The sequence below is a fragment of the Colwellia sp. BRX8-9 genome, from assembly GCF_014077245.1.
Lineage (GTDB): Bacteria > Pseudomonadota > Gammaproteobacteria > Enterobacterales > Alteromonadaceae > Colwellia_A.
Genome location: NZ_JACGVN010000022.1, coordinates 1 through 57,671, shown reverse-complemented (window position 1 = coordinate 57,671; position 57,671 = coordinate 1). Strand labels below are relative to the sequence as shown.

Below are 57,671 nucleotides of genomic sequence, written 5' to 3'. Positions count from 1 at the left end.
TGAGAAAATAGGTAAAAATAGTTTTGAGTTTGTACAAGACTATTTTAGTCAATAACCTTTAATGCGACTGCAAATAATAAAAAGAGAATAATAAAAATGTTGGCCATTCAAAAAAACCTTAGTAAATCTTTCTATATGCTATTGAGCCTACCCGCAACAGCGATGGGGTTTGCTTTATCAGTACAGATATCAGCGCTTAGTTGGATATTAACTACTCAATACGGTCTTGATATTCATCAGGTTGGCTTAGTGTGGGCCGCAGGACCGATTGCGGGGATTTTAGGACAAGTTATAGTCGGTATTATTAGCGATAATGTTTGGTTTTGGAATGGCCGTCGCCGTCCGTTTATCCTCATCGGTGGTGTGTTAGCCGCTATGATGTTATTGGCTTTACCCAATATTGATATAGTTTCTTCATCACTTGGCATCTCAGGATTGCTCGGTGTAGCGATTGCTGTTGCGTTAACCTTAGATTTATCGATAAATATTAGTTTTAATCCAACACGCGCCATTATCGCGGATGTAACCCCTGAAGGTGATGCTCGCACTAAAGGTTATACCTGGATGCAAACGGTATCAGGCTCCTTTGGTGTATTGGCTTATGCGGTTGGTGCTACGTGGGGGAACTTTATACTTATTTATTTAGGCGCAGGATTAGTGTTTTTTCTATCAATATTAGCTCCTTTTTTTATTAGCGAACCCAAAGAATTATTAGTAAGTCAACGCGATGTTATTCAAGATAAAGTCTCGTTTAAAATGGTGTTGATGAACATAAAACCCTTGTGGGGCTTCATTATTTACGATATTTATGCGATGGCTTTACAAATATCAGGTATAAAAACCGATCATTACTGGGCTGAAGTTATTGCGGCAATCATTACCTTGTATTTTGTTGTTATTACTTTATTTGCTAAAGAGAGTCGCAGTGATAATAGCATTGGTTTTAGAAAAGTATTAGCCGCTCATTCCTTCAGTTGGATTGGCGTACAAACGATGTTTGTTTTTATTATTGCTTTTCTTCAAGACAAAATGCCAAGTTTGTCAGACGATGATTTAGGCAAAGTTATCGCGATGAGTTTTCTCATTTTAAGTGCAGTGTCTGCTTTATTACCGGCATTTGTGCTTGAACCGATAGCTAAAAAAATAGGACGAGTAAAAACCCATACCTATTGCATCGCCAGTATGGCCGTTGGCTATGGATTAGTCGTCATGTTTGGAGATGTAAAAGAAGTGCTTTACTTACTTATGGCGCTATTAGGAATTGGTTGGTCTGCTATTATTAGTTTACCGTTTGCCATTATGTCTGAAAAGGTTGAACAGTCTCGTATGGGCCTATATATGGGCCTATTCAACTTGTCTGTTGTATTACCGCAGTTGTTAGTTAGCTTAGCGATTGGTTTATTCATCAGTAAAGTTGCCGATAAAAGTGTAGTGTTTCAAATTAGTGCTATTGCACTCGCAATTTCAGCGTTGGCTTGGACGAAAGTACAGGAACATTCAAAAGCTTAATTCAGACAAAGATAACCTTATAAAACGATAAGTATTAAACAACTTATCGTTTTTTGTATCGATTTAATAACAGCAATTAAAGATTCTTTTCGTTTATTTATTAGCCATCTATAGACAAGTACCCCCAATTTAAATTATAAAATGCGCAACGTTATATTTTAGGAATTAAGATGAAAATTTTTCAACCGTTAGCTTTATTATTTTTTTGCTCGGTAATGGCTTTTAATGTTCGTGCCGATATTAATGAAAATACCACCATTAACGACATTCATCAGCAAATGCAAAGTAAACAATTAACCAGCGAACAATTGGTGCAATTCTATTTAAAACGCATTGCGACATATGATGACAAAGGAATGACGCTAAATTCAGTGGTGCAATTAAATAAAAATGCCCTCAAGCAAGCTAAAGCACTTGACCTTTATTTCCTTAAAAGTGGCTTTAAAGGCAGCTTGCATGGTATTCCTATTCTGCTTAAAGACAATATAGATACTACTGATGGTATGGCAAACACAGCAGGCTCAACTGCTTTAGCCAATAATTTTCCAGATGATGATGCTTTTTTGGTTAAACAGCTCAAAGAAGCTGGCGCGATTATCTTAGGAAAAACCAATCTAAGTGAATGGGCAAACTTTCGCTCAACTGCTTCATCAAGTGGTTGGAGCGGTTTATATGGACAAAGTAAAAACCCTTACGATATAACAACTAGTCCTTGTGGCTCTAGTTCAGGTTCTGGTATTGCTGCTGCGGCTCACTTCGCTACGGTAACAATAGGTACTGAAACTGATGGTTCAGTTACTTGTCCTGCGGCAATTAATGGGGTTGTTGGAATAAAACCAACCTTAGGCACCGTTAGTCGCGACGGTATTATCCCCATTGCGCATAGCCAAGATACAGCGGGCCCTATGGCGAGAAATGTAACCGATGCGGTTATTTTGTTAGCGGCAATGGTAAAAGCAGACCCAAGTGATCAAGATGTAATGTCTTCAACGATAGATTACCTCTCACATTTAAAGCTTGATGGTCTTAAAGGTAAGCGTATCGGTATTGCTCGAAATCTAATGGGTTATCATCAAGGGCTAGACAATGTTTTTAGTCAGGCAGTACAAGACCTTAAAAGCCAAGGTGCAGTGATCGTAGACGACGTTAATTTTGAAAACAAAGATCAGTGGGGCGATGCTGAATTTGAAGTGCTGCTTTATGAATTTAAAGACGAGCTTAATAAGTATCTTTCAAAAACAGCACCAGGCATGCCAAAATCACTCAGTGAAATGATTGAATTCAATAAAATAAATGCTGATATTGAAATGAAATATTTTGGACAAGAAATATTTTTGATGGCACAAGCTAAAGGGGAAATTACTGATAAAGTTTATCTTGATGCACTCGCCAAAGCGAAACGTTTAACACAACAAGCAGGCATCGATGCGTTACTTGAAAAGCACAATCTTGATATGATTATTGCCCCAACCACAGGGCCCGCGTGGAAAATTGATTGGGTTAATGGCGACCATTATTTAGGTGCCGCATCTTCTGCTGCAGCAATATCAGGTTACCCTCATATTACGCTACCCATGGGCTATGTACATGGCTTACCTGTTGGCTTATCAATGTTTTCCGGCAAGTTACAAGAAGGTATCTTGATTGAAGCTGCTTTTGGTTATGAACAAGCGACTCAACATCGCGTTGCGCCAAAACTACAGTAATTATCTCTGGTAAATTAATAACAACTAGATGAAGTAAATAATGCAGATGCACGGTCTATAGTTTTAGTACAAACATTTACTTCATATAAGAGTTTATAAAAATTATGGTTAATAACAAAAAATATATACCGGTCATTGTCACTTTGCTTTTCTCTATGCTTTTTATTAACAGCGCTTTTGCCAAGCAGACTTCAATAAACGTTGGGCCTAAAGTGGGTGACAAAGCACCGGCTTTAACGGTAACAGATGCAACAAAATCAGTGGTTAACATTGAGGACTTAACCGCTGAAAAAGGATTAATCATCTTATTTTTTCGTTCAGCTGACTGGTGTCCCTTTTGTAAACGCCACTTAATTGAATTCAATGAATATGCTGATAAATTTAAAGCGTTAGGTTACGGTGTTGCGGCTATTTCTTATGACAGTACTGACATCTTAAACGGTTTCTCTAAGGCGCATCAATTAACTTATCCTTTGTTGTCAGATCAAGCGGCGGCGACGGTAAAAGCCTATGGTATTCTTAATAAAGATTACCAAATGGGCGATGATAATTATGGCATTCCTTATCCTGGTGTTGTGATTATTGACCCTGCAGGGACTATCTTTCATAAATACTTTTTTGAAGGTTATCGCAAACGTGTAAAGTTTATCGATTTATACCAGCAGTTAAGTACCATCAAATAAGCGATAGATTTTAGTCGTATAACAGCCTCTACTTTTTAAAATTTAAGGAATAGAGGCTAAACAATAATAAATAGATAATAATTTAAAAAAATGTTTACTTTCACGTTTAAGCTGTTTATAGTTGTTTTGTTAATTATCCCCCTCTCGTTTATTTAACCTATTATCACTTGTGATTAGTACTTGTGATAATCAATGTTATGTCTTTCCCTTTCACAGTCAGTCATCACTCAAATTACTAAGCCTAAATTGTTGTCTGAGGTTATCAAGATCCATTATTTCTTGATCAGATATTTATAAATATCTAAACGTTTTCACACAGTAATATGGCTTTTATTATTAATGCGCAGCAGCGCAAATTAAAGAGTTTTATTATGTCTTATACATATAAAGGAACGATTTATTCAATTAAATCACCTATTAATTTCATTTCAGTTAACAAACACAATGTTGTTGTTAACGATCAAAATGGTACTAAGTTAATCAAGTTTGGCAATAACACCGATTCTAAATGTTTTTTAGAATGGATATACCAAGCTTAATAACAAGATAAACCCTCAATTCAACACCATGAGTTGAGGCAATGATTTAAGTCGAATCTTAGCGATATAACCACTAAGCTTCGACTAAATCGCTACTTTTACTTCACTTCAATCAATCCCCCTGATTTATCAGATTTGGCTAATCTAGCTACAATATTCTTTGCTAATTTCTCTAAATATTTATTAAATTATATTTATCTACGATATCGATAAATGATTAAGTTATCCTATGTTACGATTTTGATGCTAGGGTGTTTTACTTAGCTATTCATTAGCCGATGGCCCCGCTAACTGATATTAATAAAAATTAAGTTAACCTATTAAGACAAAGGAACAACATAAATGAACAGTGTTAAGCATGATGGTCTCGACTTTATCCCTTCAAAGGTTGTCTGCATTGGCCGAAATTATGTCGAGCATATTGAAGAGCTAAACAATGAAATTCCAGCAGAGCCGGTAGTTTTTATTAAGCCTAACTCCGCCATTTCTAATGAGATAGAAAGCCATCAATTTGATGAAATACACTATGAAGGTGAGATCAGTTTTATTATTAAGAACAATAAAATCTCTGGTATAGGCTTTGGCTTAGATCTGACAAAAAGAAAGCTTCAAAATGTGCTTAAATCAAAAGGTCTACCTTGGGAGCGAGCTAAAGCTTTTGATAAATCGGCCGTATTTAGCAACTTTGTCAACTGTGATGGCGATTATAAAAGTTATAAAATGGAGTTATTTATAGATAACCTTCTTATACAATTCGCTAATTACCCACTGATGATCAACAAACCTGAAATGTTAATCACAGATATACAAAGTTTCTTAACCCTTGAAGATGGAGATATTATTATGACTGGCACGCCTAAAGGTGTGGGCATTATAAATTCGGGTCAGTTATTTACCGCTAAAATATATAAAAATGAAGAAATTATTATTGAACAATCTTGGCTTGTTCAATAACTTTATAGGCGCTAAATAAAAAGGGCCATTAAATATAGCGCGACTAAAATAAGATGAACGCTTTAATTAGTCGCCCTCCAACGCTGCCTCATCGTTAAGGAAGGTTCATTAATAAAGTTGTTTTATGGCGAAAGGGACGTCATATCGACCTTGTTTAGCGTATATCACTTTATAAAACTTCCTTCATCTATCGATAGTGCATAAGACTTATACTCCATGTCAGATTTTAAAATATGTTTAGCTAGCCAGCTATAAAGAAATATCGCTATTTTATGATGTATATCGATATTATAATGTGTGAGTTTTTCTTCTAGTAAATGAAATTTATTTCTTAGCTCAGCGTGCTTTCTTATATGATCTTCAGTGTCAGGATGATTCGGTAAGTTAAATGATTTCATTAGCCATTTTCTTTGTGTTGAGCGTTATGTTGATTTTTTTGTTTGAATGCTAACAACCACTTTTCAAAATCACTCGCACTTAGAGGTTTACTATAAAGAAAACCCTGATGGTTGCTACAGCCTAACTCACACAACTTATCTGCTTGTTCTTGCGTTTCTATACCTTCAGCAATGAGGCTAACGTTGAAGGTTTTCGATAGCAAAATTAATGCCATTACTATTGCTCTGTCTTCTGGACAATTTACAATATTATCAACAAAGCATTTATCAATTTTTACATTATCAATAGGTAAACTTTTTAAGCGTTGTAACGAAGAATAGCCAGTACCAAAATCATCAATTGCGATTTTGACTCCTAATTCTCTCAAAGCCACCAAAATAGCAGTGTGATGATTATTATCTTCAGAAAAAAGAGATTCAGTGACCTCAAGTTCAATAGCATTACCAGGGATCATCTCCTCTGTTAATACTTTTTGTACCTGAGCAAAAAGATCATTGCGATCAAACTGTCGCAATGAGATATTAATCGCCATAACCCCAGTAAACAAATTATTAATTCTCCACACTCGTAATTGCCGGCATGCGCTTTTTAAGACAAAGTGGCCTAGCTCTTTAATAGCTCCGTTTGCTTCTGCTATTGGAATAAAAAGGGCGGGTGATATAATCCCCTGCTCAGGGTGAATCCATCTAAGTAAGCATTCGATGCCATAAACTTCACCATTATCAGCATTTATTTGTGGTTGATACCAGACTTCAAACTGTTTATTTTCAATTGCTTGATAAATTTCTCTATCAAGTTCCATCCTACGTTTAATTAACTCTTTTTCTTTAGTATCAAATAATGAATAATAATTTCCTCCTGACTTTTTTACTTTCATCATAGCAACATCAGCAAATGAAATAAGCTCTTTAACATCAAGTGAATCTAAAGGAAATGTACTTACACCAATACTTATCGTTGTTTTAAACTCACCAAATTTGGTCTTAAAAGGTTTTTCAAAAAGGGATAATATTTGTTCACAAATTTTATCTAAATTTCTTAGTGACTTTTCTCCCTCAACAACAACTATAAATTCATCACCACCACTTCTTGCTATAATGTCATTGTCACGTAATTTAGCATTAAGCCTATTTGCGACACTCTTTAATAACTCATCTCCTACTTCGTGTCCTAGAGAATCATTAATAGATTTAAACCTGTCTAGATCACAAAAAAGCACAGCAAAGTAAGTGGGGGTTTCACGATGAAGTTCAGATAAATGTTCAAGTTTTTCAAATAATAGATGTCGATTAGGTAAGCTAGTTAATGTGTCGTGATAGGCATGAAAGTGAACTTCTTCTTCAGATTTTTTTCGACTGGTAATATCGGTAAACTGACAAATATAATTAGAAATGTGACCGTTACTGTCTTTGATACTGCTTATATTTAACCACTCAGGGTAAATTTCACCATTTTTTCTTTTATTCCAAATTTCGCCTTGCCAACCCCCTTCATTAATAAGCTTTTGCCAAAATTGTTTATAAAAATATTTATCTTGTTTTCCAGAGCTTAGGATAGCTGGGGTTTTCCCCCAAACTTCTTCTTGCGTATAACCGGTTATATGAGAAAAACCTTTATTGACTATTTGTATATAACCTTGATTATCAGTCACTACAATCGCTTCATTGGAGTGGTTAAAAATTTGTTCAATAATAGAAATATTAGATTTAGTAATATCGTTATAATTAGTTGCTTTAAAAAAGAGTAATGTTTGTTCTTCGTTATTTTTTGTTAAAGAAAAAAAACAAACGTCTACAGGAAGCTGTCTGTTATCTTTTTGCTGTAAAGTTGAGCTGAAGTGACCAAAGTCAGGGTTACTGTTATTTTGCTGAACTTTATCTGCAGAAAACTTGTGTATTTTATCAATTGAATAACCGAGTAAGTCGGTCTTATCAAGCCCTGTCATCAGTAAGTATTCAGTGTTTACTGCTACTAATATGTAGTTAGCATTTAATGTTAGAATACCCGCAGTTATTTCGTCTTTCATTAACGCTTTGTCCAAATAGCCCATATTTCATATTCCCTCATTAACAACATAGCGTGTCAGCATTATTAGTTGTTTTATAATCTTAGTTAAAATTAAGTAAAAAGCTCGTTTTTATGAAATTTATTTAACAACAATATGCGAGATAATGACTATAGTTAACTAAACCTTATCAGATGCTTAAGTTATAAATACCAATAATACACCTAAAGACTATATTCCTTTGTCGAGGGGGCGGGATCATAGGCTAATCCAAGTGTGTTATAGCTCTTATTGATAAATTCAGCCTTTGTGTGATAAAACATTATAAGTACTTTAATTTTTTAGTGAAATTTGTAACCTTTATCTTGCGTGTAACATCTAAAATAGTATCAAAAGTTAACGGGGAAGCCCTTCGATCGCGTTAATATAATCATTTCCTTATAACTGAAGACTTTATGAACAATGAACCACTAGAAAAACCTTATTCAGATTTACGTCTTGCGGCTATGGCGCCTAATACATTGCTGGGCACAATGCTTAAAATTACCGGGCCTTTTTGGGATAAGTTATTAGGGATAAGTAAACTGCGCAGGGTTTATGAGTCTTGTGAATTATCTGGATTAAACAAACAAGAATTTTCACAAAAATTACTCAATGGTTTAGGTGTTCAGGTTTCTGGTATTAATGGTGTTTTGGCAAAAATACCGCAACGTGGCCGTTGTATTATTGTCTGTAACCATCCTTATGGCATGATTGAAGGGGTTATTATTGCGTATTTATTAACCGAGGTTCGTGCTGATACTAAGGTCATGGCAAACGTCGGTTTAACAATATTTAAAGAAATTAAAGATTACTTTATCTTTGCTAATCCATTAAAGCCTAAAGCTTTGATCAATGGCTTGGCAATAAAACAATGTTTTCGACATCTCGAAAAAGATGGCTTGTTGGTCATATTTCCTGCAGGGCGTGTTTCTTTTTTTCAAGCGGATAAACAACGAATTGCCGATGCTGATTGGAATCGACTCGCAATTAAGCTTGCCACAAAAACCGACTCGCCTATCTTACCTGTTTTTATATCAGGTGCTAATAGCAAACTTTTTCATAATATGGGGAGAGTTTATTATCGTTTTCGACTACTAATGTTAGCGCATGAAATGTTTAAATTACAAGCACATAACATCGCTTTAAAAACCAATAATCTGCTCACCATAAAGCAACTTAATGAATTTAATGGTACTAAAAGAATGAATGATTTTGTCCGCTTACAATGCTATTTAAACGATGATAACTATTTTAGCCCTTGGCTTGAGCATGAGCAAAGAACATCATTTGAAGCGGTTATTCCTATGGTGGATAAAAAAGTAATGAAAAAAGAGCTTGCTCAACTGCCTGAAATACAACACTTATTAGATTTTAAATCATTCTCTGTCTATTATGGTTATCAACAACAAATTCCACATTGTGTAGAAGAAATTACTCGATTACGGGAAATAACGTTTAGAACTTTAGATGAAGGGAGTGGTGAAGCGTGCGATACCGATAAATTTGATGCAACGTACATGCATTTATTTATTTTTGATCATAAAAATGAAGAGATTATTGGTGCCTATCGAATAGGACAGACCGACCTTTTACAAAAAAATGGCGATGTATCAAAACTTTATCTTGCGCAAATGTTTGATTTTGCGCCTGAGTTTATTAATCAACAACAACCTTGTTTAGAAATGGGCCGCTCATTTATCATTGCTGCGCACCAAAACAGTTTTCATGGCTTACTGTTATTATGGAAAGGCATTGGCGCTTTTGTCTGTCAAAACCCACATTACCGAACATTGTATGGCACGGTATCATTAAGCAAACTATATGATCCTCGCTCAGTTGCCTTAATTGATGAAATTATGGTGACAGATAAAGAGGGCGTTAGCGCTAAAAAATCCTTTGCCGGGCAACTTCATCCAGAAGTAAAAGATTTTATTAGCGCAGCACCTGTCTCTTTAAATCAGTTGTCGGCATTAGTGATGGGCATCGAAGAAGACGGTAAAGATGTTCCGGTATTATTGAAACAATATTATAAGTTAGGGGCTAAATTTCATTGCACGGGCATAGATGTTAATTTCAATGACACGCCAGGCTTGTTGCTCAGTGTTAATTTACCAGCAGCACCTGACAAGCTATTAAAACTTTATTTAGGTTCATCTAAAACCGCGTATATAAATTATGATAAAAGTGATGAGTTAAGTGCCATTTGAGAATAATAAATATTAAGCGAATTCAATGCTCTCTTCTTTTGGAGACAAAACTGTGTGAGATTTTTGTAAAACATTATCAAAGTACTCAAAACAAATTTCACTTTCTTTAGCGAGACAAGTTTTTATTGATAAGTGAGATATACTGACTGTTCTCGCATCTTCTCTTTGCATATTAACCGCATATTTACCGTCTTTTTCTGTCGAAAAATGAAAATCTTTGTGTTGCTTTGATAATAATTCTTTACCATTAACAGACTGTTCAAAGCGATATTTTCTCTTTTGGCGCACGTCAATAAAATCAAGACTTGATGATGTTATCGGTAAGTCAGCCTTACCATCAACGCTTACCTCAATCAGTTGCTTACCATTCCACTTTACGCAGTGAATTTTTGGTTTTTTAATCGATAAATCTTCAGGGAAAATGCACAGTTGAAAAGGTTGGAAAACCTTTAGGTCCATCGTTTCTAATTGCTCAATAACACTCGTTTGGTTTTGCAGTAAAGAAAGAATAAGTTGTCCACGACTGATCACGTTATCGTGATTATTAGCCGGTGCTTGATAATTATTTAATAAAGCGAGCGATAAGCCTTTTTTGCTGACAGCTATCCATGTACCCGCACCAACAGGGTCTACGGGATAAATGGCGCCACTTATTGGATAATATTTAGGGGGAATAGCTAACAAGCGAGAACGTTGTTCATCACGATTGAAAAATAACTCATAACCATTATCATTGAGTAAATACGTTAACGTGCACATTTAATTAATCACAGATAAAAGTTTATTTTTACTTTTAGCATCAGTAGATTGTTCATTACACTGTCTTAAAAAAGTTGCTGTAGCAGGCGCCAAGCCAAAATCTTGGGGTAATTCGGTTGCTTGTAGCGCATTTTTTTGAGCAAAAGTTATCTGAGCAATCATCGCATAGTGATGAGTAGCATGGCTACCGACAAAAACTAATTCTCTAGCAACAGAGGTTTGTAGTTTTTGTATGTTTTTATTGGTTACCGATACTTCTGTCGCTAATGTTATCACTTGATTGAGCTTGTCTTCGGACATGCCTTGAATCCAATTAGCTATTTCATTTAATTTAGCGATAGCAAGTTCAGGAGATAACTCTATTTGGCCACCACGCATCCTAAGATCATAGTTAATCAACTTATTTTCAATACCTGACATTATCGCTAAATAATGATCAATAATATGCCGCATATGGGTGCCTGCAGAACTGATAAAGTTAGGTTGAACGATTTGTGTATAATTTTTTTTAGAGACAGTATTAAGATACAACTGACCTTGTTCAATAATTTCCAATTGACTGATGATCATTCTTTTTTAAATTTCCAATAGTAGAATTAATAAAATGAACTATTTAGACGTTCGACTCTTTAAGATAGCTTGTATAAGATCTTCTGGGACCTCTGGGCCCTGCTCTGCTTTAATAAACCCTGTTTGAGAAAGACGAATGGCATTTTTATAGCCCTCTAAGTAATCTCTGCATTCTGGGCACATACTTAAGTGCAGTTTAAATTTAAAGCTTTCAATGTAAGATAAATTACCGCCATGAAAATCATATAGAAAATTGTCAACCTCTTCGCAGGTCAACATACCTGGCATGTGCTGGGCTATTAATCGCTTAATCATTAACATATCAGTTTACCTTCCAATTTTTTTCTGCGTTCTTTATGTCTTCCTGTTCTAAAATAGTTTTTAAAAGTAACCTAGCTCGGTGTAATTGAGTTTTCACTGAAGCTTCAGATATTGCTAAAATTTCAGCCGTTTCTTTGGTACTTAGTTCTTGGATGTCTCTAAGCAGTAAAACGTTACAATATTTCTCAGGAAGTTGGTAAATAATATTATTAAGCGATAATTTTTCTTCACCTTTTTCAAATAGCATTTCAATATTATTATTTAGGTTATCGTTTAAGCTATGGCCTAAATTATCGGCAAATTGCGTACGCTCTCCATAGTCATTGTATTGCTGATAAAATGTTTCTATTGAGGTAGTGTTTTGCCTTTTTCTTTGTCGAAGCATCATTAGCGCTTCATTTACCGTAATACGGTGCAGCCAAGTCGACAGGTTTGAATTTTTTTTAAAAGAGGTGATATTGTTAAAAACTTGAATGAAGGCTTTTTGTAAACACTCTTGTGCATCGTCATCGGTGGAAAAAAAGCGCCATGCAAGGGTATACATTTTTGCGCTGTATTGACGTACTAATGCCTCGTAAGCGAAAGCATTATTATTGATCAGCTTCTCAACTAGTTCATCTTCTTTATCGATATCTTGGCTTAAAGTAGCGGAAGATTGTTTTTTCAAAAAAGTTGTAACCTTTTTAATTTTAGCGCATCAACTAACTAAGTTAACGAATAATTAATTGAAAATCACTATTTAATTTTAAGGCTGTTTTTTTAGTGTCATTAATGTTCACGATAATAGTAGCAGCCGTTACGGTACCTTGGGATGATGGCTGGTAAGCGATAACAGACCCAAGTGCACCTTTACCCATGAAAGAGTTATTGACCTCTAATAAATTAGTTATCGTAAAAGAAGTACTACAAAGCACGCTCATTATGATTATATAACGCTAAGCGGCAGTGTGGTGATGTTAAATAACGGTATTGCGTTTTCTGTAACCTGTTACTATCCGTCTTATTTATTATGGGTGGACTTTAACTGATAATAGGTAATAGGTAATAGATAAAAAGTGTTAACAGGCTTAAAGTAAAATTGCTTACGGGCACTTGATTACAGCAATTGAGTTGAAATATAAGATACTCTACCTTGTCTCTATTGCGTAATATAAAGCATTGTTATTGAGTCATCATAAGTCCCTGCAACTTACTTTTGCATTTCATGGCTTGCATAAATTTTTTCTATTGAGCCATTTTGTTTTAATTCTTTGATCACTTTATTTACCGCATCTTTTAGTGACTTGTCTTTAAAAGCCATATTCGAGTAGGTAAAGGGCCATAAATAATGTACGGTAAAATTGTTACGGGCTATGCTCGCTTCATCACTATAATATTTATTATTTAAATCATACCAAAATACGTTGATATCACCGACTCTAATCACCTTTTCTCCAGAAAGCATCAGTTGAGTGGTCTCTTTAGGGTGGGCATGCTCTGAATATTTTGTATTTTCTTTTGCTATATTCTTAAATTGTTCACCAAGCAGCTCTGTAGCTCCTTGGTATGCGGCAATAGACTTTCCTTGCAAGTCACTTATATTATTAATAATTAACTGAGCTGACTTTTTCGAAACTGCTACATCTCTAAAGCGAAACACTGGCTCTGATAAGTAGGCTTTTACTTTTGAACTGGGAAAAATATTAGAAGCAACATCAATTGACTTACCATAGTTAATTTCATGTAAGATCCGGTTATTACTCATGGGGATGTATTGCACTTTATATTGTGGCAGCTTTTTGAATATTTCATCAATGATTTCAACAAATAAGCCTTGTGTGCCTTTTTCAATAAAATAAGGAGGAAAGTTACCGACACCCACTTTTATGACTTGCTGCGCCGTTGACACCGTTGAGAATAAAAGTAGATAGGTAAAAAGTAGGCCGCTTAATATTTTTGACATGAATATAACACCACAACTAATTGTTCATTGATTAAGAGTGTAGTTAAATAATAGTAAATAAGGTAATTTAAATCTGTTGATATTATTAATCTTTTATTAATAGATTACAGCAAGTTTTAGGCTTTTAGTTGGCGGTGAATCATAATCGCGTGCATCATACTAAGCCGCGTTTATTCTCTTAATCGCGGGATCTGCTGCCGACATCATTCAGTGATTTCTTATCAACTAAAATAAACTCGCTATTTAGTCTGCCATTGCCCTATAAAGCTTAGCTATAACAGCGTAGGATAACACTACTTTAGATAAAAACTTAGGTTTGCACTTCAGGTGCACTAACATAAATAATTATGCAACTAACAGCAAAAGCATCACTTACTAACGCTTTACTTATTTCTATTTGCACACCGCACTTTAAAGGTGATGAAGCAACAGAATCACTTGCAGAGCTTGCGCGCTTAGTGACAACACTTGGCTTCAAAGTGGTTGGCACTCAATCTCAAAAGCAGAGTTCGACTAAGAAAGTTAATGTACTGGGCTTGGGGAAATTAGCTGAAATAGCTCACCTTACGGGTAACCAGGGTGTCGTTGAAGGCTTAGATGACGCTGATGATTTACTCGATGAAACTGACATTTCTGCTGTGCCTTCAGATATCCCATCAGAAAACCTGCCTTTTGGTTGTGCAGATGTCGTGGTCTTCGATTGTGACTTAAGTCCATCTCAACTGCGTAACGTCGAAAATCAGTTAGGCGTAGAGGTGTTTGATCGCACCGGTATTATTATTGAAATATTTAGTCGTCATGCGCGTACTAAAACAGCAAAACTACAAGTTGAAATTGCTCGTCTTAATTATGTAGCACCACGACTTCGTGAAACATCATGTGGTGATAAAGAACGTCAGATGGGTAAAGGTGCAGGTGAAACAACGCTTGAACTTAACCGCCGAGCAGTACGCGACCAATTAGCCGACCTTAAACGCGAATTGGTCAGTGTTCAACATGAAATGAAAGGCCGACGTACTCAACGTTCTGAGCTTTTTTGTGTGGCATTGGTGGGATATACCAATGCGGGTAAATCATCAATGATGCGAGCGATTACCGGTAGTGATGTTGTTGGCGAAAACAAACTTTTTGCAACACTTGATACCACAGTTCGTGCACTATACCCAGCCACACAACCACGGATATTAGTGTCAGACACGGTTGGATTTATTAAAAAGTTGCCGCACGATTTGGTTGCCTCATTCCATTCAACCTTAGCCGAAGCTCATGATGCTTCGTTACTCTTATATGTGGTTGATGCTTCGGATGCTTCCTTTCGTTCACAACTCGATGTTGTGCACGAAGTACTGGCAGAAGTCGGTGTTGAAGACAGTAAGAAATTACTGGTACTCAACAAATCTGATCAACTTAGTATTGAGCAACAACAAGCACTGATGGAAGAGTTTCCTGATGCTATGATCACCTCTACTCGAAATCCTCTTGATATCACTAAGCTGCATAAATATATTGTTAACGCAGCGCAGGACGATATGATTGAAGATGAGATTATTATTCCTTATACCGCTAAAGGTATCATAGGTGAAATTCGATCGAGCATGAGTGTTACCAAGGAAGACTATGAGTATAGTCACATTAAACTTACAGTACGCTCAAACGCGATTGATTTAGAGAGATTAAAAAAGCGCATGCAGAACTTATAAAGTGATGGCTGTGCTGTTCATTAATTTGAGCAATGTCTGTGGTGAACCCGGTGATTTATTGCTGAGTCATTAATGTTCTAGGATTATACATGGATAAATATTTAAAAATCTAAGGTTTCTCTAGTGAATCAGTATGGTGTTCGAAGGTTAATTCATTTAAGTTATTTCAATTAATTAACTATTGGCTCTATACTGATTTTATTTTCAAGCCACTTTATCTGTGTGGCTTCATGGTCACGCTTAAAAGCATAGTTTTTATTGGCGACTTCAATATTTACACCCGAAAGTATTGACTGATAAGCTGTTAGCTCAAAAATCGCTAAATGCTCATTGATATTATTCGCTTTTTCTAGCCATTCTTTATTGAGTTTACCTAACAAGTATAAGTGCTGCTTTAATGCATGGGTAATACGATTTATCTGTTTAGTATTTTCGTTATCTAGGTCGTTAGCCTTTCGTAATAATTTATATATTCTAGGTAAGCGCCTAATTATTTTATAGTTTGCTTCGTCTGCACTTATTCTTAATTCTTCGACAGTTTTGGGCCAATAATTGAAATTTAAATAGGTCATTGCGCCACAAGCTGAACCAAGAGTGCCTATATGAACGAAACCTCCTGCGAGTACATGGCTACCAAACAACTTTCCATCCGCTTTGTCATTAGCGATATTACCCACCCATAAATCACCTTCAACTGTAATGTGGCTATGAGAAATATATTGTGTAATGTTAATATCTTTTTTACAAAAAAAATCGACATATTGTGCAAACTGCGCGCTAATATCTCCATCTGCTTTGATCACTGTACTGTTTTTTAACTTATTTTTGTCTGATATTTGTCGACCAATAATGCCCAGTGCAATCGATATATTGCCGCCTGCAGAAATTGAAGCGGTTTCAACTAACCCACCAATGACGATGTCTTCAGTTGCGGATAATTGCATACCTTCACAAACATTGCCTTGCACATAAATAGAGCCATCAAAACGAATGTTTCCGGTGCCAACATCTATATTTTCAATTTCCAGTAACTTATGCACAGCGACACTATTATCTAAATACTTGGGCATACCATCAATAGCAGCAACAAGAATGTTGTTGTTTTCATCTAAAAAAGAAGAACCTTCAGACTCCTCTAAAAAACATGTTTCACCTGATACTGCATCTATAGCCGCTCCGGTTACATCAAAGCCTTTAACACCATCGGTTGGTGGTATTAGCTTAGCTAATTTTTTACCTGCTTTTACATGAATTAAATTACCTAATTCACGCATATCTACATTGCCATTTTCGAGCTTCTTAGGACACATAATTTGCTCTGCGGGGTTATCGACTAAATATTTTACGTAACCATCCTTTCCATTTCTGCTCATTTTACCTTTTGCTATTTCGGTAGATATACTTTTACCTCCTTGAAGTAACTGCCCCTCTTTTACAATATTGATGATGTTTTCTTTAATGATACCCTTGGTTATATTGTTTTCTTTTAATACATTAATAACATCAGTATTTTCAATGGTTTTACCACCATAAGCTGCGGTAAATTCTAATGTAGCTAACATATTTTCAGGCCCCAACGTGACCTTTAAATTCGCATCAACAGCATTTGCTATGATTGAACTTATACCTGTCGTCGTTTTTGATTCATCACTCTCATCACTTTTAGCCACTTCTGCTAGTAGTAACTCCATCGCCCCGTCAATCAGTAAAAAAGTAGAATATGTAGATAATTTGAATGTTGTTTGTAGTTTTTTTAAGTTAGCTTTTGGCTGTCCTTTAACAGGCGTGATGGTCATTAATAAATCTTTATCTTCGTTTTGAAGTGTTAATTTTATATCACACATATATTCTTCATTGATTTGTCTGCATTAATATCAACTTTATCATTTAAATTGAGGTTAATTGCTAATAAATAAGGTGTTTACGGCTACTGCTGTAATATTGTTTATTATTTGAATACTAATAAATTCAGCCTGTTCACTGAATTGACAAGATTAAAGTTTATCGACTCGTTTTAATCTTTCAATGCGTGTTTTTTAGTCTGCTGTCACTGTACACCTAACTAACCATACGTTGATAGGTTTTATTATGTTTTATAAGTATTTACATAGATTTTCTAGGAAAAGCAACTACTATTAAAGGACGAAATCTCATAGGTTTGATTAATGGAAATAGTATTAAACACTTTCATCGCAAGGCAAGCGATTTTAGATATAAATCTTAAAACTATCGGTTATGAATTACTCTTTAGAGACCGTTTAGAGAATGTATTTAATGGGGATTCTCCAGAAAAAGCAACCTCAAAAGTTATACTTCAAAACCATATATTGGGTGATTTAGCCGATGTTTGCCTTGGAAAATTGGCCTTTATTAATTTTGATGAGTTTACCTTATTACAAAAGTCGCCTTTGCTCTTTAACCCAAAAAATATCGTGGTTGAAATTATTGAAACAGTTAACATCTCTGATGAACTCGTTTTCAATGTTGCTCAACTTCATAAAAAGGGTTATGTCATTGCGTTGGATAATTATAATTTCGAAAGTAAATGGGAAGTGTTTTTTCCATATATCTCTATTATTAAAGTTGACATTGAACAGGTTACTTTCACTCAAATAGAAGGGCTGAAAAAACGCCTATTATCAACTAATAGTCGTATAAAAATAATTGCTGAACGCATTGAAACGAATCAGCAGTACCAACAATTTAAAGCGCTAGCTATAGACTATTATCAAGGCTACTTTTTTCACAAACCCGAGATAAAGTCCGGCACGTCTATATCTCCTCTAAAAATTAATTTAATTCAACTTTTTTTAGAAGCTTACAAACCACACTTAGACTTCAACCAACTGACTGAAATTATTAGCCGTGATGTAACGTTAGTTAGCGGTATATTAAAGTTGGTAAACAGTGCCGCAGAGTGTGGCAATATTGAAATTACCTCTATTAAGCAAGCTATTACCTATTTGGGAACAGATAAAATAAAGCCGTATGTTGCAATTATATCAATGTCAGCATTATCATCTGAAAGTTCACCAGAACTTTTTATCGAGTCTTTAGTACGCGCTAAAATGATGGAACTCATAACGAAAGAAAAATCATTCAGTCACCTTAATGAAAAAGCTTTTCTAACCGGAATATTGAGTAATTTAGATGCCATATTAAATTTACCCATGGCAGATATTGTAAAGAGTTTTCTTTTTTCATCAGATATCAAACTGGCGTTATCTGAGCAACAAGGTGAATTGTCAGAACTATTAACATTGGCTAAGCATTATGAAGTATCAACGAGTAAGCGTGTTACTCGTTGTATTGGCAGTAATAAAATTTCTGAAACTAGACTGTTAAATTGTTATTACGACGCATTAAAGTGGGGGATGAACATCTTTTAAGGTGGTAGCCCTTTGACATTTTATATCACTAGCAACTTTATCCTTAAATATTATGAGTTCAAGGTTACAGTGGCTAAACTTACGAATAACACTAACAACTAATTTTGAGAATGTCTTGCCAGTTACTCGTGGTTACCTTTGTGTTGTTGGCTTAAAAGTGTTTTTTCATTTACCTAGCCGCTAATTTTGGGGATGTATTGCCAGTTACTCGTGGTTACCTTTGTGTTGTTGGCTTAAAAAGTGTTTTTCATTTGCCTAGCAACTAATTTTGGGGATGTCTTGCCAGTTACTCGTGGTTACCTTTGTGTTGTTGGCTTAAAAAGTGTTTTTCATTTGCCTAGCAACTAATTTTGGGGATGTCTTGCCAGTTACTTGTGGTTACTCTTGTGTTGTTGACTTAAAAAGTGTTTTTTCATTTGTTTAGCAACTAATTTTGGGAATGTCTTGCCAGTTACTTGTGGTTACTCTTGTGTTGTTGACTTAAAAAGTGTTTTTTCATTTGTTTAGCAACTAATTTTGGGTATGTCTCGCCAGTTACTCGTGGTTACTCTTGTGTTGTTGACTTAAAAAGTGTTTTTTCATTTTTTTAGCAACTAATTTTGGGTATGTCTCGCCAGTTACTTGTGTACTGTGGACTTAAAAAGTGCCGTTTCATTTGCCAGGAGTCTGATTTTCCCTCTGCGCCCAAGGTCAATGTCCCCTTACCGTAACGACTATTAATACTATCAAGACAATTCATTAGTATTGGGTTTGAATGATCAGATAAAAATAAATCAGCTTGTTGATGTTGTCTGCTTTCCAAGGCGATTGCACCGACACCACAACGATAAAAATGCACACCGGGTATAAATATTTCAGCGAGTATTAAACTGACCGCTGTAGCAATATCACAACTATTATCTGTTGCTAAAGGAAAAGTATAAACCATTGTTTGTTTATAATAATTTTCATCATGGGGGGAGCTTGAAGCGAACACGAGCAGTTTTTTGATAAGTGAAGATTGACGCCTTACTTTTTTAGCGACTATCGTACTATGGGTAGTTAAGGCTGCTTGTAATGTATGTATATCTACAATACGTTGACCAAAACTACGTGTAGAGAATATTTCCCGTTTAGGTGCTTTTACATCATCCCAGCTTAAACAGCTAATCCCCTTTAATTCGTTAACCGTACGTTCAGTGATAACACTAAATTGCTTGCGCATAATTTTAGGGCACTGCATTGATAATTGATGAGCTGTGCTAATATTTTGCTGTTTTAGTCGCTGAGATATTTTATTACCAATACCCCAAACCTCATTTACCGCCATTTTTTCTAATATTTCTTTCGCACTTTGCGCGTTATCAATAATGGCAACACCCTGGTAACCGTCAAGTTTTTTAGCTGCATGATTTGCTGCTTTAGCTAAGGTTGATGTTGTGCCAAAGCCAACTCCCACCGGTAACCGGGTTTCTTTCCAAATAGCACGTCTTATTTCATGGCCGTATTGGTGCCAATCTTTAATAACGCCACTATAGTTTTTAAAATGTAAAAATGACTCATCAATTGAGTAAATATATTGGTCATCACAATACCTAGCAATAACATTCATCATTCTTTCACTTAAGTCAGCATATAGCTCGTAGTTGGAAGAGCGTACCACTACACCATGCTTATGTAGTAAGTCCTTTATCTGAAAATAGGGGGTGAATTTTGGAATACCCAGCCGTCGAGCAATAGGACAAACAGCACAAATGCAGCCGTCGTTATTCGTTAAAACAACAACGGGCTTGTTTCTTATGCTCGGGTCGAAGACTTTTTCTGCGCTGGCATAAAAAGATACTGCATCAACTAATGCATACATGCGGTTAATTCAGGAGCTTGATGATGGAGTCGAATAGAGCGAGTAACAATACCTTCTAATTGAAAGTCGTCTTCGGGCTTGATGCTAACTGGCGCAAAATCTTTAGACGCTGATAACAGCCGAGCTTGCTTTTTATCAATCAACTTACAGACAAAGCAGCCATTGTAATTTGCCACGATGACATCACCATTTCTGGCGGTGAGTGAGCGATCAACGATAAGTAAATCACCATCAAAAATGCCCACACCCTGCATGGACTCACCAGATGCTTGGCCAATAAATGTGGCATTAGGATGCCTAATAAGAAGTTTATCTAATGATAACCCCAGTTCTTTATATTCGGCTGCGGGTGATTCAAACCCTGAAATACCTGCTTCAATGTAAATAGGAATAACTTTCATTACTTAAATCTCACCTGTGTTTTTATACAGTATAGTTTCTAAGTTGATTATTGAACAGAATAATTTAACATTGCTTACGAGTAATGATTACTTTCATTTTGAAATATAGCCGTTAAAATCAGCGCTGCATAAATTTATAGGGTTAACTTAGATGCATGAAAATGCCAATTCGTTAGTGGTACTTGATTTTGAAACCACAGGACTATCACCCAATCAAGGTGATAGAGCGATAGAGATAGGTGCGGTTAGAATTGTAGACGGTAAGGTTACCGATAAATTTCAATCATTAATGAATCCTGGTTTTAGGATCAGTGGTTTTATTGAGCAATACACCGGAATATCTAATCAGATGCTTGCTAAGGTCGGCTCTTGTGGTGAAGTGATGGCACAATTTGCCGATTTTCTGGGTGACGATAATTTACTTGCCCATAATGCTTCCTTTGATCAAAAATTCTTGGACGCTGAGCTTAATAACATTAATCGAAAATACTTTGGGCAATTTATTTGTTCGTTACTTGTCTCTCGCAGAATCAATATAGACGCACCTAATCATAAATTAGGTACGCTTATTCGTTATAAAAATATTCCATCAGATGGGGCTTTTCATCGGGCGTTATTTGATGCTGAGATGACGGCAAAATTGTGGTTGTTGATGCTTGATGATATTGAAGAAAAAATTAACCACGAGTTTGTACCTTTTGCATTAATACAGAAGTTATCAAAGACAGCAAAAAGTGACGTAAGTAAGCTGTTAACTAAATGGTAATTTATCTTGTTGGTTTTTAATTTTTTATCTCAGGTATACTCACAGTTTAACGTTTATTAGAGTTAACATTATCGACTATCCAGATAAAAAAGCCCCAGAAGAAATAGATCCCATACTGCCTTCTATAGCTGTATCAAATTTACAGCTTAAAATAGCTACTTTTAATTTGTTTAATTATCTTGAGCCGCCCAATGCTTTCTATGAATTTGAACGAATTTATAGTGCTGAGCAGTGGCGTAAAAAGCAACATTGGATTGCTGAATATTTACGTGAATATCAACCTGATATTATTGGCTTCCAAGAAGTCTTTAGTCCTGAGTCTCTAGAGCAATTAGTTGCAGAGCAGGGCTATTGTTATTTTGCCGTGGTTGATGAACCACAAGTGATAGATGATTTTATTTATAAACGTCCTGTTGTTGCCATAGCATCTCGTTACCCTATTGTTGAAGTTACTGCGGTAAAAGCAAACACTGAACTTGCACTATCATTAGGTTTAACTGATAAATTCTCTTTTAGCCGAAAAGTGTTAAGGGCAACAGTTGATGTGCCTCATATGGGTAACTGTGATTGTTATGTTGTGCACTTTAAATCTAAGCGCTCTATGATTGAAGTCGATGATAAAAATATAAGTCGTACACCAGAGCAAACCATTATTGAAAGCCTAAAAGCACAAGTGGCAGGTGGTTGGGGCTCAACGATACAACGTGGCAGTGAAGCGGCGTTATTAATGATTGAAATAATAGCGCGGCGTGAGACTACCGGTCAGCCAATGGTATTAATGGGCGACTTCAATAATACCTTAACTGATGGTGTGCTAAGTCATCTACTGACTAACACCCTACGCTTTGTTTCGGCCATTGACCGTGATGCCTATCTTGCTAAATATTGCTTGCAAGATGCTTGGGATTTATTTCAAGTTGCAGTGAAAAATGAAACTCATCAAGAGGAAAAAATACAGCGCACTCCGACACATTATTTTGGTGCGAGCAGCTCAGTACTTGATTATATATTATTATCATGTGATTTTGACGCTAGTTATCACGATAGTCTTTATCAGGTCAGTGCGTACGACACCTATGATCGACATTTAATTAATCCTATCTTTGAACGAGATGGCGAAAGTACCGATCACGGTATTGCCTTGGTTACACTAACGTTAAGATCATAAATTAGTCAAAGACCCAAATAAAAAAGGCTCCCAAAGGAGCCTTTTTTATTGGTGATACTGAATTTACGTTTTTTTACGTTGCGCTTTAATTGCCAAACCAAAAAGTGCTAGAGCGAATAACCACAGTGTTGCAGGCTCGGGAACTTGAGTGACGGCAATGCTATCTGCAGAAGCTCTGGACTCGCCATTGGTACAATCTTTTTTACCAATAACAGTATCAGCACCAAATTCAATAAAATTACTTGCTGAATAAGCGCCGCCACAATCATCGCCTATGCCCGCTATCATTGAATCAGCACCTGTTTGAACAAAACCTCTAGCAAAAATATAACCTCTAGCCTCAGCGCCGGCGCCGAGTTGTGTGTAACCTGCTGAGCCGGTTTTATCGCCAAGAACATTCCAGATAATAGTGCTGTTATCGGTAACATCTTTCAATATCACTGTTGAGTTTGCAGAGAAGGTCAGATAGTTGGCGATATTAAAAATCCAAGAGCCATCGATACCTTTACCATCAAGCGTTAAGGTTTTACCTATCGCGATGGTTAAATAATTTATTGTGCTGTAAATACCCGCTTCAAGTGTTTCGTCGTTGGTGCCAAAAGTGGTGGATACAAGTTCTGTTCCTGTACCCATGTCTTTTATATCTTGTTGCACAGACGTAATAAGCACTTCCTGACTATCAACGATGGTGGGCAGTGCAACCATTTTCAAAGAATTAGCAGTAAGCGCGCCAACGATTTCAACACTTGCACCAATAGTGGTGGTGGTTCCAGCATCAACATCGCCCCCGAAAAGTGAGCCTGCACCAACGGTTACTGTGCTGCCAGCCAAAACATCGCCGCCAACCTCAACGGTTGCCGCTATGGTTACTGTTGTGCCAGCGCTTAGCTCGCCATCAACTTTTGCACTCGCACCAATAGTTGCTGTGGTACCTGCAATAATAGAGCCGTCGACAACAGCAGAAGCGCCTAGGGTAACGGTTGTTGTACTTTGAATATAGCCATCGACACCGGCAGCTGCGCCAAGTGTTACTGCGGTTCCAGCCTCAACGTTACCACCGACAATTGCATCAGCTGCTAGTGTTATCGCCGTAGCACTTTGGATATTGCCACCAATAGTTGTTCGTGCACCCATGGTTATATAACCACTGGCATAAAGCGACTGGTTATTTAGTTCTGAGCCTAGCAAAGGTTGAAAACTCGCTTGTGCGTCAGACACAGCAAATAACACCACAATACAGAGGATTGAATTGATAAGTTTCAAATTAGACACCATTTCATATAGCTGAGCGTTCAGCATATAAAAAAACTTAATTTTTATAGAATAAAAAAACTTATTCCAAGAATTGTACAACTGTATAATAGCAGATAAGACGGTGTGTTGTTTGTTATTTGAATATTTATATCGTAAGTTATTGTAATTACATTCTTTTGTTTTTTTATTACAAAGCAGGTGATATGTTCATAAGTTAACATAATACGTCAATAGGTTAACATGATGCACAAAAAGGTTATCGAGATGTGATGCAGGCAGATCACAATTATAACTGTCTTGTTAAATAATGTAGTAAAACGAGCCATAGCCAAAATGCATAGTTAGCACAAATATAAAGGCCACTTAAGGGCTATTTTTAAATATTCAAAGGTTATCTGTGCTTTCTATTCACTATCATAGCTATGTCTAAACCTGAACCTAAACCTAATAACCAAATAGTGGCAGGCTCAGGTACGTCAACTGCTCCGCAACCTTGATGTCCAATGATACTGATTGTTGCAGCAAATGTGACGGTACTGCTTACTGAAAAGTACCACTACAACTTTGATTTATACTTGTCTTCTATTCATTATAATAAATAGACCTAAACCTAATAACCAAATAGTGGCAGGCTCAGGTACGTCAACCGGCCCGCAACCTTGATGTCCAATGATACTGATTGTTGCAGCAAATGTGACGGTACTGCTTACTGAAAAAACACCACCACAACTCTCATTTATCTGTGCTTTCTATTCACTATCATAGCTATGTCTAAATCTGAACCTAAACCTAATAACCAAATAGTGGCAGGCTCAGGTACGTCAACTGCTCCGCAACCTTGATGTCCAATGATACTGATTGTTGCAGCAAATGTGACGGTACTGCTTACTGAAAAAACACCACCACAACTCTCATTTATCTGTGCTTTCTATTCACTATCATAGCTATGTTTAAACCTGAACCTAAACCTAATAACCAAATAGTGGCAGGCTCAGGTACGTCAACTGCTCCGCAACCTTGATGTCCAATGATACTGATTGTTGCAGCAAATGCGACGGTACTGCTTACTGAAAAAACACCACCACAACTCTCATTTATCTGTGCTTTCTATTCACTATCATAAATATACCTAAACCTAATAACCAAATAGTGGCAGGCTCAGGTACGTCAACTGCTCCGCAACCTTGATGTCCAATGATACTATCTGCGGCAAATGTGACGGTACTGGTTGCTGAAAAAACACCACCACAACTGTCACCTATACCTGCTACTAAAGAAATAGCCCCGCCATCAATGGCTCCCTTAGAAAGAATATGACCTCTAACTTCTGCACCTGCCCCAAGTGATGTGAAGCCTGTTGTGCCTTCTCCCAGTACGTTCCAAAGAATACTGCTGTTATCGGTGACGTTTAATAATACGACCTTGGAGTCAATGCCAAAGCTTAGATTCTTGGCGATGTTGAAAACCCAAGAGCCATCCATACCATTGCCATCTAAGGTGAGTGTTTTTCCTGCGGCAATAGTGAGATAATTAACAGAATTATAGACGCCAGCGACGAGTGACTCATCGTTGTCGCCAAAATCATCCCAATCTAGTTCTCCATCGGTTACCAATGCTTTTAGCTCGGCTTGCACCGTGGTAATTTGATTTTCTTTACTGGTAACGACAGGAGCAGGAGGTGGGGCTTTTGATGAGTCGCTGGTAGCTGGTCCACCATCAATAATAACATTAGCAGCAATGGTTGCGGTAGTTCCGGCATCAACATTTTGATGAATATGTGACCCCGCAGCTATGGTCACTGTACTTCCTGCTACAACATTCCCCATAACCTCTGCATTTTGCTCTAACGTTACTGTGCTTCCTGCTTCAATATTTCCATCAACATACACATTGGCGCCGAAGGTTGCTGTGGTACCCGTTTGAACCTTACCCATAACGTTTACATCGGCACCTAGCGTTGCGGTAGTGCTCGCTTCTATATAGCCAGCGACAATAACATTATCGCTTAGGGTTGCTGTAGAACCAGCCTCAATATTCCCACCAACTTGGCCATTGGCCGCTAATGTTATTGTAGTGAGGGCCTGCATATTACCATGAGTAATCACACCATCAGCCATTGTTATTGTACCGTTTGCATAGACTGATAGATCATTGAGATCTGAATCTAGCAGAGGGTGAAAACTTGCGTTTGCACTAGAAACTAAGATTATCATTAAGATAAAAAAGAGGTGAGTAAGGCGCTGCATAATAGACTCCATGTCATATATCTTAAAATTTCAGACGAAAAAACTTAATCCATAAGTTGTATACTTTACACAATATATAATAGGTGGGAGCAGGGCATTTGTACAATAAATGCACGTTTAATTGTAAATATAATTACCTTTAGTTGTTAAGTTGCTGTAAATTTTGTTTATTTTTTTTCTAATTTATCAAATAATTGTTGAGCCAATTGATGTTCTTCAAAATCATCAGGTAAAGCTATTAATTTAATTAATACTTTTTTTGCCTCATGGATACGTTGCAACTTTGCTAGGGCATAAGCAATATGGTATTGAATATCTGGGCTAGTGGAAGATAAGCTGAATGCCTGTCTTAAGTAAGATAGACCCAAATCTAACTCTTCAGATAAAACCAATGCCCAGCCAATAGTATCTATAATGGAAGGCATTCTAGGGTCAAGGTTCAAAGCTTGTTTAGCGGTTTCTATTGCCATAGTAAAGTTCTTATCTCTAATATAAATAGTCGCTAAATTATTCAGTGCTAACGCTCTTTTTGTTGGTGGTATATTATTTTTAAGCAGTATTTGATATTGTTTTTTTGCTTTTTCAAAGTGTTTATTTTCTAGCAAATGATCCGCCAACAAATGACGATGCAATAACAATTGAGGATATTCAGTGATAAGGTTATTTAATTCGGCAATAAATTTTTCTGACAAAGAGGCTGTTTTACTGATTTGATATAACTTACTTAAAGCCGTTAAATTAGTATGATCTTGCTTAACCGCCTTTAAGTATGAATTAAAAGCTTGAGGCTTATTATTGCCAGCATTATAAATATCGCCTTGTAAAATAGTAAGCTCGACATTGTCTTTAGGTATTCTTTGTTGAGTTTGTGCAAGTAACTCAATGGCTTCGTTAATTTTATTTAATTGAATTTTAATCTTAATAAGTTCAATAACAATGGGTAATGAATTAGGCGCAAATTTAAAGGCTTTTTCCTGGCTATACTCTGCGCCAGCAAAGTCTTCTACTTTTAGCTGTAGTCGACTTAGTTTCATTAATAGTGGCACATTTTCATCAACCAATCCCGCCAATATATCTAATTTACGTTGAGACTTTTTCGGTTGATCTAATGATAATAATACTTCAGCTTTTTTAAATAAAGCCTGAATGTTTAGTCTGTTATCCCGCAACATTTGGTCAATAACTAACAGTGCATCTTGCCATTGTTGTTCAGCAATATAAATATTCGTTAACTCAGTCAGTGCAACTGTCTTTACTGATGGTATTTTAGCTTGCTGCTCAAGCCCAGCAATAGCCGCCTCTTTATTACCAAGACGATATTCAACTTTGGCAAGTAATAATGCACTTTGATTATTATTTTTATTTTTATTTAGCACATCGCTCAATATCTTTCTTGCTAAGTCTAGTTTGCCAAGATTAAGTTGTAATAATGCATAACTGGTACTGATTTCACTATTTTGTGGCTGCTTTAAATACAATCTTTCTATAATTTTTTGGGCTTGGCTAAATTGTTGTAATTCAATCAATATTTGTGCAGTTATCAAATGATAGCTGACATTCTCTGGATAAGTATCGATTAATGGTGTTATATAATTTAAGCTTTTTTGGAAAGCTCCTACCCTTAATGACAACAGTGACAACGCGTATTGATAACTTTCACCCCCTTTGATATTTGCATCTTCTAATAAAGCAAGCGCTTGCTCAATACGGCCAGAGCCTTCTAGTACATTGGCTGAGAGAATCAACACCGCTTCATCTGTAGGGTAATCAACGCGCAGTTTTGATAAAACAAAATCAGCTTTATAATTTTGGTCAAATTTAAGATATAAACCAGCTAATATCAAGGCGTACTGTTTATTGAAGATCAGATCTTTCTCATTCTTTTCGAGTAATAATAAGGCATGTTTTGGTTCTTGCTGTTGCTGGTAAACATCAGCAAGCAGCATAATCTCACTCATTTCAGTTTGAGTAGAGCTTTGACTTAGATATCTTTTGAATTTACTTTCAGCTTGTATCCAATTTTCTTGAGCATAACTGCTCATGGCATCAAGCAATAATAATTGCGGCTGAGAAAGGAGATATGACTCATCAAGCTTAGATAATTGATTACTGAGTTCAACAAGCACTTTTTTTGATAATTCTACTTGGTTAAGCTCTTTTAAAATGAGAGCTTTCATAAATGTTGTTTGAGGGTCATTTTCTGCGGTCTCAAGTACTTTATCTGCAACCTGATTAGCCATGTTAAAGTTTTGAATATCGACATAACAGCCGATTAAAATTCGCAACGTTTCAATATTCTTCGGATTCAGTTCATTCGCTTTAGTTAGGTAGTTAATAGCATCATTAAATTGACCATCACTACGAGCAAGATGACCTTTTAATTGCCAGAGTATTTCGTTATTAGGCGCAATTTTGTTCGCTTTAGTAAGCAGTACCTTAGCTTTGATATTATTTTTTTGATAAATATAAACTGTTGCTAACCCTAATAATGCGTCAATATTATTGGCATACAGAGTAAGGATACTTTGGTAGGTTATTTTGGCGTTTTCTAGGTCATCTAAGCTAATATAAGCTCGTGCTTTTATTTGGTTATACGCTAACTCTCCTTCTTTTTTTAGCGTCATCTTACTGGCAAATGTTAAAGCTTGATCAAACTTACCTTGATTTAAAATGCTCTCACCAAGTGGAAAAACAATCAAATTATTATCAACACCTTGAGCAAGTAGATCATTGAGTTCTTGCTCAGCAGCAGGGTAAGAATTTTTATCTATTAAAACCTTAGCGAGTAATAATTTGGCCGGTAAATTACGTTCACTTTGCTGCAAAGCATTTTTTAAATGAATATAAGCTGTTTCAATCTTTCCTTGGTTATAAGCTTGAAGTGCGGCTTCATAATGGTTTTTTTCGCTGTTTGCTGCCATTGCCATATTTACCATTAACACAGCAGCTATTTGAATAAAGGAGATAATTAATTTCCGTATTTTTTTCATCATGACTTATGGCCTTTATTTTCTTCTAACAACATCTCAAACAACAATGTATTAAAAATAGAAATTTGAATTTTATGACTATTTAAGTCATCAGAAAAACATTAAGTGTTGGCTTTGAAAAATGAACCCGTATTAATTTGCTACGTGCTAATCTAACAATTAGCACGCCAACAGCTAAATTATAACCTTGCTGATTAAAGCTCTGTGGTGAAATAAACGATTACGGAGATTATGAACAATATCCTGTCGTTCATCTTTGTAAAAAGCTGGGCCTGATCACTAGGCCTAAAATTTGATAAACTATGTCTAAGTAATAAACTGCCATTCCTTGAGGCTTGATTTCAAGGACCTCATGGTTACTAGAGCAGAAATGGATTGGTTGAATAGCATTTATGCTACTTATAAACCCCACTTATCCATAATATTTTTATAGGTGCCATCGGCTTTTATTTGTTGTAATGCAGCAGATAAAATAGTCACTGTTTTATCTGCTGTTTTAAGTCCAGTCGCGATGAAAAGATCGCCAGGAAAGTCATGTAGTTCAATAAAAGGTTTAATGTCATCTTTGTTAAACCCAATACTCTTCATTTCTCTATCTACTGCAATAAAGTTTGTTAAAATAAAGTCTATTCGTTGTTCAAAGAGCATGCTCCACATATGTTTATAACTAACGGACAAATGTAAATTTTTTTGCTCTAGAAAGCCTATGTTTTTTAAATATTGCTCCGAGTGATAGCCACGGATTGTACCCACGACAAACGACTTTGCCTCTTCAATATTACTAATATTGATATCTTCGCGGTTGCGAAGACCCACCAAAAAAGCTTTGCTCTTAAATATTTGACCAACCCACTGGAAAAGATCTTTGCGGTCAGTACTCTTCATTAAAGAGAGCATAAAAATATCTTTATTATTTAAGGCTAAATCATAACTACGTGCAAAAGGTATAAACTCGATTTGAGCAGAAAGCTGAGTTTTAATCATTAAAGCTTCAATAACATCAACTAAAGCTCCAGCCGGTTTGTTATCTGCGCCCATAAAATGAAAGGGGGGTAAATCTTCTGTAACAAATCTCAGTTGCTGAGCATAACTTGCCCATGAGAATACAAACAATAATAGAGCAACAATCGCTTGCTTAACTATATTATTCATATCGGCTTTCTAGCCAATTTTGATTGAGGGAAAATTAAGATATTTATACTTACTCTATTGCACAGTGTTTACCTATTAGTATTGTATTAATAATAAAACGAGTGTTATTGCAAGGGAAGATTACGATTTTTTAGTAAATAAGGCAGCAGGTATCTGTCCAAACTTGGTGTTTTTGTATCATTAGGGGGCACTACCCTGTTGACCTGCTATTGACCTGCTATTGACCTGCTATTGAGCTTTGTATTGCTTAGCAGGGTGAATGTGTTGACACTTTTACATTTATTATCAGGTAATTGTTGGCTAAATAAATAAGCGACTGTCTATTTTCTATAGCCGATATTATCGAAAGGCTAACTGGTTGCTAGATGTTTATATAGTTGTACATAATTGACTTCTAAACTTGAGGTTGTACGCCAAGTTTTGGTTAGGAGACTGTAGGTCATGCCTATTTCTGTCACCAAGTGCAGATGTGCTAGCGTCGCCATCGTGTTTAATTCAAGTGGTGTTACAAAGGCACGCCAGCTGTGTGTACCTATAGGTAAATAACGCATAATATATTCAGCGCCAAGAATGCCTACTAGGTAGGATTTAATCGTGCGATTTAGCGTTGCCATTACCACACAGCCACCCACTTTGCATAATTGGCTACACTGTTTTACCAAGTCTTTTTGGTTGGGAACATGCTCGATGACTTCCGCATTAATCACCACATCGTAGCGATGTTCATCGCTTATACTGGTATGTTGCGCATGTTCGTGGCGATACTCAATATCAAGTTGAGATTTGACCACATGGCGTTTTGCTACTTCAATACTTACCTCACTCACGTCTATACCGACCACTGTGGCTCCGGCTTTTGCTAAAGGTTCGCAAACCAGACCTGCGCCGCAGCCAACATCTAAAATTTTTAATCCTTGCAGCGGTGCTATATGATTAGGGTCGCGACCATAGAAGGCGCAAATTTCTGCAATAAAATACGCGACGCGTACTCGATTGAATTCGAGTGCCGTTTTGTATTGACCGTTTGGATCCCACCAACTTTCAGCGAACTTATTAAATTTAGCGATTTCTGCTGGACTAAAATTACCAGCTGGCGTGTGTTTAATGGTATTATTTTTCACTGGACTAAGCTTACTTTTGTCTAACATGGTAGGTATATCCATTTTATTTTTGTTAATTAACACAAGGCACCTTTATGGACAATCAACTGAATGTATTAGGTACAGATTTAGAGTTATGTTGTAGTAATACGGGCTATACCCGAAAAGGGTTTTGTTTTGTGCCCGAAGTTGACTTTGGTAACCACAGTGTCTGCGCAATTATGACCGACGATTTTCTTCAGTTCTCAAAATTACAAGGCAATGATCTGATCAGCCCTAATTCTCAATATAATTTTCCTGGCTTAAAAGCGGGTGATAAATGGTGTTTATGCGCTGTTCGTTGGTATCACGCTATTGCAGCCAATGTTGCTCCACCTATTGTGCTTGAGGCAACCAACCAAAAAGCACTAACAGTGGTCTCATTAGATGTTTTAAAGGCCCATGAATATCAGCGTTAAGGCGTTACTCTTGTTGATAAAATAACGAACAACACCGATACCACTGTTTAGGTCGAGTTAGCGACTTAATAATCAAGGTCGTATAGCAGAGATATCAATAACATCATTATAATTTTTTTATCTCTTGGCGAAGTGTGGTGTTGCTATCGGTGACGATTTTCTCCAGTACGATCACTCGTTCAACCAGTATAGCTAATTTCTCTTGTGTTGCTCTGGCGGTATGACTATTAGTTTCTTTTTGTAACGCTAATAATTGTTGATTGGCTGCTGATTTGTAACGAAAGTAATGGCGAACCAAGATAATAATTAATACCGGTGATGTCAGTGTTATCATGACTAAAAATAATTCAAACATAGCTAATTCCCTTTAAATACTTTGAGTGGTTAATGTCGATTTTGTACTTGTGGTCGACTGATTTTTCCACAAGTTTAAAAAGGTTATTTCACGCTTTTTACCACGGCAAACAAGCAGATGAATGTAAAGCAAAGTTAAAATAATTGAGCTTGCTTTAAATATATTGCCCGCTAAGTCTCCCGCTGCACCACCTGACATGCCAAATATTCCGTAAGCTGCATTCATGAAAATATGCATCCACAAAGGGAACCAAATTCGATAACCAGATTCACAAAATAACCATGCAAACCAAGTACCGGCTACCGAAGTTATTGCGAAAGCTGCAAAGGCTGACATTAGGTCATGCCCTTGATATATATGCCCAAAACCAAAGATAACAGAACTAAATAAGGCAGCAGGTATAAATCCTAAGTGGCAATATCGAAATAAAACGCCAAACAATACCGCTCTAAAAAGAATTTCTTCGAACACCCCCGCGTATACCGAGCCAACCATTATCCCTGATAGGGCAAGGTTCAACTCGCTACTTAAATAGGCGTAACCGATTGTCATCGGCAAGCAACAGGCAACCGCCGCTAAAAAGTAATGTTGAAATCCTGCTATTTTTAGACCTAAAATCTCAGTTAAATCAACGTCCTTAAATAGTAAGCTTGCCACTAACACTAAGGGACTATATATAAAGAGGTAGCTCGCGGGTGTTAATAAAAGGTGGGATTGATTATCTAGTGCCAGTAAAGCTTCACTCCAAGTATCTCCCCAAAAGTATTTCATACTATAGCGACAGAATATAAAGGTAGTGATCATTATTAGTGTTTTAATTTTGTTATTCATATTTACCTGCTTAACTAAAGTTTAAATTTCAAATTAAGCATGACTAACACTCAATTGAATATCCATAAATTAGGGGTAAGCTAATAAAAAAGGTATTACTAACAATATATTGGGATGATTAACAAGCTTTTGGGACTAATGACAAGGCTTGTTTTATTGTCTCTACATAAGAACGAGATACGGGGATAGTAACATCAAGGGGTTTCATCATTAATTTCAAACCGGCAGCATTGCCGGTGCTAAGTTCTACTAAGGCTAGGTTTACAGCATAAGATCGATGGCAGCGCATCACCGTTGAGTCAACAGGAAGTTGTTTTAAGATACTGATCAGTGAACTGCGTAATAATTGATAGCTAACGTTGTTATCTTTAATAATGACTAACTCACAGTAATTGTCAGCGGATTTTATAAATAACAGCTGTGATAAAGCTACTTGTAATTTGTCGCCTTTATTATTACCGGTTAAGGTTAATGGCTGAGTTGATATTCGCTCGCTATTAACAACATTTTCATTTTGTTGATTCGTTGCATTGTCAGTTTCGATAACTTGTCTTGGTAAAGCCGTTTTCTGCGCATGGCGATTGACAAGATACATAAAAATGATTGGAAACAGTCCAATAGCAAAAGTATATAAAATGAACAGTAATTGGTTTTGCCAATGCCAGGAGCCAAGAATAGCCACGACAAAGTAGCTGTGATTAAAGGCCGAAACTATAGCAATGTATAAACAAGGTATGATGATCAAACGTAATATGTTGTTAATTTTCAAGCGAGTTGAGGCTATTTCTAATGCTCCAGAGAGTAATAGCGCGCAAAAGGTTACCAAGCCATACCCGGAAAGTCGTAAGAATTTGAAGGGAATAGTATGGTTGTTGGTGCCAAAAGGCTGGAATACAAATAAAACGAATAAGGTAACCGTGGAGAAAAGTACCGCACGCTGTAAAACTACTTTTCTGGATGCAAAATCATCCTTCAACCACAGGCTCATTATTTAAAATCTTTTGAATATACAATGGATAAGAAAAGTAACATATATTAACCGTTAGTTGCTGATATTTTTAAAATTAATAGCACTAAAATTATCAATGAAGCCTTTGTAGTTAATTAACTCTTATAACGGGATATTGCCACTCACTGATTATTTTATCAATCTTTCCCGTTATCTTCAGTTGATTAATTGCATAGCGTAACTGTTCAATTATATAGGGTGATGTTTTTATATTACAGGCAAAATAATAGTCTAAGGGCTTTGTATTTAGTTGGTAAACATTTTCAAATAAATTAGGGTTTAAATTATTAAATTGAGCGCGATACCTAATGGTATATCCATCGGCTAAAATCAAATCAATACTTTTACGCTTAACTAACAGCATTAATAATGAATGAGTATTATTAACGACAGTTAAATTGATACCTTCTGTAAAGCCTTCTTTCACTAAAAGTTGGTGGGTAACATCGTCACGGATCACGGCAATCATATGTTTCTTTGCATCTTCTAATGAAGTAATACTTAGCTTTCGTTCAGTTAAACCGATAAAAGAAATATTACGCTCGGCGATGGTATTTACCCAAATAAATTGCTCTTCACGTGCTGGGGTTCGGGCAATAGAATAAATACAGGTGTTTTCTTTATTCAAAGCCATATTAAGTGATCTCGCCCACGGATAGACATTGATATTGAATGTGTACGGTGTACTCGATAGCGCCGAAGAGACTATTTCTGTGGCGAATCCCATTACTTTATTGGGTGTATCTATTTGAAAAGGGGGCAGGTGCTCGGTTACGATTTCAATATGAGGCTGAAAAGTAATCTCTTGTGAGCTTGTTGATAGCGTAAAAAAGCAAAGAAACAAGGTTAAGTATTTGATTTTATTGTAGGTGGTCACTATAGGGTTAATCTTCCTTGATTTATAGATAAAAAAGATTAACACTAAAATTGCTGAAAAACCACTCAACAAAGTCGCAGCGAGAAATTACTGAGTGTTTTACATGATGGTATTTCTCTATACATTACTGCAAGTTTTGGTGTGGCTGATTTTAATGCTCAAATGAATGAATTATAAGATCTGATAAAACTTGCTGATGTGGCTTTATATAAAGCTAAAAACAGTGGGCGAACTATCGTTTGTCAGATGCAAGAAACACCTAAAGAAAATGACAACGAAGCAGTAAATATTATCCATACAGTAAACTAGAATCACCATAACCCCGCTATTTTATTATCTCAGTTAGCCTGACAAACATTATTTATATTAAAACCGATCTTTTAAAGATTTAACGTTAATTTTTTGTTAATATTGTTGGGCGTTATATTACTTTTTTTGTAAAGGGTGATAAAATTTCAACATAACAAATCAATGAACAAAGAAAAGTTACACTTTATTTTTCGTTCATCCCCTTTTTGCTCATTATAATCGCCACTTAAAACGGTTAAACCAGATAGTCGTTTTCGTTAAGGTATTTTAATGACCAAAAAATATATTTATAAAGGAATATATGTGAAAAAGTTAATAACGATTGTTTTATTTATTTTATCTGTTCAAGGATGTGGAGGAGGTTCTAGTAGCGACAGCACTAAAGCTAATGGAACGAACACCGATGTGGCCGTTGTTCCTCTTGATTATAAAAGTATTAAATATAAAAATGAAATATCAAACAAATATAACGCTGTTTTTAGAGGGGGGATCACTTTAAAAATTCCTCTTAGTTGGTATCAAGAACAAAGCCTTGATCCAGAGCCTCTTGTACTTAGTACTTTTTATTCCGAAGGTACTTCTCCTAAAGTTATTACTATCGTAAAAACTGACAGTTTTATTCAAAGTAGGCAAGGACTTTCAAACATAAGTGAAGTCTCTTCTAAGCCCATTAACTTTTCGAGCTTTGAGGGAACAGAGGTTATATTTACGGCGAATATTGACGATGTTGCGTTAAAATTTATGCAAAGTTATGTGGAAGTGAACTCTGTTTACTATTCTATTTTCTTTTTTTCGGAAGCCCAAGAGTTTGATCGGTATATCGAAGTTTCTCGATATATTGCCCGGACTTCGCACCTGAGTATATTAACGCATGAGACTACCGAGATAAGTGTAACAAAGGCAGATGATGATTTTCTATTGTTGATTTGTGAACCATCAGCACAGAATTCTAATGAATATCAGCTCTATGGCAAAATCATGTCGCAGGAGCTCACTTTTAGTGAACAATTTTTAATTGATGATAAATCTTTAGGTTGTTTAAATGTTAATGCTAAATATAGTCAGGGTTCATATCTCGTTGTATATGGCGCTGATTATAATGATCGACACCTTGTTGCTAAAAGAGTCTCAAAAACGGGAGTGGTTTTAGATGATGTTCGTATTCCAGTATCATTTTATAGTAAATACATAGATTTATATTTAGAACGAGAGTTTTCACTTAGTAATAACAACAAAGAAATAAACATTCTTTTTGATGGTGATAAATATTTAGTTACTTGGCGCTGGAAAACAGGAAATGGCAGTGAACATATCATGGGGCGTTACATTGATACTTCGGGTGTCACTTCAGAGATATTTTCTATTCATGAATATGTAGATGGTCTTATTGATAATACGATTAAAGCGGCTATTAGTAACAATCAAATTTTAGTTACTTGGTCAACTAAAGAGTCGAATAATGATGATTTCCCTATAGTTACCTATGGAAAATTTATTAATGATATTGATATTGATGTTGTCAGGAAAATTGAACCTTCAATCATAGATGAAAATAATGTAACTACTGCACGATTCCAAGATTTAACACCCATCGATAATGGCTTTGTTTTCTCATGGGTACAAGGGGGATATTGTAGTACATGTGAAGGTTTGAGTGACGAAGCAATTAAAGCCAGAATAATTAACCGTGATGGTTTGCTAACAGATGTAAAGGTATCTTCTAACGTCATAACTGTCGCAGAGCAAACTACTTCTGGAGGTGCTAGCATTGGTGAAGCAGGAGATAGAAGTTATTTTAATATTCAAAACTTAGATAATAAGTTACTTTTCTCTTGGATCACCGGGGGAGCATTTGAAGAAACTATTTATTACATGGTTAGTGATCAAAGCCTAACTGAAATGTCAGATATTACGATCAGAAATAAAAAAATAGGTTACATGCCTAGCTTAGCTGAAATAAAAGTCACTTATTCTGAAGATAGGTTGTTTATCTTTCAGACTGCCTATAAAAGTACGGCTGTTTGGGCTGAAAATAAACCAAGTCAGTAGATTAAATAAAAATAGACAGTTGAATTCGTTTCGGTTGCAATATCGGTCGTTTATTGTCAAATAGTTCACTGACAATAGCCTTGAAAACCTGTGGTTATAGTACTTAATCGATACGATATAGCTAGGTTGTTTTAAGACGTTGTTGGGGATTGTTGAATTTAAAACTGCCCGTTACGGGCAGTTTCATTTAGTTAGTAAAGGTTAAAAACTGATAGTTAATGACTGGGCTATTAGGTAAATATCTATAATTAATCGCTTCAAAGAGTCGGTTTGCTTGCCGACATCTAAGCCATTAGGTTAATACTATTTTGGTTTTATTTTTGCTTAACGCCGTAACACCAGAACCAATAACTAAGATCACTGCACCGACAATACTGGTAGTATTGAGTGGTTCGTTTGTAATCGCTCCTGGAGAAATATAATTAATGATCTGCATAAAAATTAAGGTCAATAATGGCGTTATGGCTAATGTTGCGCTAACACGGGACGCTTCCCAATGTTCAAGAGCTTCAGCAAAAGCGCCATAAGCCAAAAGCGTATTTGCCCCACAAAAAATCAACAGTAACCAGCCTATAGTATCTAGTTCAAACACTAAAGACGGGGCCGACAACGGTAAAAACACCAAGGTTCCCGCTAAATAAATCAGTATCATAATTTCTTCAGAGGCAAAATTTTTCAACAGTTGCTTTTGTGCTAAGGCATAAATAGCCCAAAGAATTGCCGCAAGAATAATAAAGAAAAGGCCAAGAGCATAGTTACCCTGAAAACTAAATAATTGTTCAAATCGCTGATTAAAAAATAATACCAGTCCTAAGATAAAGGTTAACAAGCCCACTTTTTGTTTGGTATTAAACGACTCTTTAAAAACACAAACACCACCAATAAGTAATAACATCGGTGCTATTTGAATCATGACCTGTGTGCTTTCTGGTGATGTTAAGGCCAAGCCCATCATATAGAGAATGTAGTTTGCTAATAAACCAAAGACGGTAAGTATCATTAACACCAGGACTCTATTGTTCTTAAGTGATGATAATGAAGGTAAGCGTTTGGTGATAACTAAGTATCCGCCCAAAAATACGGCCGCAATAAGAAAACGAAACCAAGTAATGGTATTTACGTCCATATATTGCAATAGCTCTTTGAGCGCAATCGGTAAAACGCCCCATAATATTGCCGTAGTAAGGGATAAAAATAACCCCAGTTGCCATCGACCACTAATTTCATGCATAGGAAAAGCTCAGCTTAAAATGCCACATTGAGCATTTCTTTAAAAGTGAGATATTATCCATAAACTGCTTGAAAAATACTATCGTTATTAACGCTAGTATTGTGTTTTATCAGAGATAAAAGCGAAAGTTATCTTATAAGCAGCAATTAAAGCCATCAGCTTTAACAAAGAGGGCGTTTGAGTGGAATTACCCATAAATATCATAGATGAATTGAAAATGGTTAAACTGAGCTTAAAAGAATACTGGTCTCACTGTTAAGCACTCCCTCTATCGTTCTAACATCTCGCAGTACGTGGTCAAACTCGAGTAAATTTGATGTTTTAACCTCAGCCACTAAATCCCAAGTACCGTTAGTTGTGTGAATCTTATCAAGTTGGGCAATACCACGCAGTTTATTAATCACTTGTGTGGTCGACCTACCGACAACTTCTATCATCATTATAGCTTTAACGACTTCAGTCTCTAACTCATCATGAGCTCGAATCGTGAATCCCAAAATAGCGCCAGAATTAATCAGTCGATCCATTCTATTTTGTACTGTGCCACGCGAGACGTGGAGTGATTTTGCCAACTTAGAAATAGAGGCCCTAGCATCAAGGCGTAAAATAGCAATGAGCTCTTTATCAATAGCATCGTAAAGAAATACCCGCTTCTTCAGGTTCTTGTTCTCGGTCATACTCGGCTCCAAATTATCATTTTGACAATAAAACTAAACAATATGATAAATATTTACTCAATAATTGCAATATATTGCCATTTTGATTAGCACCTTGAGCAGATAGTATAGGGTTCAGTTAAATAACAGCTTTGTATAGCGCTCTGCTTTATCTGCCAAGAGAGAAATTATGATAAAGCATAAAATACAAGGTAACAGAGAGAAATTATGCCAGTATTTCCACAAGCACCAAATGCGGTCGTGATGATCCGCCCACATCACTTTTTTCCTAACGAAGAAACAAAGCAAGACAATAGCTTTCAGTCAACAGAGCTTGTAAACCAAGACCAAATTAAAGCCCTCGCTTTTGATCAAGTAACTAGCGCAGCAAGCATACTTGCAGCAGAAGGGGTTGTTGTTCACCTCTTTGAAGATGAAGGACTTGAAACACCCGATTCAGTATTTCCTAATAATTGGTTTTCAACACATAGTGGTGGTCAAGTCGCAATTTACCCTATGTATGCAAGAAATCGCCGCAAGGAACGCCGCACAGATATTATCGCCATGCTTAAACAACAGTATCGTGTACAAGTCGTTTTTGATTATTCTGGATTAGAATATGATGATATTTACTTAGAGGGTACTGGTGCTATGGTGCTAGACCATATTGAACGTATTGCTTATGCGGTTAGTTCAAAAAGAACAGATTCACATGTCCTTGAACGCTTTTGCGCTCACTTTAATTTTGAACCTATGGTTTTCGATGCTCAAGACAAAAAGGGCACTCGTGTTTACCATACCAATGTATTAATGTGTATTGGCAGTGATTTTGTCATGGCCGGCTTTGAAATGATGACCAACCCTAAACGCCGAGATGAAATTATTAAGCGCTTTGAAAATGCAGGTAAAAAAATTATTTATTTAACCGAGCAGCAAATCAATCAATTTTGCGGTAATGCACTCGAATTGCAAGGGACTTCAGGGCGCATACTTGCGCTTTCGTTAACTGCCTATAACGCATTAACACCACAGCAAATAACCTTGCTAGAAGAAACAGTGAAATTGGTTCCTCTGAATGTCTCTGCCATTGAAATGGCTGGTGGCTCAGTACGTTGCATGTTGGCAGGGGTTCACTTGTCAAAAAGATAATTTATTGATTAACGATTGAGTCAAAAAAATTAAGCATATAATTTAAAAAAGTATCGTACTATACTGAAAATTAAAGAGTAAATAAGGCAAGTAAATGGTTAATGAGATTGTAAGCGCTATCAACAATATCCTTTGGGGCCAAGGCCAAATATTAATTTACTTGTTACTTTTTGCCGGATTTTGGTTTTCGTTCAAACTTCGCTGGATACAGATACTGCAATTCAAATATATGTTTACGGTGATGAAAGGCAGTACGCAATCTGACAAGTCAGGTATTAGTTCTTTTCAAGCTCTATGTACGGGGCTTTCAGCGCGAGTTGGTACGGGTAATTTAGCGGGTGTTGCCATGGCTATTTCGCTGGGTGGCAGTGGCGCGGTATTTTGGATGTGGGTCATTGCATTATTGGGTATGGCGACCGGCTTTGCTGAAAGTGTTCTTGGCCAGTTATATAAAGTGCGAGATGAACATAAAGAATTCAGGGGCGGCCCAGCTTATTATATTCGGGCAGGACTCAACAAACCTTGGCTGGCTATTCTTTTTTCGCTTTGTCTCTTTTTAGGCTACGGTCTTACTTTTAGTGCAATGCAAGCCAACACCATCGCAGATGCATTAAATAATACTTTTACTATTCCTCGTGAATATTCAGGCGTCGTTATTGCGGTACTCGCCGGCAGTATCGTTGTAGGTGGCATGCGCAGTATTGCCCGATTTGCCGAACTTATTGTCCCTTTTATGGGGTTAGCCTTTGTCGGGACAGCGGTCGTTATTACCTTGATGAATATTCAACTTTTACCCTCAATGTTTGTCGATATATTTTATTCAGCTTTTGGTTTAAATGAAGCGGGTGCCGGCGCTTTAGGTGCAGCTATTAAGAATGGCATTCAACGAGGCTTATATTCAAATGAGGCTGGAGCAGGTAGTGTGCCTCATGCAGCCGCAGGCGCTTCACCTGTTCCTAATCATCCTGTTGCTCAGGGTTATGTACAAATGCTAGGGGTTTTCTTAGATACCATGGTGCTTTGTAGTTGCACAGCAGTAGTTATTTTGTTGTCAGATATTAATATCAGTGGCGAAATGGAAGGTATACGAATGACACAAGATGCGATGACGAGCCATTTTGGTAGTGGTGGAAACTATTTTGTTGCCGCCGCGATAACCTTATTCGCTTTCACTTCTGTGGTTGCTAATTATGCTTATGCTGAGAGTAATTTACATTTATTTAAACTAGATAATAAAGTAGGGCGACTCTTTTATACCAGCATTTATCTATTTATGGTGTTTTGGGGAGCAACGGCTTCGTTGAAAGAAGTGTGGGGATTAGCTGATATGGCGCTAGGGTTAATGACGCTGGTGAATATCTACGCCATTATTTTACTGACCCCAACCGTATTGAATTTAACTAAAGACTTTCGCGAGAAACTCAAAGAAAATGGTAAGCCTACTTTTTTACTTGATGATGTCGAAATACAAGGTAAAACAGAGCCCGGTGTCTGGACCGCGAATAAAGCCAAAGAGACGTTATAAGCGCTTTGATATATAAAAAGCCGCTAAAAGATTTTAGGCGCTTGTTTCATGGTGCTATAGGTTATAGGCAATAGGGATTCATTGACGGCTTATTATGAACACCATGAATTTAAACGACGACAAAATATAACATACTGCGAAAAACTATTAGAATAGTTATTTTTTAGCATAGTTATTTTGTGAAATAATATGTAATAAACTATGGGCTCAAAACGTCTATCGTTAAGTGTGCTTTAAATCCCCATAAACAGTAATTCCCGTCATATGTAGACTTTTTCAATAATATTATAAGTTCTATTCAACTACTCGATAGGTTTGCGTATAACTTCTGGCAGCATTTATATGTTTGTATCCAATAATTTTCTTAAATTTTTATAATGGATGTCCAAGTTATGAAAGCTAAAATCTAGGGGGGGGATTTTAGACATAAAAAAACCGCAATTAAGCGGTTTCTTATCATAAACGGTGGTTTGTTTATCGCCAAATCTAAAAGTTACTAGGTATAACTAATGGATTAAAAAGGTCTTTATTTGGTGGAGCGGGGGGGAATCGAACCCCCGTCGAATTTCTCTGTGGCCCTTTAGTACTAAGGGGGTTATATTGCGAGTGTTCCAAGAATGTTCTGTTCTAATTATCTAATTAATTGATAATGTTAAATAAACACAAAAATCTCAGCCGACATGTTAAATGATAGCTGAGGTTTTTGTACTTTTTATTTATTACTTCTTTATTTTCTTTTCATAATCATCAAGAAAATTGCCATAGTGTTTCAAAAGCATCTCAGGTGATCTATGTCCCATCAATTGTGATAGCTTCCATAAATTCATGCCTTCGCTGATATTTCTTGTGGCAAAAGAGTGACGTAGTTGGTAGGGATAACGATATTTTACACCCGATTTTTTGATGATTTTTGTCCATTGATGTTTTCTAAAACTATCCGTGTTCCATGGATTCATTTTACTATTTAAAAAAACAAATTCACCATTGGTTCCGGTCAATTCAAATTGCGAAGTAAGTGCCTCGATAGCTTTGTTTGAAAGGGGTACCGTTCTAGCTAAATTACTTTTTGTTCCTTTTATTTGGTTTTCAGTAAATGTTTCGACTAAACAGACTTCTTTGCTGTCAAAATTAACATCACACCACTTTAAACCAGCCCACTCACCCGATCTGCATCCAGTTTCAATACAAAAGGTAATAATATAGTTTTCTTGACCAGAACAATTATTTAAAATGTTATAAATTTCTTCACCATTAAATGGCAAAACATCTTTGTGTTTTTTCCGAGCATTGAGCTTTCTTTCATTTGATATATATACAGTTAAATTAATTTGTGATGTTGGATCTATCGTAATTATGTTTTGAATAATTGCCTTATTTAAAGAGCATCTTAGTACCGAAATTCGGTTTCTAATCGTTTTAGGGGCTTGAGGTGAGTTCTCAATGAAACTGAGAACCTCTCTGGCTGTCAGTTTTACAACTGAAAAATTCCACAAGGGTTTTAATGCAGTAACTGATTTTCGATAACTATTAATCGTTGTATGTGATAAACCGCGGCGAACAGCGTTTTCAATATAGTCATCAAGATAGTATTTTACGTTAACATCATGAGTTATATTAGAAAATATCTTTAATTTTGAAGATTTTGGGAATTCATCAGCGTAATTAAATGTGCCGCTTTCAATTCGGTCTCGAATACCCCCGACTTTGTCACTGGCTTTTGTAATGTTTCTATCTGTTACCCGAAATGGATAAATTTCACGGCATTTGATGTTTTTGTATGTAAAACTCAATTGTAACGAGTTACTGAGTTTGTTTTTTTTAATACTCACTCCTCTGGGGAGTTTTTTATCGTTGTTTATGTCTTTCATCATTCACTCTTAGCTAGTTAAAATAAAACGCGCTAAACACGCGTTTTTTTATTTTTTCGAGCCCATTTTTCGACTTCAATGATGTCGATCCATCGCTCTCGAACATTTGGGATTTTAATAACATGCTGCCCTACGATCCAAATTCCCCGTTCTATTCTTTTTATCACTGCAGTTTGTGACTCTCCTGAGATTTCACAATACTGATGTAGCGGTAATATATTAAGCATTTTTTTGTCCTTTATTATTGTGGAAAGCCAGTATATCCCTTGGCTGCAAAGCCAGATGCCTTGATTTTACGTTTTTTAATGGAAAATCTGGGCAACAGTACAAAAAGTTGAATTTTTTATGCTATACGATACTGTTTTTTACGACAGCTGATGGACCTAGACTGTTGTTATAGCTAATACAATCCTCAAAAGAAGGGATGTCGCTGTAAGGAAATATCAGCGTCATAAATTCGACTAATTTTTCATAAAACATATCAGTAGGGCGATCACAATTAAGAAAAAAGAAGCCACTCCCAGGAAAACATTCTGAAAAGGTCATTTTTTTTACTAGCATCTCGCATCCTGCCGTTTCCAAATCAGTAGGATCCTGTGAATAGTCTTGAAGTAATTCGACAAATACATAGTTATCATTAATGATTAATTCAAAACTTACGGGCCATTCATCACCGTTTTCCTTTATTACGCCGTTGCTGACATCGTAGTTAAATTCAATGTCGATGGCGGTTAGATAATTACCAAACATCCTGTCATAAATTGATTTATAAGAGGGCGGTGAAATATCATCTAGCTCTACTCGATATATATTGAGGTCAGCATCAAGGATACTTAGTACTTGTTGGTCTGCTCTGCCGTTGAGTTCTGTTATCGCTATTACAGCATCCGCTACCTCTGACATGTCGTTAGCGTGAATGAAGTCTTCATCAGTTAAAATGTACTCATCACTTGAAGCAATCTTGTATTTAAAACTACCATCGGGATTGTAAAGAAGAGCCAATTGTAGTTTAGGCTCAAGCAAGCTTTTTCTGATCAAACTCTTTTCTACCTCAACTAATACATTTGCCAGTTCAGCATTCCCATCAATAATATGGCTTGCCTGAACGCTGCTTATACCAAGAATGTGTCCAACAAGCTTTGTGTGCAGTAAACAACCCTTTTTATTGGGGTCTTTAAAGTCAACTAACTGCTCATCGGGGATACTTGCCAAATCAGCTTTAATCACATCGTTAGTGTCAGTGATATTCATTGTTTGAGTAATCATTCTGTTATTCCTGTTAATAAAATTTTAAGTCCCTATCTATTAAATAACAGAAGTTGAAACGGGCAACTGGCAATACAGACAGAAGAGGAATATTGTGAAAAGTGTAAAAGAGGGAAGGTTTATATTTAGTGCTAAATGTAGACATCAAATATTTATATTTGATTATTCGTATGTGTTGCGTTGTGAGTCACTTTGATATCAACTAATGATCCAACTTCCCATAGTTTGTTTTCCTATGACTAACCTTTTGAATACTTACTGATCACCAAAGGTGCTGTTTGTCTAGGGGAAGCATTCCTCTCTGCTTCACTCCACATAAGTATTAGTATAAGTAACAAGCTGATGTTCTTTTTTACGGGCATAAGCCATTAAATGTCGCTGACGTAGCGCAGTGATCATCATAGCAAGTGGTAGCTCATGACTTTTTGCTAAATGATATAGTTAACTGATTTTTTGCTTATTTCGTTTAATAATCTTTAGCATAAAAATCCATATTTCATTTCAGCTGGATGCTGCTCAATAGGCGCACAGTTTATATTGCCAAGTCCACCATTCGTGAATAGGTAAAGATGCTTTGTATTTCGACAATCAACAGCGACCAATAACCAATCAGGGGGATTAGGCTTACCTAACTGCCTTAAGAAACTATCAATATTTAATATCGTGACCTCCATGGTATTTAGGCTTTTATGCGACGTCTTTTTTTGTATAGCGTCTAAAATCATAGGTAGACCTATTATTTACTTATGTCTGTAGACATGTAGCTCGACTAAAAGTTAAAATGAGCTGGCATTGAAACGTTATTTGCTCATATAGCTAAAGATAAATTGATTTAGAACGTCTCACGATGCGAAGTTCACCTATGGCAGGGCTACTTTTTTGCCGCCTACTATCGTGCTTTACTTACAGATAATTTTTATTATTTCTTATCTTTGGATTGTTTCTTTGAAATAAAAGTATCGACAAATGACATTAATGCGATGGCAGTAAGAAACATTCCTATCGCAAATACTAGAAGAAGTTTTACCGCCCGTTCATCTTGACTCTCTTGAGGTAAGTGCAGGGTAGTGAGTAACAAAATTGTCATCACAAGCATAGTTAAAAGAGGTAGCTTAAAATTATTCCATAGGGTCTTCTTATCTTGCAGAGGTGTGCTTTTGTTAAAGCCACCCCCTAGCTGAAATATATACACGAATAAAATTACGACGAGTGGAATATATTCAACACAAAGTAAAACAAACACTGCCATATCATTTTTTTGTAAGTAAAAAGATAAAGCTAATAACGACCAACATAAAACCCAACTCAATACTGTTTTCAACATGATTTTTCTCCTTGAATATGAATAACAATTATCTCTTAGAAATCTAATCGGGCAACCACGGTGCAGCGCGAAACATTAGTCGGTTGAGTCATGTCTTTTTTCGATAACCCACACTTTCATGGTAAATATTGTTTTGTTGAACTATCGTATATTCACACCTACTTTCTGAGCTAACGGTACAAAAAAGTAAATGGCTTTAAGAATGAATTAACAAAACTACCTATTGTTGATATTTTAAATCAAACTGTCTTTTTGTAATGGCTATCCACTTAGCCCAACCAACCACTAAATGTTGTGTTTACTAAATTTAACCTCGTAGATCACTTATACCACTCTGGCAATTAACGTTTCTTGACCAATGTGAAGAACTTGGCATGACAATGGCTGCCGGACTTGATGTTGGAATTTATTAATTCGCCTTTTACATTGCAGGAGTCATCGCTGTCATAGCATCATCCAACCCGATTGAACATCACCATAACTGACTCCTGAGCCACCATTGCGGTCGTTCATCATCAAATTATTAATGCTAACTTTGTGCGCTTTCCTGACATTAGCTACAGGTTGTTCTTTAGGTCAAAAGTTAGCCAATAGCGAACTGACGATTATGCAAAAAATGCATATTGCAAATAGTGCTTTGAGGCAAAGTTTTAATTATGGCGAATTCGCTATAATTAGAATTAGTGTTAATCGCACATCCCATATTGGAGCATGTCGCCCAATGTGCAAAGTTTGTACGTTGCTATGTCTCTTAAGTGCTGTGAGTTCAAGCCTTTGTTCTCAAGATGGCATTATTGCAACAGCTTGTCGCAATATTTAATTGGTCAACAATCTGTTGACCAATTGAGTGGTTAGTTCCATTTTGGAACATATGGTCTATGACCGCAAAGTGGCATTAGTGACGGTTAAACCCAACCCCTCAAGAAGCTTATTTTTTAGCACTAATATTTATCAGTGCTAATGTTCCCTTGGTGCGCTTAGCTACCAGTTGTTCATTAGGTCAAATGATAGCCAATTGCCGACATTAGCTTTTGAGTTGCTAACGGCAGTTCAGAGCCTAAAGCCGACTTAAGTAATTCATAGCTTGTAACCTTTACCCTGTTGGAAGCTATGAATTACAAACAAGTTATATTTGGCTATTAATTGTTTCTCTAATTTGAGTTAACGTTGTTTCTTTTGTTAACTTTCCATCTTCAAAAACAATCTCTAATAGTCCTTGAGTTTCTTCTTCAGCAGTCACGTCATCAAATAAAGTTAACTCTCCGTTCACTCGTTCAATTTTTAATAACCCTTTAGCAGATTTTTTATTAGTATCTGTCTTAGGGTCTTTGAAAATAGCCACACGCTCACCATTTTTAACAACGCTTGTAGCCTTTACGGCTGAACCATGAGTATCGCGAGTCACATATTGATAGCTGTATGAGCCAATTCCCAACACTACTTTTGAAGAAAAACCTTTATCCATTAAGCGCTGTAGTATTTCACGTTGACGTTTTAAGGTAATCGCATCTCCGTAAATAGCACCAATGTGATCATCAAGGATTTTGAAGCCTTTACTGCTAGTTGTTCCGCCAAAGGTATCCCACAAACATTCAATAAGTCCTTTAACTTCACATAACATTAATTGAATACTTTGCTCACCATCAAGGCCATTATTATCGAAACCATAGTACTCACCATTCCAGCGGAATGCCTCATAGCCATTTGCAATAACATCTTTTTCTGCCTCAACTTGAGTTTGAAATAGTTCACTGTACTCAGAAACAGGTGAAACTTTATAGCCGGTTAATATTTTTACCGGATCCCCTGAATCTGGGCGAATCACTAACGTACCATCACGCGCCATTATCTCGTCTTGAAGTTTTGGAAGATAATCCGTCACTAATGTCCAAAAATCCCAAGTATCAGACACAACACTTAATATTCCAGTGGGTGATTGTTCCTTCATTAAGTATTTGAAGAATTCAATTTCACCTTCCATAATCCAAGAACAAGTAACAGAATGCTCTGTTGCATCAACTGAGCAACCGACAAGTTCATTATCTACATTGGCACCATAGTATTTTTCAGCAAATAATACTGCTGGTATGGTATCTGTACCTACAAGCCCTGAAGCTAAGTGGCCAAAACCACTCATAGCCGCAGCGTGTTTACCAAACATCCCTCTAAAACTAAAATCATGTCCTTGGAAAGGAACAAAATCTAAAGGAAGTCCTGTTTTAATAGCAAACTCCTTGAAAACTTTTAGGTAAGCAATTGAGGTAGTGGCACTTGTTTGAATTGGCCAATTTTCACAGCTTAATACGGTTTCAATCATATTTGTTAACCATTGAAAACCTTCTTTCGTGTTAACCATCGTCATTGGTGGCACTAAGTAAGGTACAAGCGTGCCTTCTGGTAATGCTTTTACCTTTAACGGTAAATAACCTAAGTCATGCAAGTCTTCTAAGTAGCTTACGTTTACAGGGTAGCCCAACATGGCACTCAAAATACGTTTGTGATTTGCTACAGCAGAGGCTTTGTCGGCATTAAAGAATTCAGCCCACTCATCTTGTAAGTAACTTTTAATAAAATATTGAAGACCAACGAATGCAACTTTGTCACTATTTTCAACATTGCTTAATCTGCCACTTCTTGATGTGAAGTTAGCATAAACTTCAGTCACATCCGGGTGATAAGCGCGGCTGTGGAATTCTTTATAAACATCTTTTTGCATACTTGCAGCGGTAATAGTCATGGTAGTCCCCTTACATCTCTATAATTTGTAATTTAATTTTATTGTTTGTGCTAAATTCTTTAGCTGGTCTAAATGAATCAGTTGTATAGATAGCGTCAATTAGCCCTTCAAATACATCTAATCCTTTTGAGAAAATACCGTGTGTTATAAACAGTGATACTTCCACAGCGCCTTTTTTTCTTAGTACTTTGGCTAACTCGATAAATGTTCGACCTCCATCACAAATATCATCAGCGATAAGTACTTTCTTTCCTTCAACATCACCAATAATTTCAGTTTTAATGATTTCGCCTGTTTTCAAATTTCTCATTTTTTGTGCTTGAATAACTTCAGGCTCACCATTAAATGTCTCAGCAATTTTAATTGTTTTTTTACTAGCGCCAGCATCGGGTGAAATTAATGTAAGCTCACCTGTAGATAAGCGCTGACTTAATTCATCGCAACGCTCAAGCAGGTTAATTTGCGGCACGTTTACGACTCTATTTAATAAAGCTGGTGATACTTCACTATGAGCATCCCAAATAGTTACTTTTGCAAAGCCTAAGTTGTTTATAAAATTTGCCATAACTGCGGCACCTAGCGCCTCACCTTCAACACATACTCTGTCTTGACGTGCATAGGGAAAATAAGGAATAACCAATTCAATAGGAGTAGCTTCACTTGAAAGTCTTTTTAGCGCATCAACTGCAACCAGTAGCTGAATTAGTTTTGATGAATCGGTAAGGCGTTCAAATATTTCTACTTTAACCGTAGTTGAAAAGTCCATTGGATTAAAACGAATGTGCTCTTCTCCGCCAGAAAAAGTAAAACTGTCAAAGTCGATAAGTGTTTTATTTCCTGTAGAGTCATGGCTAAATATTTTCATTGTTACTTCCTTTTCATTGTTTGTGTCGCTAGGACACAATCTAATTTAGCAAAGAGTTTATATCTGGTCAAGCTCTTTTGTGTCACAAGGACATTAAGGTGTGTTTTTTATTGTCAATGAGTGTAACAGTAAAAATAAGTTACTGATATAGTGAAGAAAATTAGTGACCGACGATTAAGTTTCCAACACGACTACTTATCGATATATTGGCGATAGTTCCCGCATTAAACTCAAGAGAGTCTTGCTCTATACCGTCAGAAAAAATAACACCGTTCTCTGCCATTTTTGAAGACATACTGAATTTTGAATGATTTGTTATTTTGCCAAAAATCTTGTCACACTGTGTATTAGCTGACGGGAATGGCTCCCTAACCGAATAGTAAAGAAATTCACTATCCCAAGAAAATCCATTCTTTAGGTGATGGTTAACAGGTTCATCTACAATACCACTCGCACCTGTAATTATGCTTCGAAACCAACCAGTAGAGCCTAAGCCTGTGCTAATAATTACGCCACTAGAGCTTTGCTCTTCCTGATGATTATCGACCGTTAACAAATACCTAGCAGACGTGTGGCTTTTAGGGCCAATGAAGAGATCGTTTACCGCTAAAAGAGTTTGACCAATGTTAGTGTTAACTTCAGCCATTGCAATTGATTTTGAATTGATTGAATGACTTAACGTCTGTAAAAGCACTTCTTCAAGTTCATCCCCTAAGAAGGGTAAAAGTTGACCATCATAAAGCGAAGGAATAGGATTAACCGCTATAACAGGCTGTCCATTAAGGTATTTAAGCGTATTAGCCACTAAACCATCTTGACCAATAACTACAATCACATCATCAGGAGAAAATAGGTAAGTTGAAAGTACACTTCTTTCTAACTGTTGAACCCTACTCACCGTTTTCAAAAAGCCAACAGCCTTAGTTACTGAGTTTGAATATAGAGTACTTTCTTCTTCATAATCACTAAATGACTCTCCTAAATGTTCAAGATAAAACTTTGCTTGCCCAAGGGTGCAGTATTTTTCCTTTAACTCCTGCAATCTCGTTTTTCTTGTGACAACTACTATTTTTCTATCAGTGAGCATAAGAAGCTCCTTTAGGTGTTAGTCAGTGCTGTTAGTAAATCAGGTGAAATATTCAAATTACCTATTTTGTTATCGCCTTGTGTTAAGTTTTCTATTGCTTGTGCAATAAGCTGCTCTGGAGCCATGCCACTCATGCTCATTACTCTCAATTTATCAGTATCAATATTTTGATAAGCCTGCATTTGTACTTTTATTTTATATGCCTGTGCATCACCACGTGATTTTTCATTGGCTGAGTTAATTGAGACCAATTCTTCAAGTTGCTTTTCGTCTTCTATTTGGGCCGTGATATTCTCTTTGTTAATTTTAAATTGCTGGATTTTTCTTAATCTCTGTGCTTCTAAGCGTGATTCTTCAAGATCTTGTTCTTTCCTCTGAATTGCCTTTTCAGTTTCTAATTCAGACTCCTTCACGCTTTTTTCTTGCTCAATACTGGATAAACGACGAGCGTAAATTGCATTGTCAGCCTCTTTTAATAAGCTTTCTCTAATTTCAGCTTCGAGTGCTTTTCCTGTTTCAGGACTTGGTTTAATTGATGTTAATGCAACGTCAGTGATCTCTATACCAAGACTTGTTATAGCTTCAGCACCATATAGGTCCTTTTTCAAATCAATGGTTAACTCACGGGCACACACTAAAGAGTCCTTAAGTGACTTAGATTCAATATGATTTCGCAGCAATACCTGAACAGCACGCTGAACTCGTTCATCCATTTTCTTTGGATCTTCTGATGTGTACTTACCTTTAGTATCAATAGTGAAATTCAGCATTTTTGCCGCTTCATGAGGTTGTTCAATTCGATAAGTAACTTGTCCTTGAACTGTTAGTTCTTGAAAGTCAGACGTTTGTAACCTGAAAACAAAAGGCAACTCTTTACTATTACTTGGTATAGCGACAAGTGAAGAGCTAGGAGCATAATAGAAAAAATTTACACCGACTCCTTCTAACTTAATTTTTCCTTCTTTGAATAACATAAGGTGTGTTGAAGGATCTGCTTTTATATATTTAAATCCAAACATAATAATCTCCTTTTATGAATGTGTCACAGCGACACTATTTTAAATATGTCTCAAAGACATTAAGTTGTCAAATATTATTTCTTATTTAATTTGATGAACTGTTCTTGTTGATATAAAAGAGAAATTGATTTAATGTGTCACTAAGACATAAAGATTATTTTGAATGAGTACGATGACAAACTCTTACGATATTAATGAATTTAAGAATCCCCTATTTACTGTTGATAGCGTGCTATTTACGGTAAAAGACGATGCTTTAAAAGTTCTGATGGTTAAGCGAGCAAATGAGCCGTTTATCGGTAGTTGGGGTCTTCCAGGTGGTTTTGTCGATGTTGATTCAGATACCACAACAGATGTAACAGCGTTAAGGAAGTTGGAAGAAAAAACGAGTGTTGCACCTCAATATCTAGAACAGCTACAAGCCTTTTCTGGTATTGACCGTGATCCTAGAGGGTTTAGTGTAACCCTGGTTTACTTTGCCTTAATAGCAGCACAAGAAGTTTCATCACACATAGAAACTATTGATGATGTTCAATGGATTGATATTGATAAAATAGACAGTTTATCAATTGCCTTTGATCATAAAGTTATTATTGAACAAGCTAAAGAGCGCCTTCAACAAAAAGCACTTTACTCGATGGTGCCAGTGTATTGTTTACCTGAATATTTCACCGTTGGTCAGCTTAAGTCTGTTATTGAAACAATCATAGGGAAAACGATACAACGTAAAAGCTTAATTCGTCGTATTGAATCAGCAGACATGTTTGAAACAAGTGAAGAAAAAGTTAAATCCGGTGGTCGTTTAGCCCAGCAGTACAAAGTGAAATCTGGCGTTGACATCGTTAATTTTGAGCGTAATTTGAGTACATAACACAGGGAGAAAGTATGATAGTTTATATCGACATGGATGATGTGCTTTGTGATTATACAACTGCTTTTAATAACGCTATTGAAGAAACTCCAAACATTGCCTTCCCGCAATCTCAATATGGTTTTTATGCTAATTTAGCTCCTATTATAGGAGCTATTGAAAGTGTACAGAAACTCATTAATTTAGAAAAATTTGACCCGTATATTCTTACAGCTCCTTCGACAAGAAACCCTTTTTCATATACTGAAAAACGCGTCTGGATAGAAAAGTATTTTGGGATTGAGTTTACGGAAAAGTTAATAATTAGCCCAAATAAGGGATTACTCAAAGGTGATATTTTAATTGATGACCTTATTTCAGGCAGAGGACAAGAAAATTTTGAAGGAAAAATTATGCAATTTGGCTCTGTTAACTACTTAGATTGGAAAACAGTGATGGTTCAACTCGAAAGCTATAAAATTTAGACGCAAAAAGGTTTTATATATTAATGTCCGCTATGTCGGAACTCCTGCCGTAGAATTTATATTTGTTAACGGCAATTCAGAGCCTATTGCGGTCATTCTAATTTAAATGCTTTTGTTTATTTGTACCCAAAATCTTACTAAATATTTAGCATCCGATTACGTACACAATCTCAAAAGCGGACATTAGAATCATCTAAGGTCCAGATAAAGTAGAGTTGTTAAATCTAAGGCGCTAATGAGATAGTGCTAACCGTCACTATTGCCACATTCCTGACCTAAATTAGTCCTCAAAATTAGACAGATTCATGTCAACAAAGATACGATATATAGTCCTTTAAGTCTGAATAAACCTATAATTAGGATGTTCAGATCATGTGCCTATTTCATACGAATATTGATACGATATCATTTCGATGGTTACCGCTTTACTTTCGATGTATTAGGTACGCCTTAGCTTAAAAACGAATACTCAGGGCTTGCCCATAAACGCTATCTATATCGCTTTCGAAAAGCTTTGGCATACATGCTGACAATAACAATTGGAGGTAATTATGACTAAATTTTCAGTTTATATCGGTATTGATTGGGCAAATGATAAACACGATGTATGTGTTCAAGTGGCTAATTCAAGTGTACGAAAGTTTGAAGTGATTAAGCACTCACCTAGGTCGATCAATGAGTGGATAACCAGTCTTCATAAGCAATACAAAGGACAAATAGCTGTTGCTATTGAACTATCGAAAGGGCCTATAGTTTACGCACTTCAAAAGTTTGATTTTGTTACTATTCACCCTGTTAACACTTCAATGTTAGCTCAATACCGTAAAGCTTTTTCACCCAGCGGTGCAAAAGACGACCCAACGGACGCAGAGATTGCTTTAGATTTAATGCTGAGATATCCCAATAAAATTAAAGCATTAAAAATGGAAAGTGAATCGGTTAGGAAGTTGACCTATCTCGTCGAACAGCGTCGTAAGTTAGTTGAAGATAAAAGACGGTTTAGTAATCGATTAATCGTTACACTTAAGGAATATTACCCTCATTTACTCGATTGGTTTTCACACCGAGGTTCGGGGATCTTTTGTGATTTCATTACACGTTGGCCCAATCTACAAAAGCTTAAAAGAGCTAGACCAGACACCTTGAAAAAATTTTTTGGCTCATACCCTGGACGTACTGCTTCATATAGCGTTAAGCGCATCCAATCTATTAGTGAAGCAGAGCCGCTCACGCTTGATAACGCAGTTATCGAGTCGCACCAACTGCTTGCAGTTGCATTAGCTAATCAACTGCTTGTTGCTGTGAAGGTTATTAAGGTCTTTGATAAAGAAATTAGTGAGTTGTTTAATGCCTTGCCGGATGCAGAGCTTTACAAATCATTACCGGGTACTGGCCCGTGTTTAGCTCCTAGATTACTAGTAGCTATTGGGGAAAATCGTAGTCGATTCAATAGCGCATCGGAAATTCAAATGTATGCAGGGATAGCACCCGTAACAGTGCGTAGTGGTCAAAAGAGCTGGATTCATTGGCGATATCAGTGTTCTAAGTTTACTCGCCAATCATTTATAGAATGGGCAGCTAAAAGTGTTCATCAATCTTATTGGGCAGGCATATATTATCAACAACAACGATCAAAAGGTAATACACACCAGGCATCTGTGCGTTCGTTAGCATTTAAGTGGATACGGATCGTATTTCGATGTTGGAAAACTAAAGAGCCATACAATGAAGCCAAGTATTTAAAAGCATTGAGCGATAGGAATTCCCCATTACTTTTTAAAGAAAAAGCTTGTTAAAGGTCTCAGGGCGTAGAGCAGACGTTAGCCTTGGTTTATTTAGCGGCAAGTGTTCCTGCATTTTCACGTTACGCTGTCTAAGAAACTTTTTCATGACATGTGCTCTTTATTAGGCACCTCTATCGGTTTGAAACACCTGCTTTAGGCATACCCCAGCTCTTTTAAGGTAAAGTATGCATTATTAATTTTTTTGGCTTCTTTTTCCGCTACAACTCGGATCTTTTCTCCGAACTTTGATACTTTATCAGGATGGTACTCTTTTATTTTTTTCTTATAGGCCGATCTAATCTCATCGGGTGCTGCCTCAATCGATAAACCTAACACTTCAAAGTAATCTACTAATGCCCCTGACTCGCTTTCACTATGGTCTTTTTGTTTTTTATCCTGTGAGGTGACGTAAACATGCCCATCTTCATCAACTCGCACGCTAAGTCTTATATGGCACTTTTGGCACTTTATTATTTCAGCAGTTAAAGGAACTGAAAAACGAATTTTTTGGGAGCAGTCAGGACACAATATAATCCGATGATTTGAATTCTGATTTCTCCTTTCCTCTTCATAGATAGACTCAGGTTTCCTTTTTCTTTTAAAAAGAATCAAAAGAATAATCAAAAGAATTAGACCGAGTACAAAATATAAACTTCCATCCATGAACACAGGAGTCTGCAAATCAAGGTTATATTGTGCTTTTGCATGACCTTGCTCTGCTGCCTTTTGATACCAAGCAACGGCTTGCTTATCATCTTGAGGAGTGCCTCGGCCACTTTCATACATCAACCCAAGGCTATATTGTGCGTGTTCATTACCTTGTTCAGCAGCCTTGCGATACCAAGCAATGGCTTGCTTATCATCTTTAGGAGTGCCTCGGCCACTTTCATACATCTGCCCAAGGCCATTTTGTGCGTCTGCATTACCTTGTTCAGCAGCCTTTCGATACCAAGCAACGGCTTGCTTATCATCTTGAGGAGTGCCTCGGCCACTTTCAGACATAAACCCAAGGTAAGATTGTGCGTGTGCATTACCTTGTTCTGCTGCTTTTAAGTACAAAGCAACGGCTTGCTTATCATCTTGAGTAACGCCTTTGCCCTTACCATACATAAACCCAAGGCTATATTGTGCTTTTGCATGACCTTGCTCTGCTGCCTTTTGATACCAAGCAACGGCTTGCTTATCATCTTGAGGAGTGCCTCGGCCATTAACATACATCCCCCCAAGTCTAAATTGTGCGCCTGCATTACCTTGCTCTGCGGCCTTTCGATACAAAGCAACGGCTTGATTATAATCTTGAGGAGTGCCAACTCCCTCATAATACATCAACCCAAGGCTATATTGTGCGTCTGCATTATCTTGTTCAGCAGCCTTTCGATACCAAGCAACGGCTTGATTAACATCTTGAGGAGTGCCAACTCCCTCATAATACATCTGCCCAAGGATATATTGTGCGTCTGCATTACCTTGCTCTGCTGCCTTTTGATACCAAGCAACGGCTTGCTTATCATCTTTGGTTACGCCTTGACCATACTCATACATCTCCCCAAGGTTATATTGTGCGTTTGCATAGCCTTGCTCTGCGGCTTTCTCAAACCAATGGAAAGCTTGTGTTAAACTCGGCTCTACTCCTTCTCCGTATTGATACATGAGTCCTAATGAATATTGAGTAATATATTCTCCTTGTTTAGCGGATTTCTCAAACCAATAGAAAGCTTGCGCTAAATCTTGCTCTACGCCTTCTCCGACTTGGTACATTCTCCCTAATAAGGCTTGCGCACGAGCATCTCCTTGTTCAGCAGCCTTTCGATACCACTTAAGCGCTTGTTTATAGTTATTACTAGAATATTCGGTGTTTGCTTTATTGAACCATTCATCTGCTTCATTAGAGTAGACATTAAAGTTAGCTAAGCAGAATAAAAAAAGAGTTATTATTTTCATGTTTTTGATTGGGGAATACAAAAGCAACATCCTTATACTTATTGAATCCAAAAAAGTAACACAGATACAAAATATTGTTAAGTATTAAGTAGTAAAATGAAAAGTGTTGGCTTTACATTTAATTTTCTTTAGGCTCATTGAGCTATCCTTAGTAATTCATAAGCTAATGTCGGCTTATGGCTAATCAACGACCTAAAGAACAAACCATAGTTAATGTCAGGAATGCGCCTTGAGTTCAAATGGTCAATGCAATGCTATCCTTAAACAAAGGAGCGCAGCTATGAAAAGAAGAACTCGTATTATCTATACTGCTCAGCAAAGAGCTTTAATGTGGGAAAAATACCAACAAGG

The 57,671-nt window shown here is 36.5% G+C and carries 51 protein-coding genes (1 of these 51 running past the window's edge); 17 read left to right on the top strand and 34 right to left on the bottom strand.

Going from position 1 to position 57,671, the window contains the following annotated elements; translation table 11 throughout:
* From H4J70_RS16440 to H4J70_RS16415, 5 genes are all read left to right on the top strand, one after another.
* Positions 1–55, top strand: partial view of a vanadium-dependent haloperoxidase gene (locus tag H4J70_RS16440; protein ID WP_182251480.1) — the end only. Its footprint begins 1,925 nt before the window's first position; only the last 55 of its 1,980 coding nucleotides appear in the window; the start codon falls outside the window, past its left edge; the stop codon is at positions 53–55.
* A 41-nt stretch (positions 56–96) separates the two neighbouring features.
* On the top strand, positions 97–1,509 hold the full coding sequence (locus H4J70_RS16435) for an MFS transporter (protein WP_182251479.1): 1,413 nt from the start codon (positions 97–99) through the stop codon (positions 1,507–1,509).
* Positions 1,510–1,679: 170 nt separating this feature from the next.
* Positions 1,680–3,215 (top strand): amidase, encoded by a 1,536-nt coding sequence (locus H4J70_RS16430; RefSeq protein WP_220470397.1) that lies wholly within the window; start codon positions 1,680–1,682, stop codon positions 3,213–3,215.
* A 104-nt stretch (positions 3,216–3,319) separates the two neighbouring features.
* Positions 3,320–3,898, top strand: a complete 579-nt coding sequence (locus H4J70_RS16425) for a peroxiredoxin family protein (RefSeq protein ID WP_259368070.1) — start codon at positions 3,320–3,322, stop codon at positions 3,896–3,898.
* 881 nt (positions 3,899–4,779) lie between these two features.
* On the top strand, positions 4,780–5,391 hold the full coding sequence (locus tag H4J70_RS16415; RefSeq protein ID WP_182251478.1) for a fumarylacetoacetate hydrolase family protein: 612 nt from the start codon (positions 4,780–4,782) through the stop codon (positions 5,389–5,391).
* 397 nt (positions 5,392–5,788) lie between these two features.
* Here the strand turns inward: H4J70_RS16415 and H4J70_RS16410 are convergent, their stop codons facing one another.
* Positions 5,789–7,840 (bottom strand): EAL domain-containing protein, encoded by a 2,052-nt coding sequence (locus H4J70_RS16410; protein WP_182222333.1) that lies wholly within the window; start codon positions 7,838–7,840, stop codon positions 5,789–5,791.
* Positions 7,841–8,250: 410 nt separating this feature from the next.
* Here H4J70_RS16410 and H4J70_RS16405 point away from each other — a divergent pair, with 410 nt between their 5' ends.
* On the top strand, positions 8,251–10,044 hold the full coding sequence (locus H4J70_RS16405) for a lysophospholipid acyltransferase family protein (protein WP_182251477.1): 1,794 nt from the start codon (positions 8,251–8,253) through the stop codon (positions 10,042–10,044).
* Between the two features lie 12 nt (positions 10,045–10,056).
* On the opposite strand, the gene H4J70_RS16400 is transcribed toward H4J70_RS16405, so the two are convergent.
* The 6 genes from H4J70_RS16400 to H4J70_RS16375 all read right to left on the bottom strand — a co-directional run bounded on the left by H4J70_RS16400 (position 10,057) and on the right by H4J70_RS16375 (position 13,636).
* Entirely contained in the window at positions 10,057–10,803 is a 747-nt protein-coding gene (locus tag H4J70_RS16400) for an NRDE family protein (RefSeq protein ID WP_182251476.1), read from the bottom strand.
* A complete protein-coding gene (locus H4J70_RS16395) occupies positions 10,804–11,373 on the bottom strand; it encodes a hypothetical protein (protein ID WP_182230812.1) in 570 nt (189 codons plus the stop codon).
* A gap of 39 nt (positions 11,374–11,412) precedes the next feature.
* The gene (locus H4J70_RS16390; protein WP_182251475.1) at positions 11,413–11,694 is read right to left on the bottom strand and encodes an anti-sigma factor; all 282 of its coding nucleotides are present in this window, start codon (positions 11,692–11,694) and stop codon (positions 11,413–11,415) included.
* 1 nt (position 11,695) lies between these two features.
* Positions 11,696–12,361 carry a sigma-70 family RNA polymerase sigma factor gene (locus tag H4J70_RS16385; protein ID WP_182251474.1) on the bottom strand — a complete coding sequence of 222 codons (666 nt, stop codon included), beginning with the start codon at positions 12,359–12,361 and terminating at the stop codon, positions 11,696–11,698.
* 43 nt (positions 12,362–12,404) lie between these two features.
* Positions 12,405–12,551, bottom strand: a complete 147-nt coding sequence (locus tag H4J70_RS16380; protein ID WP_157470823.1) for a hypothetical protein — start codon at positions 12,549–12,551, stop codon at positions 12,405–12,407.
* A gap of 332 nt (positions 12,552–12,883) precedes the next feature.
* Positions 12,884–13,636, bottom strand: coding sequence for an ABC transporter substrate-binding protein (locus H4J70_RS16375; RefSeq protein WP_182251473.1), 753 nt, complete (start codon positions 13,634–13,636; stop codon positions 12,884–12,886).
* A 347-nt stretch (positions 13,637–13,983) separates the two neighbouring features.
* On the opposite strand from H4J70_RS16375, the gene hflX reads away from it, so the two are divergent.
* Positions 13,984–15,336 carry a GTPase HflX gene (gene hflX / locus H4J70_RS16370; RefSeq protein ID WP_070374388.1) on the top strand — a complete coding sequence of 451 codons (1,353 nt, stop codon included), beginning with the start codon at positions 13,984–13,986 and terminating at the stop codon, positions 15,334–15,336.
* A gap of 170 nt (positions 15,337–15,506) precedes the next feature.
* Here hflX and H4J70_RS16365 read toward each other — a convergent pair whose 3' ends face one another.
* Positions 15,507–17,180, bottom strand: coding sequence for a DUF342 domain-containing protein (locus H4J70_RS16365; protein WP_182251472.1), 1,674 nt, complete (start codon positions 17,178–17,180; stop codon positions 15,507–15,509).
* A gap of 321 nt (positions 17,181–17,501) precedes the next feature.
* Between H4J70_RS16365 and H4J70_RS16360 the strand changes: the two genes are divergently transcribed.
* Positions 17,502–18,725 carry an EAL and HDOD domain-containing protein gene (locus H4J70_RS16360; RefSeq protein ID WP_182244499.1) on the top strand — a complete coding sequence of 408 codons (1,224 nt, stop codon included), beginning with the start codon at positions 17,502–17,504 and terminating at the stop codon, positions 18,723–18,725.
* 586 nt (positions 18,726–19,311) lie between these two features.
* Here the strand turns inward: H4J70_RS16360 and H4J70_RS16355 are convergent.
* Positions 19,312–20,568, bottom strand: a complete 1,257-nt coding sequence (locus tag H4J70_RS16355) for a Y-family DNA polymerase (RefSeq protein ID WP_182242846.1) — start codon at positions 20,566–20,568, stop codon at positions 19,312–19,314.
* Positions 20,556–20,969: a LexA family transcriptional regulator gene (locus tag H4J70_RS16350; protein ID WP_146801079.1), complete on the bottom strand. Its 414-nt coding sequence runs from the start codon at positions 20,967–20,969 to the stop codon at positions 20,556–20,558. The genes H4J70_RS16355 and H4J70_RS16350 overlap by 13 nt, the downstream gene beginning before the upstream one ends.
* A gap of 151 nt (positions 20,970–21,120) precedes the next feature.
* On the opposite strand from H4J70_RS16350, the gene H4J70_RS16345 reads away from it, so the two are divergent.
* Both H4J70_RS16345 and H4J70_RS16340 read left to right on the top strand, forming a co-directional pair.
* Entirely contained in the window at positions 21,121–21,735 is a 615-nt protein-coding gene (locus H4J70_RS16345) for a PolC-type DNA polymerase III (RefSeq protein WP_182222326.1), read from the top strand.
* Positions 21,736–21,901: 166 nt separating this feature from the next.
* Positions 21,902–22,903: an endonuclease/exonuclease/phosphatase family protein gene (locus tag H4J70_RS16340; RefSeq protein WP_259366844.1), complete on the top strand. Its 1,002-nt coding sequence runs from the start codon at positions 21,902–21,904 to the stop codon at positions 22,901–22,903.
* A 63-nt stretch (positions 22,904–22,966) separates the two neighbouring features.
* Here the strand turns inward: H4J70_RS16340 and H4J70_RS16335 are convergent, their stop codons facing one another.
* The 9 genes from H4J70_RS16335 to ubiG all read right to left on the bottom strand — a co-directional run bounded on the left by H4J70_RS16335 (position 22,967) and on the right by ubiG (position 31,729).
* Entirely contained in the window at positions 22,967–24,166 is a 1,200-nt protein-coding gene (locus H4J70_RS16335; RefSeq protein ID WP_259367748.1) for an ice-binding family protein, read from the bottom strand.
* Between the two features lie 382 nt (positions 24,167–24,548).
* The gene (locus tag H4J70_RS21050; protein ID WP_404842501.1) at positions 24,549–24,662 is read right to left on the bottom strand and encodes a PEP-CTERM sorting domain-containing protein; all 114 of its coding nucleotides are present in this window, start codon (positions 24,660–24,662) and stop codon (positions 24,549–24,551) included.
* A 64-nt stretch (positions 24,663–24,726) separates the two neighbouring features.
* Entirely contained in the window at positions 24,727–24,828 is a 102-nt protein-coding gene (locus tag H4J70_RS21045; protein ID WP_404842500.1) for a PEP-CTERM sorting domain-containing protein, read from the bottom strand.
* 65 nt (positions 24,829–24,893) lie between these two features.
* Positions 24,894–25,007, bottom strand: coding sequence for a PEP-CTERM sorting domain-containing protein (locus tag H4J70_RS21040; RefSeq protein WP_404842499.1), 114 nt, complete (start codon positions 25,005–25,007; stop codon positions 24,894–24,896).
* A 65-nt stretch (positions 25,008–25,072) separates the two neighbouring features.
* On the bottom strand, positions 25,073–25,186 hold the full coding sequence (locus tag H4J70_RS21035) for a PEP-CTERM sorting domain-containing protein (protein ID WP_404842498.1): 114 nt from the start codon (positions 25,184–25,186) through the stop codon (positions 25,073–25,075).
* Between the two features lie 65 nt (positions 25,187–25,251).
* Entirely contained in the window at positions 25,252–26,403 is a 1,152-nt protein-coding gene (locus H4J70_RS16310; protein ID WP_182251471.1) for an ice-binding family protein, read from the bottom strand.
* Between the two features lie 167 nt (positions 26,404–26,570).
* Positions 26,571–29,396 (bottom strand): XrtA/PEP-CTERM system TPR-repeat protein PrsT, encoded by a 2,826-nt coding sequence (prsT, locus tag H4J70_RS16305; RefSeq protein WP_182251470.1) that lies wholly within the window; start codon positions 29,394–29,396, stop codon positions 26,571–26,573.
* Between the two features lie 396 nt (positions 29,397–29,792).
* The gene (locus H4J70_RS16300) at positions 29,793–30,545 is read right to left on the bottom strand and encodes an ABC transporter substrate-binding protein (protein WP_182230822.1); all 753 of its coding nucleotides are present in this window, start codon (positions 30,543–30,545) and stop codon (positions 29,793–29,795) included.
* Positions 30,546–30,895: 350 nt separating this feature from the next.
* A complete protein-coding gene (gene ubiG / locus H4J70_RS16295; RefSeq protein ID WP_310740365.1) occupies positions 30,896–31,729 on the bottom strand; it encodes a bifunctional 2-polyprenyl-6-hydroxyphenol methylase/3-demethylubiquinol 3-O-methyltransferase UbiG in 834 nt (277 codons plus the stop codon).
* Positions 31,730–31,740: 11 nt separating this feature from the next.
* Between ubiG and H4J70_RS16290 the strand changes: the two genes are divergently transcribed.
* Positions 31,741–32,103: a DUF2237 family protein gene (locus tag H4J70_RS16290; protein WP_182169595.1), complete on the top strand. Its 363-nt coding sequence runs from the start codon at positions 31,741–31,743 to the stop codon at positions 32,101–32,103.
* Positions 32,104–32,209: 106 nt separating this feature from the next.
* Here the strand turns inward: H4J70_RS16290 and H4J70_RS16285 are convergent, their stop codons facing one another.
* From H4J70_RS16285 to H4J70_RS16270, 4 genes are all read right to left on the bottom strand, one after another.
* A complete protein-coding gene (locus tag H4J70_RS16285) occupies positions 32,210–32,458 on the bottom strand; it encodes a hypothetical protein (RefSeq protein ID WP_182222325.1) in 249 nt (82 codons plus the stop codon).
* Between the two features lie 12 nt (positions 32,459–32,470).
* On the bottom strand, positions 32,471–33,289 hold the full coding sequence (locus H4J70_RS16280) for a CPBP family intramembrane glutamic endopeptidase (protein ID WP_182251469.1): 819 nt from the start codon (positions 33,287–33,289) through the stop codon (positions 32,471–32,473).
* 118 nt (positions 33,290–33,407) lie between these two features.
* On the bottom strand, positions 33,408–34,277 hold the full coding sequence (locus H4J70_RS16275) for a LytTR family DNA-binding domain-containing protein (protein ID WP_182251468.1): 870 nt from the start codon (positions 34,275–34,277) through the stop codon (positions 33,408–33,410).
* Positions 34,278–34,389: 112 nt separating this feature from the next.
* Positions 34,390–35,175: an ABC transporter substrate-binding protein gene (locus H4J70_RS16270; protein WP_182251467.1), complete on the bottom strand. Its 786-nt coding sequence runs from the start codon at positions 35,173–35,175 to the stop codon at positions 34,390–34,392.
* Positions 35,176–35,787: 612 nt separating this feature from the next.
* Between H4J70_RS16270 and H4J70_RS16265 the strand changes: the two genes are divergently transcribed.
* On the top strand, positions 35,788–37,533 hold the full coding sequence (locus H4J70_RS16265; protein WP_182251466.1) for a hypothetical protein: 1,746 nt from the start codon (positions 35,788–35,790) through the stop codon (positions 37,531–37,533).
* Positions 37,534–37,825: 292 nt separating this feature from the next.
* Here the strand turns inward: H4J70_RS16265 and H4J70_RS16260 are convergent, their stop codons facing one another.
* Positions 37,826–38,764: a DMT family transporter gene (locus H4J70_RS16260; RefSeq protein ID WP_182214069.1), complete on the bottom strand. Its 939-nt coding sequence runs from the start codon at positions 38,762–38,764 to the stop codon at positions 37,826–37,828.
* A 221-nt stretch (positions 38,765–38,985) separates the two neighbouring features.
* On the bottom strand, positions 38,986–39,441 hold the full coding sequence (locus tag H4J70_RS16255; protein ID WP_182222320.1) for an Lrp/AsnC family transcriptional regulator: 456 nt from the start codon (positions 39,439–39,441) through the stop codon (positions 38,986–38,988).
* Between the two features lie 207 nt (positions 39,442–39,648).
* Between H4J70_RS16255 and ctlX the strand changes: the two genes are divergently transcribed.
* Entirely contained in the window at positions 39,649–40,569 is a 921-nt protein-coding gene (gene ctlX, locus H4J70_RS16250; RefSeq protein ID WP_182251465.1) for a citrulline utilization hydrolase CtlX, read from the top strand.
* Positions 40,570–40,663: 94 nt separating this feature from the next.
* Positions 40,664–42,094 (top strand): sodium:alanine symporter family protein, encoded by a 1,431-nt coding sequence (locus H4J70_RS16245; protein WP_182214064.1) that lies wholly within the window; start codon positions 40,664–40,666, stop codon positions 42,092–42,094.
* A gap of 719 nt (positions 42,095–42,813) precedes the next feature.
* On the opposite strand, the gene H4J70_RS16240 is transcribed toward H4J70_RS16245, so the two are convergent.
* From H4J70_RS16240 to H4J70_RS16205, 8 genes are all read right to left on the bottom strand, one after another.
* Positions 42,814–43,962: a tyrosine-type recombinase/integrase gene (locus H4J70_RS16240; RefSeq protein WP_070374367.1), complete on the bottom strand. Its 1,149-nt coding sequence runs from the start codon at positions 43,960–43,962 to the stop codon at positions 42,814–42,816.
* 348 nt (positions 43,963–44,310) lie between these two features.
* Positions 44,311–45,228: a hypothetical protein gene (locus H4J70_RS16235; protein WP_182251464.1), complete on the bottom strand. Its 918-nt coding sequence runs from the start codon at positions 45,226–45,228 to the stop codon at positions 44,311–44,313.
* A 476-nt stretch (positions 45,229–45,704) separates the two neighbouring features.
* Positions 45,705–45,953, bottom strand: a complete 249-nt coding sequence (locus tag H4J70_RS16230) for a hypothetical protein (RefSeq protein WP_182251463.1) — start codon at positions 45,951–45,953, stop codon at positions 45,705–45,707.
* 194 nt (positions 45,954–46,147) lie between these two features.
* Positions 46,148–46,552 (bottom strand): hypothetical protein, encoded by a 405-nt coding sequence (locus tag H4J70_RS16225; RefSeq protein ID WP_182251462.1) that lies wholly within the window; start codon positions 46,550–46,552, stop codon positions 46,148–46,150.
* A gap of 1,126 nt (positions 46,553–47,678) precedes the next feature.
* Positions 47,679–49,289, bottom strand: coding sequence for a nicotinate phosphoribosyltransferase (locus tag H4J70_RS16220; RefSeq protein WP_182175521.1), 1,611 nt, complete (start codon positions 49,287–49,289; stop codon positions 47,679–47,681).
* A gap of 10 nt (positions 49,290–49,299) precedes the next feature.
* Positions 49,300–50,154, bottom strand: a complete 855-nt coding sequence (prs, locus tag H4J70_RS16215; RefSeq protein ID WP_182251461.1) for a ribose-phosphate diphosphokinase — start codon at positions 50,152–50,154, stop codon at positions 49,300–49,302.
* 160 nt (positions 50,155–50,314) lie between these two features.
* Positions 50,315–51,241 (bottom strand): sugar kinase, encoded by a 927-nt coding sequence (locus H4J70_RS16210; protein ID WP_182251460.1) that lies wholly within the window; start codon positions 51,239–51,241, stop codon positions 50,315–50,317.
* A gap of 11 nt (positions 51,242–51,252) precedes the next feature.
* On the bottom strand, positions 51,253–52,260 hold the full coding sequence (locus H4J70_RS16205) for an SPFH domain-containing protein (protein ID WP_182251459.1): 1,008 nt from the start codon (positions 52,258–52,260) through the stop codon (positions 51,253–51,255).
* Between the two features lie 172 nt (positions 52,261–52,432).
* Here H4J70_RS16205 and H4J70_RS16200 point away from each other — a divergent pair, with 172 nt between their 5' ends.
* The 3 genes from H4J70_RS16200 (at position 52,433) to H4J70_RS16190 (ending at position 55,391) form a co-directional block, all read left to right on the top strand.
* Positions 52,433–53,131 carry an NrtR DNA-binding winged helix domain-containing protein gene (locus H4J70_RS16200; RefSeq protein WP_182251458.1) on the top strand — a complete coding sequence of 233 codons (699 nt, stop codon included), beginning with the start codon at positions 52,433–52,435 and terminating at the stop codon, positions 53,129–53,131.
* Positions 53,132–53,145: 14 nt separating this feature from the next.
* The gene (locus H4J70_RS16195; RefSeq protein ID WP_182175526.1) at positions 53,146–53,595 is read left to right on the top strand and encodes a 5' nucleotidase, NT5C type; all 450 of its coding nucleotides are present in this window, start codon (positions 53,146–53,148) and stop codon (positions 53,593–53,595) included.
* Positions 53,596–54,146: 551 nt separating this feature from the next.
* Positions 54,147–55,391 (top strand): IS110 family transposase, encoded by a 1,245-nt coding sequence (locus H4J70_RS16190; RefSeq protein WP_182223047.1) that lies wholly within the window; start codon positions 54,147–54,149, stop codon positions 55,389–55,391.
* A gap of 141 nt (positions 55,392–55,532) precedes the next feature.
* Here H4J70_RS16190 and H4J70_RS16180 read toward each other — a convergent pair whose 3' ends face one another.
* Positions 55,533–57,320 (bottom strand): DnaJ domain-containing protein, encoded by a 1,788-nt coding sequence (locus H4J70_RS16180; RefSeq protein ID WP_220470396.1) that lies wholly within the window; start codon positions 57,318–57,320, stop codon positions 55,533–55,535.
* Between the last annotated feature and the right edge of the window lie 351 nt (positions 57,321–57,671).

Excerpts from the sequence above, each read along its gene's own strand:
- H4J70_RS16435 (WP_182251479.1), top strand. The coding sequence starts at position 97 with ATGTTGGCCATTCAAAAAAACCTTAGTAAATCTTTCTATATGCTATTG.
- H4J70_RS16430 (WP_220470397.1), top strand. The coding sequence starts at position 1,680 with ATGAAAATTTTTCAACCGTTAGCTTTATTATTTTTTTGCTCGGTAATG.
- H4J70_RS16425 (WP_259368070.1), top strand. The coding sequence starts at position 3,320 with ATGGTTAATAACAAAAAATATATACCGGTCATTGTCACTTTGCTTTTC.
- H4J70_RS16415 (WP_182251478.1), top strand. The coding sequence starts at position 4,780 with ATGAACAGTGTTAAGCATGATGGTCTCGACTTTATCCCTTCAAAGGTT.
- H4J70_RS16410 (WP_182222333.1), bottom strand. The coding sequence starts at position 7,840 with ATGGGCTATTTGGACAAAGCGTTAATGAAAGACGAAATAACTGCGGGT.
- H4J70_RS16405 (WP_182251477.1), top strand. The coding sequence starts at position 8,251 with ATGAACAATGAACCACTAGAAAAACCTTATTCAGATTTACGTCTTGCG.
- H4J70_RS16400 (WP_182251476.1), bottom strand. The coding sequence starts at position 10,803 with ATGTGCACGTTAACGTATTTACTCAATGATAATGGTTATGAGTTATTT.
- H4J70_RS16395 (WP_182230812.1), bottom strand. The coding sequence starts at position 11,373 with ATGATCATCAGTCAATTGGAAATTATTGAACAAGGTCAGTTGTATCTT.
- H4J70_RS16390 (WP_182251475.1), bottom strand. The coding sequence starts at position 11,694 with ATGTTAATGATTAAGCGATTAATAGCCCAGCACATGCCAGGTATGTTG.
- H4J70_RS16380 (WP_157470823.1), bottom strand. The coding sequence starts at position 12,551 with ATGGGTAAAGGTGCACTTGGGTCTGTTATCGCTTACCAGCCATCATCC.
- H4J70_RS16375 (WP_182251473.1), bottom strand. The coding sequence starts at position 13,636 with ATGTCAAAAATATTAAGCGGCCTACTTTTTACCTATCTACTTTTATTC.
- hflX (WP_070374388.1), top strand. The coding sequence starts at position 13,984 with ATGCAACTAACAGCAAAAGCATCACTTACTAACGCTTTACTTATTTCT.
- H4J70_RS16365 (WP_182251472.1), bottom strand. The coding sequence starts at position 17,180 with ATGTGTGATATAAAATTAACACTTCAAAACGAAGATAAAGATTTATTA.
- H4J70_RS16360 (WP_182244499.1), top strand. The coding sequence starts at position 17,502 with ATGGAAATAGTATTAAACACTTTCATCGCAAGGCAAGCGATTTTAGAT.
- H4J70_RS16355 (WP_182242846.1), bottom strand. The coding sequence starts at position 20,568 with ATGTATGCATTAGTTGATGCAGTATCTTTTTATGCCAGCGCAGAAAAA.
- H4J70_RS16350 (WP_146801079.1), bottom strand. The coding sequence starts at position 20,969 with ATGAAAGTTATTCCTATTTACATTGAAGCAGGTATTTCAGGGTTTGAA.
- H4J70_RS16345 (WP_182222326.1), top strand. The coding sequence starts at position 21,121 with ATGCATGAAAATGCCAATTCGTTAGTGGTACTTGATTTTGAAACCACA.
- H4J70_RS16310 (WP_182251471.1), bottom strand. The coding sequence starts at position 26,403 with ATGCAGCGCCTTACTCACCTCTTTTTTATCTTAATGATAATCTTAGTT.
- prsT (WP_182251470.1), bottom strand. The coding sequence starts at position 29,396 with ATGATGAAAAAAATACGGAAATTAATTATCTCCTTTATTCAAATAGCT.
- H4J70_RS16300 (WP_182230822.1), bottom strand. The coding sequence starts at position 30,545 with ATGAATAATATAGTTAAGCAAGCGATTGTTGCTCTATTATTGTTTGTA.
- H4J70_RS16290 (WP_182169595.1), top strand. The coding sequence starts at position 31,741 with ATGGACAATCAACTGAATGTATTAGGTACAGATTTAGAGTTATGTTGT.
- H4J70_RS16285 (WP_182222325.1), bottom strand. The coding sequence starts at position 32,458 with ATGTTTGAATTATTTTTAGTCATGATAACACTGACATCACCGGTATTA.
- H4J70_RS16280 (WP_182251469.1), bottom strand. The coding sequence starts at position 33,289 with ATGAATAACAAAATTAAAACACTAATAATGATCACTACCTTTATATTC.
- H4J70_RS16275 (WP_182251468.1), bottom strand. The coding sequence starts at position 34,277 with ATGAGCCTGTGGTTGAAGGATGATTTTGCATCCAGAAAAGTAGTTTTA.
- H4J70_RS16260 (WP_182214069.1), bottom strand. The coding sequence starts at position 38,764 with ATGCATGAAATTAGTGGTCGATGGCAACTGGGGTTATTTTTATCCCTT.
- H4J70_RS16255 (WP_182222320.1), bottom strand. The coding sequence starts at position 39,441 with ATGACCGAGAACAAGAACCTGAAGAAGCGGGTATTTCTTTACGATGCT.
- ctlX (WP_182251465.1), top strand. The coding sequence starts at position 39,649 with ATGCCAGTATTTCCACAAGCACCAAATGCGGTCGTGATGATCCGCCCA.
- H4J70_RS16245 (WP_182214064.1), top strand. The coding sequence starts at position 40,664 with ATGGTTAATGAGATTGTAAGCGCTATCAACAATATCCTTTGGGGCCAA.
- H4J70_RS16240 (WP_070374367.1), bottom strand. The coding sequence starts at position 43,962 with ATGAAAGACATAAACAACGATAAAAAACTCCCCAGAGGAGTGAGTATT.
- H4J70_RS16235 (WP_182251464.1), bottom strand. The coding sequence starts at position 45,228 with ATGATTACTCAAACAATGAATATCACTGACACTAACGATGTGATTAAA.
- H4J70_RS16230 (WP_182251463.1), bottom strand. The coding sequence starts at position 45,953 with ATGATTTTAGACGCTATACAAAAAAAGACGTCGCATAAAAGCCTAAAT.
- H4J70_RS16225 (WP_182251462.1), bottom strand. The coding sequence starts at position 46,552 with ATGTTGAAAACAGTATTGAGTTGGGTTTTATGTTGGTCGTTATTAGCT.
- H4J70_RS16220 (WP_182175521.1), bottom strand. The coding sequence starts at position 49,289 with ATGACTATTACCGCTGCAAGTATGCAAAAAGATGTTTATAAAGAATTC.
- prs (WP_182251461.1), bottom strand. The coding sequence starts at position 50,154 with ATGAAAATATTTAGCCATGACTCTACAGGAAATAAAACACTTATCGAC.
- H4J70_RS16210 (WP_182251460.1), bottom strand. The coding sequence starts at position 51,241 with ATGCTCACTGATAGAAAAATAGTAGTTGTCACAAGAAAAACGAGATTG.
- H4J70_RS16205 (WP_182251459.1), bottom strand. The coding sequence starts at position 52,260 with ATGTTTGGATTTAAATATATAAAAGCAGATCCTTCAACACACCTTATG.
- H4J70_RS16200 (WP_182251458.1), top strand. The coding sequence starts at position 52,433 with ATGACAAACTCTTACGATATTAATGAATTTAAGAATCCCCTATTTACT.
- H4J70_RS16195 (WP_182175526.1), top strand. The coding sequence starts at position 53,146 with ATGATAGTTTATATCGACATGGATGATGTGCTTTGTGATTATACAACT.
- H4J70_RS16190 (WP_182223047.1), top strand. The coding sequence starts at position 54,147 with ATGACTAAATTTTCAGTTTATATCGGTATTGATTGGGCAAATGATAAA.
- H4J70_RS16180 (WP_220470396.1), bottom strand. The coding sequence starts at position 57,320 with ATGAAAATAATAACTCTTTTTTTATTCTGCTTAGCTAACTTTAATGTC.